Annotated in this window: 56 protein-coding genes, 1 tRNA gene and 1 pseudogene (2 of these 58 cut by a window edge); 24 read left to right on the forward strand and 34 right to left on the reverse strand. The window is 59.2% G+C overall.

What is annotated here, in order from left to right; genetic code table 11:
• From AC2FJ6_RS06165 to AC2FJ6_RS06185, 5 genes are all read left to right on the forward strand, one after another.
• On the forward strand, nucleotides 1–645 hold the 3' portion of the coding sequence (locus tag AC2FJ6_RS06165; protein ID WP_170769062.1) for a M48 family metalloprotease. It extends 63 nt beyond the left edge of the window; 645 of the gene's 708 nt are visible here — the last part of the coding sequence; its start codon lies off the left edge, out of view; the stop codon is at nucleotides 643–645.
• Entirely contained in the window at nucleotides 642–1010 is a 369-nt protein-coding gene (locus tag AC2FJ6_RS06170) for a YigZ family protein (RefSeq protein WP_170769063.1), read from the forward strand. Before AC2FJ6_RS06165 ends, AC2FJ6_RS06170 begins: the two co-directional genes overlap by 4 nt.
• Nucleotides 1011–1078: 68 nt before the next feature.
• On the forward strand, nucleotides 1079–1342 hold the full coding sequence (locus AC2FJ6_RS06175; protein WP_170769064.1) for a DUF6455 family protein: 264 nt from the start codon (nucleotides 1079–1081) through the stop codon (nucleotides 1340–1342).
• Nucleotides 1342–1611: a DUF6455 family protein gene (locus tag AC2FJ6_RS06180; protein WP_269149751.1), complete on the forward strand. Its 270-nt coding sequence runs from the start codon at nucleotides 1342–1344 to the stop codon at nucleotides 1609–1611. Before AC2FJ6_RS06175 ends, AC2FJ6_RS06180 begins: the two co-directional genes overlap by 1 nt.
• 2 nt (nucleotides 1612–1613) lie before the next feature.
• Entirely contained in the window at nucleotides 1614–1871 is a 258-nt protein-coding gene (locus AC2FJ6_RS06185) for a DUF6455 family protein (protein ID WP_170769065.1), read from the forward strand.
• Here AC2FJ6_RS06185 and AC2FJ6_RS06190 read toward each other — a convergent pair.
• Nucleotides 1868–2110 (reverse strand): CDGSH iron-sulfur domain-containing protein, encoded by a 243-nt coding sequence (locus tag AC2FJ6_RS06190; RefSeq protein ID WP_170769066.1) that lies wholly within the window; start codon nucleotides 2108–2110, stop codon nucleotides 1868–1870. The two genes, AC2FJ6_RS06185 and AC2FJ6_RS06190, sit on opposite strands and share 4 nt — an antisense overlap.
• On the opposite strand from AC2FJ6_RS06190, the gene AC2FJ6_RS06195 reads away from it, so the two are divergent.
• Nucleotides 2111–2497, forward strand: a complete 387-nt coding sequence (locus AC2FJ6_RS06195) for a hypothetical protein (protein WP_496668668.1) — start codon at nucleotides 2111–2113, stop codon at nucleotides 2495–2497.
• Between the two features lie 126 nt (nucleotides 2498–2623).
• The gene (locus tag AC2FJ6_RS06200; RefSeq protein WP_170769068.1) at nucleotides 2624–2980 is read left to right on the forward strand and encodes a diacylglycerol kinase; all 357 of its coding nucleotides are present in this window, start codon (nucleotides 2624–2626) and stop codon (nucleotides 2978–2980) included.
• Nucleotides 2981–2989: 9 nt separating this feature from the next.
• Here the strand turns inward: AC2FJ6_RS06200 and AC2FJ6_RS06205 are convergent, their stop codons facing one another.
• Both AC2FJ6_RS06205 and rimO read right to left on the reverse strand, forming a co-directional pair.
• Complete coding sequence (locus AC2FJ6_RS06205; protein ID WP_170769069.1) at nucleotides 2990–3394, reverse strand: hypothetical protein; 405 nt, start codon at nucleotides 3392–3394, stop codon at nucleotides 2990–2992.
• A 109-nt stretch (nucleotides 3395–3503) separates the two neighbouring features.
• Nucleotides 3504–4892 (reverse strand): 30S ribosomal protein S12 methylthiotransferase RimO, encoded by a 1389-nt coding sequence (gene rimO / locus AC2FJ6_RS06210; protein ID WP_170769070.1) that lies wholly within the window; start codon nucleotides 4890–4892, stop codon nucleotides 3504–3506.
• A 95-nt stretch (nucleotides 4893–4987) separates the two neighbouring features.
• Between rimO and AC2FJ6_RS06215 the strand changes: the two genes are divergently transcribed.
• Nucleotides 4988–6949, forward strand: coding sequence for an AsmA family protein (locus AC2FJ6_RS06215; protein WP_170769071.1), 1962 nt, complete (start codon nucleotides 4988–4990; stop codon nucleotides 6947–6949).
• Nucleotides 6950–6979: 30 nt separating this feature from the next.
• On the opposite strand, the gene AC2FJ6_RS06220 is transcribed toward AC2FJ6_RS06215, so the two are convergent.
• Genes AC2FJ6_RS06220 through AC2FJ6_RS06235 form a run of 4 tightly spaced genes read right to left on the reverse strand, consistent with a single transcriptional unit; the run spans nucleotide 6980 to nucleotide 11539 of the window.
• Nucleotides 6980–8476: a phosphomannomutase/phosphoglucomutase gene (locus AC2FJ6_RS06220; RefSeq protein ID WP_496668670.1), complete on the reverse strand. Its 1497-nt coding sequence runs from the start codon at nucleotides 8474–8476 to the stop codon at nucleotides 6980–6982.
• A 15-nt stretch (nucleotides 8477–8491) separates the two neighbouring features.
• On the reverse strand, nucleotides 8492–9325 hold the full coding sequence (gene kdsA / locus AC2FJ6_RS06225; protein WP_170769073.1) for a 3-deoxy-8-phosphooctulonate synthase: 834 nt from the start codon (nucleotides 9323–9325) through the stop codon (nucleotides 8492–8494).
• A 5-nt stretch (nucleotides 9326–9330) separates the two neighbouring features.
• Nucleotides 9331–10902, reverse strand: coding sequence for a KpsE/RkpR family capsule polysaccharide export protein (locus AC2FJ6_RS06230; protein WP_170769074.1), 1572 nt, complete (start codon nucleotides 10900–10902; stop codon nucleotides 9331–9333).
• Nucleotides 10880–11539, reverse strand: a complete 660-nt coding sequence (locus tag AC2FJ6_RS06235) for an ABC transporter ATP-binding protein (protein ID WP_170769075.1) — start codon at nucleotides 11537–11539, stop codon at nucleotides 10880–10882. Before AC2FJ6_RS06235 ends, AC2FJ6_RS06230 begins: the two co-directional genes overlap by 23 nt.
• A gap of 225 nt (nucleotides 11540–11764) precedes the next feature.
• Here AC2FJ6_RS06235 and AC2FJ6_RS06240 point away from each other — a divergent pair, with 225 nt between their 5' ends.
• Together AC2FJ6_RS06240 and AC2FJ6_RS06245 are read left to right on the forward strand one after the other, a co-directional pair.
• Nucleotides 11765–12352, forward strand: a complete 588-nt coding sequence (locus tag AC2FJ6_RS06240; RefSeq protein ID WP_170769076.1) for a uracil-DNA glycosylase family protein — start codon at nucleotides 11765–11767, stop codon at nucleotides 12350–12352.
• Nucleotides 12345–13133, forward strand: a complete 789-nt coding sequence (locus AC2FJ6_RS06245; protein ID WP_170769077.1) for an SseB family protein — start codon at nucleotides 12345–12347, stop codon at nucleotides 13131–13133. Before AC2FJ6_RS06240 ends, AC2FJ6_RS06245 begins: the two co-directional genes overlap by 8 nt.
• Nucleotides 13134–13170: 37 nt before the next feature.
• Here AC2FJ6_RS06245 and yghU read toward each other — a convergent pair whose 3' ends face one another.
• Nucleotides 13171–14049, reverse strand: a complete 879-nt coding sequence (gene yghU, locus AC2FJ6_RS06250; RefSeq protein ID WP_170769078.1) for a glutathione-dependent disulfide-bond oxidoreductase — start codon at nucleotides 14047–14049, stop codon at nucleotides 13171–13173.
• A 247-nt stretch (nucleotides 14050–14296) separates the two neighbouring features.
• Here yghU and AC2FJ6_RS06255 point away from each other — a divergent pair, with 247 nt between their 5' ends.
• Nucleotides 14297–14815, forward strand: a complete 519-nt coding sequence (locus AC2FJ6_RS06255; protein ID WP_170783904.1) for a YHS domain-containing (seleno)protein — start codon at nucleotides 14297–14299, stop codon at nucleotides 14813–14815.
• A 55-nt stretch (nucleotides 14816–14870) separates the two neighbouring features.
• Here the strand turns inward: AC2FJ6_RS06255 and AC2FJ6_RS06260 are convergent, their stop codons facing one another.
• Together AC2FJ6_RS06260 and metF are read right to left on the reverse strand one after the other, a co-directional pair.
• Complete coding sequence (locus tag AC2FJ6_RS06260; protein WP_170769080.1) at nucleotides 14871–15524, reverse strand: J domain-containing protein; 654 nt, start codon at nucleotides 15522–15524, stop codon at nucleotides 14871–14873.
• A 156-nt stretch (nucleotides 15525–15680) separates the two neighbouring features.
• Nucleotides 15681–16547 (reverse strand): methylenetetrahydrofolate reductase [NAD(P)H], encoded by an 867-nt coding sequence (gene metF / locus AC2FJ6_RS06265; RefSeq protein WP_170769821.1) that lies wholly within the window; start codon nucleotides 16545–16547, stop codon nucleotides 15681–15683.
• Between the two features lie 93 nt (nucleotides 16548–16640).
• Between metF and AC2FJ6_RS06270 the strand changes: the two genes are divergently transcribed.
• Nucleotides 16641–17546: a LysR family transcriptional regulator gene (locus AC2FJ6_RS06270; protein ID WP_170769081.1), complete on the forward strand. Its 906-nt coding sequence runs from the start codon at nucleotides 16641–16643 to the stop codon at nucleotides 17544–17546.
• Nucleotides 17547–17642: 96 nt separating this feature from the next.
• Nucleotides 17643–18428: an inositol monophosphatase family protein gene (locus AC2FJ6_RS06275; RefSeq protein WP_170769082.1), complete on the forward strand. Its 786-nt coding sequence runs from the start codon at nucleotides 17643–17645 to the stop codon at nucleotides 18426–18428.
• A gap of 105 nt (nucleotides 18429–18533) precedes the next feature.
• Here the strand turns inward: AC2FJ6_RS06275 and AC2FJ6_RS06280 are convergent, their stop codons facing one another.
• A complete protein-coding gene (locus AC2FJ6_RS06280; RefSeq protein WP_170769083.1) occupies nucleotides 18534–19277 on the reverse strand; it encodes a rhomboid family intramembrane serine protease in 744 nt (247 codons plus the stop codon).
• A gap of 135 nt (nucleotides 19278–19412) precedes the next feature.
• Here AC2FJ6_RS06280 and AC2FJ6_RS06285 point away from each other — a divergent pair, with 135 nt between their 5' ends.
• Entirely contained in the window at nucleotides 19413–19979 is a 567-nt protein-coding gene (locus tag AC2FJ6_RS06285) for a tetratricopeptide repeat protein (protein ID WP_170769084.1), read from the forward strand.
• 49 nt (nucleotides 19980–20028) lie between these two features.
• Here the strand turns inward: AC2FJ6_RS06285 and AC2FJ6_RS06290 are convergent, their stop codons facing one another.
• The 7 genes from AC2FJ6_RS06290 to AC2FJ6_RS06320 all read right to left on the reverse strand — a co-directional run bounded on the left by AC2FJ6_RS06290 (nucleotide 20029) and on the right by AC2FJ6_RS06320 (nucleotide 28141).
• The gene (locus AC2FJ6_RS06290) at nucleotides 20029–21918 is read right to left on the reverse strand and encodes a PhoX family protein (protein ID WP_496668672.1); all 1890 of its coding nucleotides are present in this window, start codon (nucleotides 21916–21918) and stop codon (nucleotides 20029–20031) included.
• A gap of 207 nt (nucleotides 21919–22125) precedes the next feature.
• Entirely contained in the window at nucleotides 22126–23118 is a 993-nt protein-coding gene (locus AC2FJ6_RS06295; RefSeq protein WP_170753279.1) for an ABC transporter ATP-binding protein, read from the reverse strand.
• On the reverse strand, nucleotides 23115–24149 hold the full coding sequence (locus AC2FJ6_RS06300; RefSeq protein ID WP_170769086.1) for a Gfo/Idh/MocA family protein: 1035 nt from the start codon (nucleotides 24147–24149) through the stop codon (nucleotides 23115–23117). Before AC2FJ6_RS06300 ends, AC2FJ6_RS06295 begins: the two co-directional genes overlap by 4 nt.
• Nucleotides 24146–24985 carry a carbohydrate ABC transporter permease gene (locus tag AC2FJ6_RS06305; RefSeq protein WP_170769087.1) on the reverse strand — a complete coding sequence of 280 codons (840 nt, stop codon included), beginning with the start codon at nucleotides 24983–24985 and terminating at the stop codon, nucleotides 24146–24148. Before AC2FJ6_RS06305 ends, AC2FJ6_RS06300 begins: the two co-directional genes overlap by 4 nt.
• Nucleotides 24986–24995: 10 nt before the next feature.
• Nucleotides 24996–25910, reverse strand: coding sequence for a carbohydrate ABC transporter permease (locus AC2FJ6_RS06310; RefSeq protein ID WP_170352415.1), 915 nt, complete (start codon nucleotides 25908–25910; stop codon nucleotides 24996–24998).
• 66 nt (nucleotides 25911–25976) lie between these two features.
• Nucleotides 25977–27230 carry an ABC transporter substrate-binding protein gene (locus AC2FJ6_RS06315; RefSeq protein WP_170769088.1) on the reverse strand — a complete coding sequence of 418 codons (1254 nt, stop codon included), beginning with the start codon at nucleotides 27228–27230 and terminating at the stop codon, nucleotides 25977–25979.
• Between the two features lie 17 nt (nucleotides 27231–27247).
• Entirely contained in the window at nucleotides 27248–28141 is an 894-nt protein-coding gene (locus AC2FJ6_RS06320; protein ID WP_170769089.1) for an N-acetylmuramic acid 6-phosphate etherase, read from the reverse strand.
• A gap of 167 nt (nucleotides 28142–28308) precedes the next feature.
• Here AC2FJ6_RS06320 and AC2FJ6_RS06325 point away from each other — a divergent pair, with 167 nt between their 5' ends.
• The 8 genes from AC2FJ6_RS06325 to AC2FJ6_RS06360 all read left to right on the forward strand — a co-directional run bounded on the left by AC2FJ6_RS06325 (nucleotide 28309) and on the right by AC2FJ6_RS06360 (nucleotide 37208).
• Nucleotides 28309–29184 carry a glucosamine kinase nucleotide-binding domain-containing protein gene (locus AC2FJ6_RS06325; protein ID WP_170769090.1) on the forward strand — a complete coding sequence of 292 codons (876 nt, stop codon included), beginning with the start codon at nucleotides 28309–28311 and terminating at the stop codon, nucleotides 29182–29184.
• A complete protein-coding gene (locus tag AC2FJ6_RS06330) occupies nucleotides 29171–29920 on the forward strand; it encodes a GntR family transcriptional regulator (protein ID WP_170769091.1) in 750 nt (249 codons plus the stop codon). Before AC2FJ6_RS06325 ends, AC2FJ6_RS06330 begins: the two co-directional genes overlap by 14 nt.
• A gap of 19 nt (nucleotides 29921–29939) precedes the next feature.
• Nucleotides 29940–30968: an SIS domain-containing protein gene (locus tag AC2FJ6_RS06335; protein ID WP_170769092.1), complete on the forward strand. Its 1029-nt coding sequence runs from the start codon at nucleotides 29940–29942 to the stop codon at nucleotides 30966–30968.
• Nucleotides 30965–32086: an N-acetylglucosamine-6-phosphate deacetylase gene (nagA, locus tag AC2FJ6_RS06340; RefSeq protein ID WP_170769093.1), complete on the forward strand. Its 1122-nt coding sequence runs from the start codon at nucleotides 30965–30967 to the stop codon at nucleotides 32084–32086. Before AC2FJ6_RS06335 ends, nagA begins: the two co-directional genes overlap by 4 nt.
• Before the next feature lie 121 nt (nucleotides 32087–32207).
• A tRNA-Gly gene (locus AC2FJ6_RS06345) sits at nucleotides 32208–32282 on the forward strand.
• 127 nt (nucleotides 32283–32409) lie between these two features.
• A complete protein-coding gene (locus AC2FJ6_RS06350) occupies nucleotides 32410–34230 on the forward strand; it encodes an ABC transporter transmembrane domain-containing protein (protein ID WP_170769094.1) in 1821 nt (606 codons plus the stop codon).
• Between the two features lie 151 nt (nucleotides 34231–34381).
• The gene (locus AC2FJ6_RS06355) at nucleotides 34382–36271 is read left to right on the forward strand and encodes an acyl-CoA synthetase (RefSeq protein ID WP_170769095.1); all 1890 of its coding nucleotides are present in this window, start codon (nucleotides 34382–34384) and stop codon (nucleotides 36269–36271) included.
• Nucleotides 36272–36284: 13 nt separating this feature from the next.
• Nucleotides 36285–37208: an alpha/beta hydrolase gene (locus AC2FJ6_RS06360; RefSeq protein WP_170769096.1), complete on the forward strand. Its 924-nt coding sequence runs from the start codon at nucleotides 36285–36287 to the stop codon at nucleotides 37206–37208.
• On the opposite strand, the gene AC2FJ6_RS06365 is transcribed toward AC2FJ6_RS06360, so the two are convergent.
• The 15 genes and pseudogenes from AC2FJ6_RS06365 to AC2FJ6_RS06435 form a co-directional block, all read right to left on the reverse strand.
• On the reverse strand, nucleotides 37209–38045 hold the full coding sequence (locus tag AC2FJ6_RS06365; RefSeq protein WP_170769097.1) for an alkaline phosphatase family protein: 837 nt from the start codon (nucleotides 38043–38045) through the stop codon (nucleotides 37209–37211). It abuts the gene before it with no gap.
• 138 nt (nucleotides 38046–38183) lie between these two features.
• Nucleotides 38184–39821 (reverse strand): ABC transporter ATP-binding protein, encoded by a 1638-nt coding sequence (locus AC2FJ6_RS06370; RefSeq protein ID WP_170769098.1) that lies wholly within the window; start codon nucleotides 39819–39821, stop codon nucleotides 38184–38186.
• Nucleotides 39818–40633 carry an ABC transporter permease gene (locus AC2FJ6_RS06375; RefSeq protein ID WP_170769822.1) on the reverse strand — a complete coding sequence of 272 codons (816 nt, stop codon included), beginning with the start codon at nucleotides 40631–40633 and terminating at the stop codon, nucleotides 39818–39820. The genes AC2FJ6_RS06370 and AC2FJ6_RS06375 overlap by 4 nt, the downstream gene beginning before the upstream one ends.
• Complete coding sequence (locus tag AC2FJ6_RS06380; protein WP_170769099.1) at nucleotides 40633–41589, reverse strand: ABC transporter permease; 957 nt, start codon at nucleotides 41587–41589, stop codon at nucleotides 40633–40635. Before AC2FJ6_RS06380 ends, AC2FJ6_RS06375 begins: the two co-directional genes overlap by 1 nt.
• Before the next feature lie 15 nt (nucleotides 41590–41604).
• Complete coding sequence (locus AC2FJ6_RS06385) at nucleotides 41605–43191, reverse strand: ABC transporter substrate-binding protein (protein WP_170769100.1); 1587 nt, start codon at nucleotides 43189–43191, stop codon at nucleotides 41605–41607.
• A 118-nt stretch (nucleotides 43192–43309) separates the two neighbouring features.
• A complete protein-coding gene (locus AC2FJ6_RS06390) occupies nucleotides 43310–45301 on the reverse strand; it encodes a CocE/NonD family hydrolase (protein WP_170769101.1) in 1992 nt (663 codons plus the stop codon).
• A gap of 51 nt (nucleotides 45302–45352) precedes the next feature.
• A complete protein-coding gene (locus AC2FJ6_RS06395; RefSeq protein WP_496668674.1) occupies nucleotides 45353–46456 on the reverse strand; it encodes a glycerate kinase type-2 family protein in 1104 nt (367 codons plus the stop codon).
• Entirely contained in the window at nucleotides 46456–46893 is a 438-nt protein-coding gene (dtd, locus tag AC2FJ6_RS06400; RefSeq protein ID WP_496668677.1) for a D-aminoacyl-tRNA deacylase, read from the reverse strand. The genes AC2FJ6_RS06395 and dtd overlap by 1 nt, the downstream gene beginning before the upstream one ends.
• Before the next feature lie 30 nt (nucleotides 46894–46923).
• A complete protein-coding gene (locus tag AC2FJ6_RS06405; protein ID WP_170769104.1) occupies nucleotides 46924–47592 on the reverse strand; it encodes a nitroreductase in 669 nt (222 codons plus the stop codon).
• Nucleotides 47593–47680: 88 nt separating this feature from the next.
• Nucleotides 47681–48769 carry a TFIIB-type zinc finger domain-containing protein gene (locus AC2FJ6_RS06410; RefSeq protein ID WP_496668679.1) on the reverse strand — a complete coding sequence of 363 codons (1089 nt, stop codon included), beginning with the start codon at nucleotides 48767–48769 and terminating at the stop codon, nucleotides 47681–47683.
• 20 nt (nucleotides 48770–48789) lie between these two features.
• On the reverse strand, nucleotides 48790–49938 hold the full coding sequence (locus AC2FJ6_RS06415) for an SPFH domain-containing protein (protein ID WP_170769106.1): 1149 nt from the start codon (nucleotides 49936–49938) through the stop codon (nucleotides 48790–48792).
• A 21-nt stretch (nucleotides 49939–49959) separates the two neighbouring features.
• Nucleotides 49960–50922, reverse strand: coding sequence for a DUF2927 domain-containing protein (locus AC2FJ6_RS06420; RefSeq protein WP_414478942.1), 963 nt, complete (start codon nucleotides 50920–50922; stop codon nucleotides 49960–49962).
• Complete coding sequence (locus AC2FJ6_RS06425) at nucleotides 50922–52112, reverse strand: toxic anion resistance protein (protein WP_170788235.1); 1191 nt, start codon at nucleotides 52110–52112, stop codon at nucleotides 50922–50924. The genes AC2FJ6_RS06420 and AC2FJ6_RS06425 overlap by 1 nt, the downstream gene beginning before the upstream one ends.
• Nucleotides 52113–52142: 30 nt before the next feature.
• Entirely contained in the window at nucleotides 52143–53051 is a 909-nt protein-coding gene (locus AC2FJ6_RS06430) for a 5-bromo-4-chloroindolyl phosphate hydrolysis family protein (protein ID WP_496668681.1), read from the reverse strand.
• Between the two features lie 177 nt (nucleotides 53052–53228).
• Nucleotides 53229–54035: pseudogene (locus AC2FJ6_RS06435) on the reverse strand (pseudouridine synthase); the annotation flags it as partial.
• Nucleotides 54036–54096: 61 nt separating this feature from the next.
• On the opposite strand from AC2FJ6_RS06435, the gene AC2FJ6_RS06440 reads away from it, so the two are divergent.
• Entirely contained in the window at nucleotides 54097–54555 is a 459-nt protein-coding gene (locus tag AC2FJ6_RS06440) for a nucleoside deaminase (protein ID WP_496668683.1), read from the forward strand.
• Here AC2FJ6_RS06440 and AC2FJ6_RS06445 read toward each other — a convergent pair.
• A complete protein-coding gene (locus AC2FJ6_RS06445) occupies nucleotides 54545–55237 on the reverse strand; it encodes a metal-dependent hydrolase (RefSeq protein WP_170769111.1) in 693 nt (230 codons plus the stop codon). The two genes, AC2FJ6_RS06440 and AC2FJ6_RS06445, sit on opposite strands and share 11 nt — an antisense overlap.
• Nucleotides 55238–55296: 59 nt before the next feature.
• Here AC2FJ6_RS06445 and AC2FJ6_RS06450 point away from each other — a divergent pair, with 59 nt between their 5' ends.
• Nucleotides 55297–55336 carry the 5' end (the start) of a ceramidase domain-containing protein gene (locus AC2FJ6_RS06450; protein WP_170769112.1) on the forward strand. The gene runs 611 nt beyond the window's last position, so 40 of the gene's 651 nt are visible here — the first part of the coding sequence; it begins with the start codon at nucleotides 55297–55299; its stop codon lies off the right edge, out of view.

Raw genomic sequence — 55336 nt, forward strand, 5'->3', positions numbered from 1 at the left:
CGGGTTCAACCTGCCGAGGACTGGATACAGGGCGAGGGGGATTTCAGGGTCGAAGCCGCCACTTTCCAGCAGATCAGCCAAAGGGTCGGCGAACAGGCCAGGGTCGAATGTTTGCGACGTGCCAATGTCAAGAATTGCGACTTTGCCACATTGGTCGATCTGGACCCGAAAGCCCCTGCCAACGCATTTCAAACACTGGATAAAAACGACCAGCCGGTGATCATTTTTACCCGCGCGATGATCGAATCCGCTCAGAACGCGGATGAGTTGGCCTTTGTGATGGGGCACGAAGCCTCCCATCACATCCTGCGTCATATTCCGCGCCAATCGGTGAATGCACGCGAAAGTGCCGAGATTTTCGGCGATCTGGCGCGATTGGCCGGTGCCGAAGGGGCCGCCGTGGAAGAGGCGCAGAAACTGGGCGCGCGGGTGGGGACGCAGGTCTATGTGCGTGACTTTGAACTTGAAGCTGATGAGCTTGGAACGATCATAACCTTTCGCGCCGGGTATAACCCTTTGATCGGTGCGAAATATTTCGACCGCCTGCCGGATCCCGAAGACAGTTTCCTCAGCACCCATCCCCCCAACGCCAAACGGGTCGAGGTGGTGAAGCAGACCGCCCGCGGGCTTGGGTTGACGCAATGACCGCAGTGAAAAAGCTGGGGGTGATCCTGACAGATCGGGGCTCGAAATACGCAGTATCCGGTGCGCCCGTGTCATCGCGGACCGAGGTCGACACTGTGCTGCATGCGCTTAAGGCGGATAAATCATATGCCAAGGCCACACATAATACATGGGCGGCGGTACTGCCCACTGGGGCGCTCAAGGCGGATGATGGGGAAAGTGGCGCGGGGATGGTGATCCTGCGGATGATGGAACGGGCCGACGTGCAGAACCACGTCGTAATAGTCACCCGCTGGTATGGGGGCAAAAAGCTGGGCGGGGACCGCTTTCGGCGGGTGCAGGACGCAACGCGAACCTATCTGGATCAGATCGACACCGGGGCTTGACCTGTATCAAGGGCCTGCGCCGCCGCATCCGCTAACCTGATCGAAACGCATCAGGGAAAGGGTGCCATATGTCCAACAGAGAGACCCTGAAACATCACGCGGGCCTCGTCGATCAGATGGCAACGCGAGTAGGCATCGACCTGGAAGACGCAGCGCTTCGGGGTGATGTCTCGATCGATGAGATATCCGAAGCGGTTCTGCGCTGCACAGGATGCGCCAATCCCGGACATTGCGAAGCGCTGCTGGCGCAAGTGGCGGTATCGCAGGACACGCCGGAATATTGCCGCAACAAAGGCCTATTCGCCCAGATCAAGCCACGTAAGGGGCGGTGATGCAAACGCTTGGGGCTGTCATGACGCATCTACGGCTTGTCCTGCGCATGGGGCAGGCAACAGGCGCGGACGTGGTTTCAGCGCATCGGCAGGGCCGCTTGAGCCAGGAGGACTGGGCCAGCATGGTACGGGCCTGTCAGGGATGCGCTTGGGCCAGATGCTGCCCCGATTGGTTGGATCAAAACAAGGGCGCGACCCAGGCACCTCGAACCTGCCCGAACCGGGCCAGATTTGCCACGCTTAGGTCCGGGAAAACTCGAGAGGGTTGAGAATGAAAGATATTCTTGGGGATGTCGAAAAACACTTCTGGCTGACGCGGTCCGTCGCGCGCTGCATGAATCTGTCCCTGACCGAGGCGATGACCGAAGGGCTTCTTAGCGCCGAACGCTACGCGGAAATGGTCACGAAATGTCGCGCTGCCGATTGCAGCGAGACATGTGCGATTTGGTTGGCCGAACAGCAGGCCAAGGCGGACAAAGCGCCTGAGTTTTGCGTGAACGCGCAGGCTTTGAATGCGCTGAAACCCTAAATTTTGGAATGCGAGCCGTCACATAGCGGCGGGTTGGCGCTGTGTTTGCATCCGCAAAAGAACACTTTCTTGTCTGCCTCTGCGGTGTATTTGACCGGCTCAATCCCCGTTCCCTTATGTGAACCGTCACAAAAAGGCTGACGCGAGGATTTACCACAGGCGCACCAGAAATAGTTTTTCCCCTCGGTCACTTCGACGGGATAGGGGGCTTTCTGAGAAATGATCGGTGCGTCTGACACGTGGCTTCTCCGGAGTTTGCTGATGTCTGCTGGTCAGACAGTTTAGCGTCCGATTTCCGTTCTGCCATGGCAGCATGGATTTGCCGTTTTCACATTCACGTGATCAGATTTGTTGCAAAAATGCCAGCGAAGTCGTATTTTGAGACTGGCCCCGAATTTCTGGGCAAAATCAGAAAATTATTAGAAGGAATGACGGACATGAAACTTAGATTTGCCGCCGTTGGTGCGTTTGCTTTGGTCGTTGCAGCCTGTTCTCAGCAGGAAGAACCAGCTCCGGTTTATATTACACCCGAATATGACAAGTTTGGTACGCCGAGCTGTCCGGCCGGAACCGCATTGGCCACGACTGAGGCAGGCCAGACTGTCTGTAACCCGGTCGCGCAATAACAAACCTTCAGGCGGCTCGCGCGCGGGCCGCCTGCTTTCAGATAGATGCCGCCCACTGGGCGGTTTTTTCTTGCCTGTAATTGCCGGTTTGGGTTTTTGTCTGCGAGAGCGCTGTGCAGGGAACACATGAAAAACTTTCTAATCCGTCTAAAACATCGCACAGTCTGGAGCTGGCAAGGGCTGGCCGCGACGTGGCGCGATGAGTACTCGTTTCGCGTATGGGGATGGGCCAACCTGATCTCGGTGGGGCTGGCAATTGGACTACCCCTCAGCGGCGGTATGCGCGCGTTGATTGTCATCATGGGAATTTTGGTTCTGGTCGCCGAACTATTCAACACAGCGATAGAACGGGCCGTGGATCACACATCTACAGACCACAACACTTTGGCCGGCCAAGCCAAAGACGCCGCCAGCGCAGCGGTTGCGCTGACGGCCATTGCCGCTGCGGTGGCATGGATGGCGGGTCTTGTGGCTATGCTCTGACGGTCGTCATTACTTGATTCGATACCGCCCGTACCCGCGATGAGATCTGTGATACCGGACTCCTCGATAAGATCTTTGATGCCGGAACGCGTGTTTCTTCGGCACATAGTACCGATGGTAACGTTTCTTGCTGTGTTTGAACTTCGACCGGTGGTGCTTTTTGACCGGCTTGGCATGATGCACCTTGGCTTTCGCGACCGGCTTGTGGACCTTTTTCTTATACACTTTGGGCGCAACGAAGTGTTTGTGAACACGATGTTTGCCGCGATAGTGGATGCCAAAGGATTTCCCTCCGACCAGCGTGAACTGAGCCGTGCTGCCCGAGCGCACTTCTGCAAAAGCAGGCGCTGCAAATAGTTGTGCCGCCAGGAGCGCGACGGCGCATTTCGTTGCGAAAGGACGCAATTTAGACATGATAACCCTCCTTTTTAGACGTGTTTGGGTTCTGTCTAAACCTGGGGCCTGATGCGGGGGATCGCCAATAAACTTGGCTCACGCTTGCCCTATCGGTGGTTACATTGCCTCAGCGCAGCGTGCCCCACAGGTCATATTCCCCAGCCTCGTCCACCTCGACCGAGACGATTTCGCCGGGTTTGAGGTCTTCGAACCCTTCGTCGACGAACAGGTTGCCGTCAATTTCGGGGGCGTCGGCCTTGGTGCGGCAGGTGGCAGCCTCGTCATCGACCTCATCCACGATCACGTCTAGCCTTTGTCCGACCTTTGCGGCCAGCTTCGCCTCGGATATCGCCTGCGCTTTTTCCATGAACCGTTCCCAGCGGTCCTGTTTGACTTCGGACGGGACATGATCGGGCAGGTCGTTCGAGCGCGCCCCGTCCACGTTTTCGTACTGAAAACAGCCAACGCGATCCAATTGAGCCTCGTCCATCCAATCCAGCAGGGTCTGGAACTCGGACTCGGTCTCGCCGGGATAGCCGACAATAAAGGTCGAGCGCAGGGTGATATCGGGGCAGGTCGCGCGCCATGCGGCGATCTCGTCCAGCGTTTTGGCAGCCGCCGCCGGGCGGGCCATGCGTTTCAGAACGTCTGGGTGGGCGTGCTGGAACGGAATATCCAGATAGGGCAGCACGTTGCAGCCCGCATCGGCCATCAGCGGAATCAACTCGCGCACATGCGGGTAGGGGTAGACGTAGTGCAGGCGCACCCACGCATCGAGCTGACCCAACTCGCGCGCCAGATCGGTGATGTGGCTGCGGACCTCGCGATCTTTCCACGGGTTCACGTCATATTTGCGATCCAGCCCATAGGCAGAGGTGTCCTGAGAAATCACCAGCAGCTCACGCACGCCATTGTCGACCAGCTTTTCGGCCTCACGCAGCACGGCGTGGGCGGGGCGGCTGGCCAGTTTGCCGCGCATGTCAGGGATGATGCAGAACTTACACTTGTGGTTACAGCCCTCGGATATTTTCAGATAGCTGTAGTGGCGCGGGGTCAGTTGCACGCTGGCGGCGGGCAGCAGGTCTACAAACGGGTCGGGATCGGGTGGAACGGCTTGATGTACGGCGTCCAGCACTTGTTCGTATTGATGCGGCCCGGTGACGGCCATGATGCGGGGGTGATGCTCGCGGATGTAATCCGGTTCGGCACCCAGACAGCCGGTGACAATGACCTTGCCGTTTTCCACTAGTGCCTCACCAATCGCGTCCAGCGACTCGGCCTTGGCGCTATCCAGAAACCCGCAGGTGTTCACGATCACGGCATCTGCGCCTGAATAATCGGGCGAAATCCCGTATCCTTCGGCACGCAGGCGCGTCAGAATACGCTCACTATCCACCAAAGCCTTGGGGCAGCCCAAAGACACCATACCAATGGTGGGCTGGTTCGGACGGGGCGTGTCGGTGATCCGGGCGGCAGGCGCCAGGTCGGGGCGGAGGTTCGGCGGGTTCGTGGTCATGGCGCGGCATATAGTGGGGAACGCTTCCCCTTGCAAATGGCCGCTGGGCTTAGAATGATAATTTCAACGCATAACAAAAAGCAAAGAGCGGTAAAATGAAGTGGCTGGTGCGCATTCTCTTTCTCATCGTGGCCGTAATCGGGCTGGTTATCGGGGCCTTGCTGATGATGCCCGGCGACAAGCTGGCGCGTATCCTGGCCGAGCAGGTCAAGGCCGAAACGGGCCGGGATCTGACCCTGACAGGAGATGTGAAACTGTCATTCTGGCCAGTGCTAGGGATGGAGACCGGGCCTGTGACGTTCAGCAATGCCCCTTGGGCCGGGTCCGAGCCGATGCTCAGCGCGGATCATCTGGCCGTTGGTGTGGATGCGGCGGCGTTGATGTCAGGGGATTTGCGTATCCGGCGGGTGATTGCGGAAAACCCGACGCTGCGGTTGGAACTGTCTGACGGGCGCGGCAATTGGGAGTTTGGCGCGTCAGCGCCTGCGGCGGCGTCCTCGGGATCTGGCACCTCTGCCGCCCCGCAGGGGCAACCGGGTGTCGTAACGCTGGATAGGCTGGAATTAACAAATGCGCGTCTGCTCTATCTGGAAAACGGGGCGGTGACGTTCGATTTCTCGCAAGTCGACCTGTCGGCAAGCTGGCCCGAGGTCACAGCACCGTTGTTGCTGGAGGCGAAAATGGCGGTGCCAGGGGGCGCGGTTGAGGTGGATATGAAAATCCCAGATCTGCCCGCTTATGCAACCGGCGCGGCCACCCAGTTGGATCTGTTGCTGCGCGCGCCCGGGGGTGAAGTCGACTTTGACGGTCGCGTGAATCTTGCCGGAGAGATGGACGGCGACCTGCACCTTAAAACCCAAAATACCGAGACATTGCTGGCCGCTTTCGGACAGCCCGGTACAGCCGTGCCTTTGGGTCTGGGTCGCCGCGCGGAACTGGTCGGTCGTATGACCTATACGCAGGACGGGCGTCTGTCGGTGCGTGAATTGGTGGCGCAACTGGACGACAACCGCCTGACCGGCGAGGCGGATATCGTGATCTCGGACCCACCACAGATCACCGCGCGGTTTGACGCGGGCGATTTGGATCTGTCCCGATTCAACGAGTCTAATGGAGGCTCGGGCGGTGGTGGCGGCGGCGCTGCGCCAAGCCAATCCGATGGCTGGTCGACCACACCGATTGACGCCTCGGCGCTGGCTTTGGCGAATGGGCAAATCCAGCTGAAGGCGAATTCGATAGCAGTGCCCGACCTGACCCTTGGTCCCAGCGATCTGACCTTGAATCTGGACCGGTCACGCGCGGTGTTGCAGATGAACCCGGCCACATTGTTCTCGGGTCAGTTGACCGGTCAGGTCGTCGCGAATAACCGCAACGGGCTGTCTGTCGGTGGCAACATGAAGGCAGACGGGATCGACATCCAACAGGCCCTGATGACGCTGGCCGATATTGACCGATTGTCCGGCACGGGCACCGGTTCGTTCGAGTTTCTGGGCGTTGGGCAAAGCGAGGATCAGATCATGCGTTCACTCAGCGGCAAGGGTCGCGTGGATGTGGGGCAGGGGGTGATCAACGGGTTCGACCTGGACCGCCTGATGGGGCGGGGCGAAGGGTCAGGCGGCACTACTGTGTTCAACAGTCTTGCCGCTAGTTTCACCATTGATCAGGGTGTTCTCAGGAATGATGACCTGCTGATGTCACTGGATAATTTCCGTGCCGATGGCGCCGGTCGCGTCGGCTTGGGCGAGCGCAATATCGACTATCTGTTCACCCCCACAGCGTTGCGGGCAAATTCTGGTCAGGGCCTGTCGGTGCCGGTGCGCATTGTTGGACCGTGGAGTAATCCATCGATCAAACCCGACCTCAGTAAAGTGATCGAAGCGGCCGCCGAAGGCAAAATCAAAGAACTTGAGGACGACGCCAAACAACAGGTGCTGGACAAGGTCAGCGACGAGCTTGGGACTGCCGTGACAGACACCGAAAGCATCGAGAATGCGGTGAAGAACAAATTGCAGGAAGAGGCCACGAAAGGGCTGCTGAAATTGCTGGGCGCGGATTGAGCGGCGGGGCGCAAGACGCGCCCCAAGGCTCTAGATTGTCTGATCGTAGTCGCCCACGCCGGGTTCTGTACGGATGACAGCGTCGATATCGGCAAATATCGCGCGCATTTCATCCTCGCTTTCGCTGCTTTCGCAGACCACGACCAGATTGGGCGTGTTCGAGGATGCCCGCACCAGACCCCAGCTGCCATTGTCCAGAATGACCCGAGCGCCATTGACTGTGACGACCTCTTTGATCGCGCGTCCGGCAAAGGAATCTCCCGCCTCGGATTTGGCCACCAGCTTGTCGACCAGACGGGCGAGTATGTCATATTTCTCGGTATCTGCCGCATAGGGCGACATGGTGGGCGTCGACCAAGTCTTGGGCAGGGCCTTGCGCAAATCGGACATACTCTGATCGGGGTTGCGGTCCATCAGTTTGCAGATCTCAACCGCCACGCGCATGCCGCAGTCATAGCCACGCCCGATCGGTTCAGCCAGAAAGTAGTGGCCCGACTTCTCGAACCCGGCCAGCGCATTGATTTCCTTGACCCGGCGCTTCATGTGGCTGTGTCCGGTTTTCCAGTAATCTGCCTTGATCCCACGGGCCTGCAACTGCGGATCACTTGCGAACAGACCGGTTGATTTCACATCAGCCACAAAGGTCGCGTTCGGGTACAGTTTGGCCAGATCGCGGGCCATGATCACACCGACCTTGTCGGCGAAAATCTCTTCACCTTCATCATCGACAACACCACACCGGTCGCCGTCGCCGTCAAACCCCAGCGCCAGGTCGGCACCGCTGGATTTCACGCTGTCGGACATGTCGTGCAACATCTCCATCGCTTCGGGGTTCGGGTTGTAGTTGGGGAACGTGTAGTCCAGCCGGGTGTGGCTGGGCACAACCTCGACCCCCATTCGTTCGAATATCTTGGGCGCAAAGGCCGAGGCGGTGCCGTTCCCGGTGGCGCAGACCACTTTCAGCGGGCGAGACATTTTGAAATCGCCGACCAGATCGTCGATATAAGCCTCTTTCACGCCGTCCACGAACTCATACGAGCCACCCTCATGGGGTTGTCCTTCGCCATTCAGGACGATGTCGCGCAACTCGGACATCTCATCAGGGCCATGGGTCAGAGGACGCTCAAACCCCATCTTGACCCCGGTCCAGCCGTTGGGATTGTGGCTGGCAGTGACCATAGCAACCGCCGGCACGTCCAGATGAAACTGCGCGAAATAGGCCATGGGGCTGAGCGCTGGGCCGATATCCTTGACCTGAATGCCGGCCTGCATCAGCCCCAGGATCAGTGCGTTCTTGATGGCCAGCGAATAGTCGCGGTAGTCGTTTCCCACCGCGATCACCGGTGCAATTCCGCGCCTGCGCATCTGCGTCCCAAGCCCCAGACCCAGCGCGGTCATGCCGGGCAGGTTGATTTCCTCGGGGTATTTCCACCTGGCGTCATATTCACGGAAACCCGTGGGTTTGATCATGGCATCGCGCAGAAAGCTCCAGGTGTTCGGGGTCACCTCGGGGATTGGTTTGGTCATAGAAAATCTCAATCGTTAAATCTGAATGGGGTTTGCCTTGGCCAGCGCATCAAAGCGCATCAAAGTGTCAATAAGTTGCGGCATCTGGTCAAGATAGATCATATTGGGGCCGTCAGATGGCGCATTGTCAGGGTCCTGATGGGTTTCAATGAACACAGCTCCGACACCCAATGACACTGCCGCACGCGCCATGACCGGCGCAAACTCCCGCTGACCGCCAGAGGACCCACCTTTGCCACCTGGTTGCTGTACCGAATGCGTTGCGTCCATCACGACCGGGTAGCCCGTTTTTGCCATTTGCGGCAGGCCGCGCATATCAGCAACCAGTGTGTTGTATCCAAAAGATGTGCCGCGTTCCGTCAGGAGGATATTCGTGTTTCCCGTGCTTTCGATCTTGTCAACGATGTTGCCCATTTCCCAAGGCGCAAGAAACTGACCTTTCTTGACGTTAACGGCTTTCCCGGTTTCACCAGCAGCCAGCAACATATCCGTCTGGCGGCAGAGAAAGGCGGGAATCTGCAAGACGTCTACGGTCTCGGCCGCTAGAGCACATTGGGATTCGGTATGAACATCAGTCAGAACAGGAATACCCATCGAGTTGCGAATATCGCTCAGAACTTTCAATCCAGCGTCAATACCCAGGCCACGGACACCGGACAAGGAAGTACGGTTAGCTTTGTCATATGACGCCTTAAAAACGTACTGTGCTCCGGCCGCATCGCAGGCCTCTTTCATTTTGCCGGCGATCATCTGAGCATGATCGGCGCTTTCAAGCTGACAGGGACCGGCAATGATTGTCAGAGGCAGATCATTGCCGACCATGAGATCGGAGATTTTTACATGTTTCATGTGTCTTACGAGGATACCTGTTCACGAAGGACCGACGCGGTAAGCGAGATCAACAGGTAGATACCAGCAAACAACAGGAATGCCAAAATCGTATTTTCGAATTTCCTCGGATAGGTCGGATCCTGACTGGGAACCGGGTTTACCGAGACGGTCAGATACCGCACTTTGCGGTTGGCCTCGGTCCGGGTGGTTTCCATTTGCTGCATGGCGGCTTGCAGCATCATGTCCCGTGCAGCCAGATCAGCCTGCGCAGTCTGGATTCGCAAGGTCAGACGCACCAGCGAGTTTTCGCCAGCCGAGACATCCAGCATCTCGGCGTTCAGCTCCTCCAGCACTTCTTCATAGCGCGCAATTTCGGCGCGTACACCGTCCACTTTGGCCTGATTGGGCCGCAGATTGTCCAAAAGCGAAGCCAGTTGCAGTTCTTTATCCTGCAATTGCGCCTCAAGTGTGTTTATTCGGCCGCGTAGGCCGGCAAGCACGTTTTCCGGGTCCAGCAGAGCGCCTTGCAGTTGCGCTTCGATCAGGGCTTCCTGCGCTTTGTCGCGCGCCTCCTGCGCCAGTTCGAAACTGGCCACGGCGTCGCGCATCTGGTCTTCGCGTTTCAGTTCGGACAGACCGTTGATGGTGTCTTCGGCATAGGACAGCAACCTGTCCGAGATCGCGACGGCGATGTCGGGGGCGGGTGCTGCCACCTCCATGCGGATGATGCCATCGCTGGGGTCATAGCCGATGGTGATCATCCGCATGTACAGCTTGTGGGTCTCTTCCAGACTTGCGTCGGGCGACAGACGCTGGATCGGATCAATCCAGTCCTGTTTGAATATCTCGGAAAACCCCATGTCGCGCTCAAGCCGTAGCAGAGCGTCCTTGGATTCCAGAAATTCCTGCGTGGCAACCGAATCCTGCGCGGTTGCGTATTGGGTGCCCGCCAAGAAACCTCCGAATGAGGCTCCGCCGCCATCCGCTTGAAGTATAGAGAAGGCCGAATCGCTGGCATACATCGGCGTTGCAAAGCGATAGAAATAAGTCCCGACCACAAGCGTCGGCAGCAATACAAACACTGCCAAACGCGCAAACAGAGCAAACAGTTTGCGTCTGCGGCGGCGCGCGATGTCCTTCTGAATTTGCCCGATCTCATAGTTGCGCCTTTCCGCGGGGCTCATCTCGGGGCCGGGCAGAGTTTCGGGCGCTTGCAGAATGGGCTGAGGCAGTTGGATCGTCACCTTGTCTTTGGTTTCATCTTCGACACGCTTTTTCTCGGCGGCAAGGTCCAGCAGGCTGCTGCGTTCGAATGGGTCGATACCCTTTTTGCGCAACAAGCGCACAGCGTCATAATCCGAGTCCGCCTCGATCCCGTTTTTCTGCGCCAGCTTTCGCGCAATGCGAAGCTGCCGACCGGTTAGCCCCTCAGCCTTGATCTTTTCCAACTCAGAGGTCTGTGCATCATTGGCCGCCTCGGGTGGTTGCGTCGCTTTGCGAATGCGCGAGATCGCGTCGGCGCGGGCCTCGGCATCTGCCGGGCCCTGACGTTTGCGCCGCCAGTTGTAGATTCTAGCCTTGGGTTTGGTAGTCATACAGTTGCTTTGCCTCTTCCAAGGAGTCGAACACATGCAGTTGCCCATCGACAAGGACAGCGGCCTGCTGTGCAAATTTTTCTAGCACGGTCGGGTTGTGCGACACGATCACCAATGTCGTCGTCCGAAGCCTTTCTTGCAGAATATCCCCTGCTTTTCTGTTAAATTCGACATCCGTCGTGGCGGGCATACCTTCGTCAATCAGGTACATGTCGAAGTCCAGCGCCAGCATGAGCGCAAAAGTAAACCGCCCCCGCATCCCCGAGGAATAGGTGGCCATCGGTTGATCGAAATACTCGCCCAGACCACATAGCCACTTGCAATAGGCTTCGACATAGTCGGGGTCCATACCATAGATCTTGGCGATATAGCGCGCGTTTTCCAACGCCGACAGTTTGTTGGCGACACCACCTGTGAAACCCATTGGAAAGGACACCCGGCACGATTTGCGGATGACGCCTTCATCCGGTTTCTCCAACCCCGCCATCATGTTGATTAACGTCGTCTTGCCGGTGCCGTTCGGGGCGAGGATGCCGATCGAGGTGCCAAGCTCGACCCGGAACGAGACACGATCCAGGATCACCTTGCGGCGCGTCCCGGTCCAAAAGGACTTACTGACATTCTCGAACTCAAGCATTTCGGGCCTGTGTGCTCATTTCCGGCGCGGCGTTTGCGTGCCGTGATCCATAACTCGTGACTGGCCATGTTGGCCATATTATGTCCAGTTTTGCAGGGCAGGATCAATCCACCCCGCGATGGGCTGTTGCTATTGTGACTTTTCCATCTGTTGGTCCTCGCGCCTGCGTTGACTATCTTTGGCTTCAAGCGTCAACCAATCTGCCTCAGGAAATCTTGCGATCTGATGAATTCACTTGAAAAAGACATCACCGCTTGCCGGATTTGTGCCGACAGGTTTGCCGCAACTGAAACCGCGCATGAGCCGCGCCCAGTCGTGTGGTTCCGGCAGGGTGCCCCGATCCTGATCGCAGGGCAGGCGCCGGGCGCGCGGGTTCATGCTTCGGGCCGACCGTTCACCGACCCCTCGGGGGATCGTCTGCGTGACTGGCTGGGTATTGGTGAAGATGTGTTTTATGACCGCGCCCGTGTCTCGATCGTGCCGATGGCCTTTTGCTTTCCGGGTTATGACGCGCGCAAGGCCGATCTGCCGCCGCCACCGATCTGCGGGCAGACGTGGCATGACAAGGTGATGCAGACGCTGGGTGATGTACCGCTGACTGTGTTGGTCGGGGGGCATGCGCACAAGTACCACCTCAAGGCACGCAGATCCGTGACCGAGACGGTACGCAACTGGCAGGACCATGCGCCGCGCGTCTTTGCCTTGCCTCATCCGTCCTGGCGGAATACGGCATGGATGAAGAAAAACCCGTGGTTCGAGGCCGACCTTCTGCCGGTCCTGCGCGCGCGGGTGTACGAGGTTCTGAATGACTGACATGACCGCTCTGGACACGGCCCATTCCGCGATGGAGGCCGCGCCGCAGGACGATGCCGCGCGGTTGCGGTTCTTTGAACGTTTAGCGGATAGCGAGCTGTTCCTGTTGCTGACGGAAGAGGCGCGCGATGAAAACATCTCGCCCGAGCTCTTTGAGGTAGCCGATGGCCGCTTTGTTCTGGCGTTCGACCGCGAGGATCGTTTGGCGCGCTTCGCTGAACGCCCTGTTCCCTATGTCGCCCTGTCAGGGCGGGTGTTGTCGAATATGTTGGCCGGGCAGGGCATCGGATTGGGCCTGAATCTTGAGGTCGCACCGTCCTCGATGCTGATCCCGTCCGAGGCGCTGGGCTGGTTGGCGACCACCTTGCAGCACGCGCCGGAAGAGGTGCAGCAGCACTTGTCGGAATTCCTGCCCCCAGTCGGTTTGCCCCACGATCTACTGACGGCTTTGGATGCCAAACTGGCAACGGCCGTTGGTCTGGCGCAATCCGCCTATCTGGTCGGCACCAAGACATCTGAGGGGGGGACCGGCCACCTTCTGGGTTTTGTCGGCGCGGTTGAAGGGGCGGAAGCGGCCTTGGCCAAGGCCGCGTCCGAAGCGCTGACTTTTTCAGGGATCGAGGCGGGCGCAATGGATGTGGGTTTTTTTGCAGCCCACGACGCTGCCGCGTCCGCTCTGGCGCGGGTGGGGCTACGGTTCGATTTACCGCAGCCGGAAACCTCTAAGTTCCAGCGGACCGCGCCGGGCAGTGACCCGGAAAAGCCACCAATCCTCAGATAAATAGGGCCTCACCAGATCCCGGCGAGGCCCGACAGGTTTATTCCGCAGCAGCTTCTAGCTTGTCCTGCGTGCGGGTTTCAAAGTCGCTGGCTTCGTGGCGCTCATGAAGCTGCAAGTGCTTTTCGCCAAACGGGCGGTTCACCATGCGTCCGCGCAGAACGGCTGGGCGTGCGTCGATCGCTTTGGCCCAACGCATGACATTCTTGTAGGATTCGACGTCCAGGAATTCGGCCGCATCATAAAGGCGACCCAGAACCAGTTGCCCATACCAGGGCCAGATGGCCATGTCGGCGATGGTATAGTCTTCACCAGCAATATAGGTGTTCTCAGCCAGTTGTTTATCCAGAACATCAAGCTGGCGCTTGGTTTCCATTGTAAAGCGGTCGATCGGGTATTCGAATTTCTCGGGCGCATAGGCGTAGAAATGGCCAAATCCGCCGCCCAGATAGGGCGCGCTGCCCATCTGCCAGAACACCCAGTTCATCACCTCGGTCCGCTCGGGTCCTGACTTGGGCAGGAAGGCGTCAAACTTTTCGGCCAGATGGAACAGGATCGAGGCGCTTTCGAACACGCGTACCGGCTTGTCGCCCGATCGGTCCCACAACGCAGGGATTTTCGAGTTTGGGTTGGCTTCGACAAAGCCCGACCCGAACTGATCGCCTTCGCCGATATTGATCAGCCACGCATTATACTCGGCTTCTTCATGACCCAGGGCCAGCAATTCTTCCAGCAATACCGTGACCTTCACGCCGTTTGGCGTGGCCAGCGAATACAGCTGCAGGGGATGGCGTCCGACAGGCAAATCCTTATCGTGGGTCGCACCGGCGATGGGGCGGTTGATATTGGCAAACTGCCCGCCATTCTGACTGTCCCATGTCCAGACCTTCGGGGGGGTATAGGTCGATTGCTCGCTCATCTCTTGCCTTTCTCAGCAAATCTGGGGTGAATTGTCCGTCCGTCACAACAGCTAATATTGCAAAGCGCCGAGTCCAACCCCGGTTGTTGGCTTCTTTCTGTAACATTCGGCAGGAATAGTCTCACGTTTCTTCATTCGACGTCACAGCCCCGCGAGCAGGACTGCTCTGTCGGCTGGAATCACCTATTGTCTGAGCAGACCCGGAACACGGGTGCCCCTTAAACCTGAGGACAAAAGGACGACCTATATGAAACGTTTTGCCCTAACCGTTGCAGCGACCCTGGCTTTCGCTGTTCCCGCTTTTGCCGGTGATCAGTATGTAGACGGTACCGGATTCGCTGTATCGGGTTACGATGTTGTGGCCTACCGCAGCCTGGATCAGGCCCCGGTTGGTCAGTCCCAGCCAGAAGGTGTGCGTGGCCGTTCCGACATCACCGCAGAATATAACGGTGCGACATGGGCGTTCTCGACTGAAGAGAACCGCGACAAGTTTCTGGAAAACCCCGCCTATTACGCACCGGAATATGACGGGCACTGTGCCTATGGTGTTTCGCGCGGCGGTAAGGTTCCGGCAAACCCGAACCTGTGGCGCATCGTTGATGACAAGCTGTACCTGAACATCACCGATGTAGTTGTTGGGTTCTTTGAAGAAGACATTCCGGGCAACATCAACCTGGCCGAAGGCAACTGGCCGGGGATCGAGCCTGCGAAAGCATCGACTGCAGTCATTCCGAAATTCACTTCGAAAGGCCCGATCTCGAACTAAGGGTCCACTCACAGAAAAGCCCGGCTGTCATTTGCCGGGCTTTTTTACGTTTTGATCAGCTTGCCAGGCAGAATTCGTCTCGTATCTGCTTACTTGCATCAAAACGGATACGCACGCTTTTGGCGCCGGGGAATTTGCGATCGCGGATCGTGTCAGGCACCACAACCTCACCACCGCCGGTTTCCTTGGCCTGAAAGCTCAGCACTTCGGTTTCGGTACGGCGTGCACCAGCCAGAACCGAAGTAGGCAAAGCCACCCGGTTTTGCCCCTGCCGAACGGGCGAGGACACGAAATAGGTCAGGTTACGGCCATGAAAGCCGACCGCCTCGGGGATGTGATCGGAATCGCCAATCTGGTCAGCGGTGCAAGTCTCGTCTGCGCCGCCGGCACTTTGCGGAAGCGCTTTGTTCAAAAGCGTCCGGCAGGCATCGATATCGGTAATATCCAGCGAGATGACCCGCTTGCGCAATTTCGGACGTCGTGGTTTGCCGGGCTGCGCGCCCTTGCTGACCAAACCTTCCAGCCGCAACAGGTCATAGGCTTCCTTCGCACGGGTAAATTCCGAGCTGTCGCCCCTGGTTCGATCGGAATGCACATTGAACGCAATGTTGCGCCACGCTTGTCTGATATCCTCAGAACCGGCGGTCTGATCTAGGCCAAGGGCGGCCAGCGCCGCAGCGCGGGCCTTCATCTTTTCAACAACTTCCATACCCAAAACACTCGTTAAAACAACAACGTGCTCTTAGTGTTGGGATGGCCGCATTTTTGTCAAATTTGATGGTTTTTTGAGGCTAAACGTAGAACAATCCCGCCATGCACTGCGGGATTGTTCTTGTGTATGTGCTTGTGAGAGCCGACTTTTCGCTCAGGCCACGTTTTGCAGATCGGCTTTAGGCGTAATGCCCAAGGCGAAACAAACGTCGCGGGTCAATTCGGGGCGATTCAGCGTGTAGAAATGCAGCTTGTCCACACCGCCCTCGATCAAATCCGAGCAGAGCTCAGTGCACAGTGCGGTTGCCAGCAAGTCTTCGCGGTCGTCGCGGATCGCCTTGTCAAAAGCCTGTTCAACCCACGCGGGGATACGTGTGCCGCAGCGTTTGGCAAAACTGCGCGCGCCCTTCCAGTTCTCGATGGGCAGGATGCCCGGCACGATGGGCTTGTCGATGCCCGCCTTGGCGCACGCATCGCGGAAGCGAAAGAACGTCTCGGCCTCGAAAAAGAACTGTGTCAGCGCCTCGTCGGCTCCCGCGTCCAGCTTGGCTTTCAGCCAGTCAATGTCCGTACGGGCGCATTGGGCCTCGGGGTGGATGTCGGGATAGGCACCCACGCGGATGTTGAAGTTTCCAGTGTCAGCCAGTGCCTTGATCAGCTCAACCGAATTGGCAAAACCCTCCGGGTGAGGCACGAACTTTTCCTGTCCTTTGGGGGGATCGCCGCGCAAGGCCACGATGTCCCGCACGCCTGCTTTTGCAAAGGAATCGGCGATTTTCAGGGTTTCTTCGCGCGTGGCATCCACACAGGTCAGGTGCGCGGCAACCGGCAGGCCGGATGATTTGTGCAAGGTGGCGACCGCGTCGCGAGTCAGCTCACGTGTTGTGCCGCCTGCGCCGTAGGTGACCGAGACGAATCGGGGCTCAAGTGGGGCGAGCGTTTGAACCGTATCCCAAAGGCGGAACGAAGCTTCGAGCGTTTGGGGCGGGAAGAACTCGAATGAAATCTCAGGTTGGGTCATCATGGCCTCGCATATTCCAGTTGTGGGTCTTGTGCCATGTGACGCATTGTGAGACAAACTCATATTCCTCAAGAACAACATGAGTTCCATTGAATGCATATCGAATTTCGGCACCTGCGCACAATCAAGGCGATTCATGAGTGCGGCGGGTTGGCCCGCGCGGCGGATCAGTTGAATATCACTCAGTCGGCGCTGAGCCATCAGATCAAAGGTCTTGAGGATCAGGCCGGCGTGGAATTGTTCCTGCGCCGCTCCAAACCGATGAAACTGTCTGCGGCGGGGCTGCGCCTGTTGCGGCTGGCCGAACAGATTCTGCCGCAGGTCGAAGCGACGCAGCAGGAGTTCACCTCGCTGCGCGATGGGCGCACTGGTCGAATGCATATCGCCATCGAGTGCCACGCCTGTTTCGAATGGCTTTTCCCGGTGCTGGAGTCCTTCCGCAAATCCTGGGGCGATGTGGATGTCGATATCCGCCCCGGTCTGGCCTTTGATGCCTTGCCGGCCTTGCAAAAAGAAGAGGTCGATTTGGTTGTATCGTCCGACCCCGAGGACCTGCCGGGGGTCGAGTTCATCAAGCTTTTCGACTATGACGCGGTGTTCGTTGCGGCCTCGGCCCATCCATTGGCGCAGAAGGAGTTCATCGAGGCCGAGGATTTTCGCGGCCAGACCCTGATCACCTATCCGGTCGAACGCACGCGTTTGGATGTGTTCAGCCAGTTGCTGATCCCCGCGCGGGTCGAACCGGCCGCGATCCGGCAGGTGGAACTGACGGCGGTTATCCTGTTGCTGGTCGCCTCGAACCGGGGGATTTCGGTGCTGCCAGACTGGGTGGTGAGGGAAGTGAAGTACAATTCAGACTATGTGACCCGCCCGCTGACCAAGGATGGGATCACCCGTAGCTTGTATGCGGCAGTGCGGGCTGAGGACCTTGAAAAACCCTATGTGCAGGAATTGATCGACCTTGCCGGAACCGAGGCGCGCAAGCTGCAATCGCAATAGGCGCGAAACGCGGGTCTGCTATGCGCATCAAGCCTCTTGGCAAGGGCGCATTGCATCAGTATACGCGCGGTTTGACCGAACAGGAGCCGTGGGACAATGGTAGGCAGTGCAAACCTCAACATCATGATCAAAGCCGCGCGCAAGGCGGGGCGGTCTCTGGTCAAGGACTTTCGTGAAGTCGAGAACCTGCAAGTCTCGATGAAAGGCGCGGGTGACTTTGTCTCCAAAGCCGATATTGCTGCTGAGAATATCCTGAAAGAGGAACTGCTGGGTGCCCGCCCGACCTATGGCTGGCTGGGTGAAGAAGGCGGCGGGCAGGCGGGTGAAGACCCAACGCGGCGCTGGATCGTTGACCCGCTGGACGGCACCACCAACTTCCTGCACGGGCTGCCCCATTGGGCGATTTCCATCGCCCTGGAACACAAGGGCAAGATCGTTGCCGGCGTGATCTATGACCCCGCCAAGGATGAGATGTTCTTTGCCGAAAAAGGTGAGGGCGCGTGGATGAACGACACCCGCATTCGTGTTTCGGGTCGTCACCGCATGATTGAATCCATTTTCTCGACAGGTTTGCCCTTTGGCGGACGTTCTGATTTGCCTGCTACCCTTCAGGATCTGGCGCGGATCATGCCCACCTGCGCAGGCGTGCGCCGCTGGGGCGCGGCAGCGCTGGATATGGCCTATGTGGCTGCAGGCCGTTACGAGGGTTTCTGGGAGCGCCGCCTGAACGCGTGGGACGTGGCGGCCGGTGTCATCATCGTGAAAGAAGCCGGTGGCTTTGTGCAGGCTCTGAACCCCGAAGGTAGCGTCTTGGAAGATGGCGAGGTAATCTGTTCGAATGAGCCGATCTTCGACCAGTTCTCGAAGGTGATCCGGGGCTGATTTAACGAACCCTGAGACGAACAAGCGCGCCCTGCCTGAGGCGCGCTTTTTTGTTGTCGGCACCACAGGCGATCAAGGCCCCCGACGTTATGCAATGATACGCATCTATCGGCGCGGGATACGGGGGATGCGGGATTGTGACAGTTTGTATGTATGCTCGGGGTGCGGCGGATGGCCATGCGTTCGGTTCCAATACCGCTTACCGCCCCGCCGCGCCCAAAGCGGGATGCACAGGAGCAGACCGACAAAGAACCCGCCGGTATGAGCCCAATAGGCAACGCCGCCTTCGTCCGGGTTGCTGGCAAGGCTGCCCAGGAATTGCATCCCCAGCCAGACACCCAGCATGACGAAGGCCGGGATGGTGAAAACCCGCACATAGACGATCAGGATCAGCAGAATATCCACGCGGGCCTTGGGGAACATCAACAGGTATCCCCCCATGACCCCGGCGATTGCACCAGAGGCCCCGATGGTCGGCACCACTGATCCCGGGGCCGTCAAGACGTGGATCAGGCCTGCTCCGATACCGGCCATCGTATAGAAAAGCAAAAAGAGCAGGTGGCCCATCTCGTCTTCCAGATTGTCGCCGAATATCCAAAGGAACAGCATGTTCCCTGCCAGATGCATCCAGCCGCCGTGAAGGAACATTGAGGTGAACAGCGTCTCATACGCGACCCCGTCTTCGATCCGGGCCGGGATGACAGCGTAGTCGAAATAAAGCCGGTTGAGCAACCGCGCATCATCCATGATGCCCACATAGCTGAGGAAAATCAGAATGTTCGCGGCCATCAGCAGATAGACGACGTATGGGGTGCGCCCCGAGGGGTTATGGTCACGGATCGGAAACATGGCGCGACGCTGGGCTTTCGGGCGGGCAAGGTCAAGGTACGTTTACGCAGCATACGGCATGGTGGCGAGGTGTGTGACGAAGACTTGAACGAGCCCAAGGGTTGACGCAGCCTGTCTGCGCGTCACCATAGACACATGAAACACGTCGCCTCAGCCATTGTCCTGCTGGTCGCAGGCACCATCGCTGCCCATGCACAGGACTGTCCCGCCGCTCCGGATCATTCGGACGGGGTGGCTGGCATTATCTCTCAAATACAACAGGCCGAGACCGAGCGCGCCGCGCAGGTTTTGTCGGGCAAGCTTTGGGAGTTTTGGACAGATGCACCGGATAGCAAGGCACAAGTCGCGCTGGACAGGGGGATGACACGTCGTAGTCAAAGCGATCTGCTGGGCGCAATCGAAGACTTCAACTCGCTGATAGATTACTGCCCATCTTATGCCGAAGGGTATAACCAGCGCGCCTTCGCCTATTTTCTGGGCCGGGATTATCAAGCCGCTCTGCCGGATCTGGATCGGGCAATCGAACTGTCGCCCAATCATGTGGCAGCAATCAGTGGGCGTGCACTGACTTTGTTAGGGCTTGGGCGGATCGACGAAGCTCGCGAGGCTTTGGAACAGGCGCTGGAGCTGAACCCGTGGCTCTCTGAACGCCACTTGATGGACCCCGGTGGGTCGTTGGCACCGCAAGGTCAAGACATCTGAAATACAAAACCCCCGACCATACAGGCCGGGGGTTTTTCGATCTTGGGGCTTAGCCGACCAGACCGTTATCGGCGCGTTTGATCGCAATGACCGACGAGCGCGGCGTGCCGCCATCGGGCCAATTGCTGCCGGGGTGCTGGATGCCTACAAACATGGTCCGCAGGTCGGTGGACCAAGCCAGACCGGTCACCTCACAGCCGTTCGGGCCGGTCATGAAGCGTGCAATCTCACCGGTCACGGGATCACCAACCAGCATCTGGTTGTTGCCGTTGCCTGCGAAGTCTTCCTCGTTGTCGTCATTCCCGTCTGTCTGGATCCAGATCAGACCGGTAGAGTCGATCACCATACCGTCGGGCGAGTTGAACAGGTTGCCCTCGTTCACATTGGACGAACCGGCGCGGTCGTCGGAATGCACGGTCGGGTTGCCCGCCAAGACGTACAGGTCCCAATCGAACGCTTGGGCGGCGTGGTCGTCATTGGCCGGACGCCAGCGCACGATCTGACCGTACTTGTTGGCCTCACGCGGGTTGGCCGCGTTGACCGAGGTATCATCACCGCCGGCGTTTGGCTTGACGCCGCGGTTCTTGTTATTGGTCAGGCAGCAATAAGCTTCGACCGCCACCGGGCTGGACGCGACCCATTCAGGGCGATCCATGGTGGTGCCGCCCGTTTTGGAAGCCGCCATGCGGGTAAAGATGCGAATCTCGGCATCGTCCATTCCGGTGGTTTCCGGGGTCAGAGCCAGCCATTCACCCTTCATGTCATCGTTGAACTTGGCGACATAAAGCGTGCCGTCGTTCAGCAGGCTCTCGGTTTCACCACCGGGCTGATAGGTGCCGTTCGAGACGAACTTGTACAGGTATTCACCACGTTCATCGTCGCCCATGTAGACAACCACGCGACCGTCGGCAGCCAGGGTGACTTCGGCGTTTTCGTGCTTGAAACGACCCAGACCAGTGTGTTTGACAGGGGTGCTGTCAGGCTTGGTTGGGTCAATCTCGACGATCCAGCCTGCGCGATGCGGCTCGTTGGGGTTCTTCGAGGTGTCAAAGCGCGGGTCAAAGAACTCGTAACCGTTCCAGCTTTCGGCCTTGATACCGTAGCGCGCCATACCGTCCGAGACCTTCTGGTCATAGGCGGCATTTTCATCCGACGAGCCGAAGTAGCCATTGAAGTTCTCTTCGCAGGTCAGATAGGTGCCCCAGGGCGTCTTGCCCGCACCACAGTTGTTCATGGTGCCCAACGAGGTGGTGCCGGTCGGATCAGCCTCGGTTTTCAGCAGGTCATGACCGGCTGCGGGGCCAACGATTTTCATCGGAGTGTTATGATGAATACGGCGGTTGAAGGGGCTGTCTTTGACAACAGACCAGCCCTCAGGGCCTTCGGTGATTTCCATGACTGTCACGCCTTGGATGTTCTGCAGCTTCAGAACATCACCTGCGTTTGCCGGAACACCTTCCGCAGCGGCCGGCAGGTTGATCTTGCGGTTGGGGTATTCGTGGTTGATCGCGATCAGTTCGTGACCCTGGAACGAAAAGGTTTCCATCCCGTCAGTGTTCTCACCAAAGATACGGTCGGATTTTTCGACCGAACCACCATCGGCGATGTCATAGCCGTCGGCATCCGAGAACAGTGGATCGCCCCAACGCATCATGACTTTCCACTCGTACCCTTCGGGGACGTGAACGGTGCCATCAGTCTGGGCTGCGATCGGGGTGAAGGCAAAGCGCGACGCGTCAGCGGCCTGCGCCGAGGTCGAGCTGAGCAGACCTGTGCCCATTGCGGCAGCGCCCGATCCAAAAGCCACCACACCGGCCAGAAAACCACGGCGGGAAATGGCGCTTTCGACCACGCGGTCAAAGTCGTTTTCCTCGGGGCGGGGGAAGTGCAACTCGTCCCAGTCGTCTGCGGAAAGTGTGGTGTTGTCGACGTCTTTCATGGATGGCTCCTGGCTAAAATGAAAGTTGATGAACGGGATTTAAGAGGTCTTTGTGACAGGTTCTTAACAGCGCCATTAAAGCCGCTGTATTTCGGCCTGAAAAAAGATTCATTTTTGTTGCGCTAAATCGCGCCGAAGCCCTGCCTGCGCGACGCAGACAGGGTTTTACAATCATCTAAACTGATTGATCACATCGCCGTGATAGGGTTAACGCAGCCGCTGCCCATCGGCATTGAACCGATACGCTTTTTCGGGCGCGAACCCAAGGCGTAGGTCTTGACCTTCGGATATTGCGTGTTGCCCGAACAAGCGCGCCGTCACCGAATGGTTCTGAACAGTCGCAATGACGTTGGTATCACCGCCCAGCTTTTCGACATGGCTGACCTGCGCTGACAGGGGGCCGTCGTCAGACAGGAACAGATCCTCTGGCCGAATACCAAGGGTGTCTGACCCCTGATCCAGCAGGCTTTCGGGCAGGAAGTTCATCGAAGGAGATCCAAGGAATCCCGCAACAAACTGGTTGGCGGGGTTGTTATACAGCTCCATCGGTGAGCCGATCTGTTCCACCCGGCCATCGCGCAGAACTACGATCTTGTCGGCCAGTGTCATCGCCTCGGTCTGGTCGTGGGTGACATAGATCATCGAGGCATCCAGTGCCCGGTGAAGGTTTGCAATCTCAATACGTGTGTTCATCCGCAGCGCCGCGTCGAGGTTCGAGAGCGGCTCGTCAAACAGAAACAGTTTCGGCTCACGCACGATAGCCCGCCCGATGGCGACGCGTTGGCGCTGACCGCCGGACAGCTCAGATGGATAGCGGTCCAGATATTCCTCAAGGTTCAGCATCCGGCTGGCGCTGGCGACGCGCTCCTCGATCACCGCTTTGGGCTGCTTCTCCTGTTTCAGCGCCAGTGTCATGTTCCCGCGCACGTTCAGATGGGGATAGAGCGCATAGCTTTGGAATACCATCGCGATGCCACGCTTCGACGGCGGCACCAGATTGACCTGCTGGCCGTCGATATTGATCTCACCCGAGGACGCATCCTCCAACCCCGCGATGACGCGCAGCAGGGTGGATTTGCCACAGCCCGAGGGGCCGACGAAGACAACAAACTCACCTTCTTCCACCTCAAGCGAGATGTCTTTCAGGACATGTACCTCGCCAAAGGACTTGTTCACGTTGGTTAGGGTCAAAGCGGTCATGATGCGGATTCCTGCAGGGAAACGGGCTGGCCGGTGCGGATGCTTTCATCGGCGGCCAGACAAATGGCGAGGGATTGGACGGCGTCATTCATGTGGCGCGTCAGGTCGATATCGTCTGCGATGGCGCGCAGCATATACGCCTGCTCGGCGTCACAAAGCTCCTGATGGCCGGGCTCATCGGGCATCTCAACCGTACGGTCACCGCCCGGAGTGTGGATCAGTAGACCACCAACCTTGGTATGGCCGTCGATATCCGCCGACGCGCCCTTGTTGCCATCGGTTATCGAGACCGAGCCATTGGGCGAGACGATGTCTTTCACGAAAAACGCGGTTTCGGACATCATCGGGCCCCACCCGGCCTCGTACCAGCCGACCGAGCCGTCCTCAAAAATCACCTGAAACTGGCCGTAATTATACATGTCGTCGGCGATCTCATCGGACAGGCGCAGGCCCATGCCATGCACGCGGACGGGCTGCGCATCGGTGATCTGGCACATCACATCCACATAATGCACACCACAATCCACGATGGGCGAGGTCGTCTGCATCAGCGCCTTATGTGTCTCCCACTCAGCGCCTGAGGATTGCTGGTTCAGGTTCAGGCGGAACACATACGGCCCGCCCAGGTCCCGCGCCTCGGCAATCAGGCGCATCCAAGAGGGGTGATGGCGCAGGATATATCCGACGACCAGTTTGCGGTTCAGGCGAGTGGCGGTTTCGACCACGCGCCGTGCATCGGCCACGTTGGTGGCCAGCGGCTTTTCGACAAACACATGCGCGCCAGCCTCCATTGCGGCGCAGGCGAAATCGGCGTGGCTGTCGGAATAGGTGGCGACGACCACCAAATCGGGTTTGGTCTCGGCCAGCGCGGTGTGGAAATCCGAATAGGCGGGGTATTGGCCCAGCTCGGGGTGATCCACGTGGCCCGAGCGGTTCACCAGCCCCACGATCTGCGCGTCCGCGTGGTTGTGATGAGCCAGCGCGTGGCTGAGACCCATATTGCCAAGGCCAGCGATCAGAACTTTGGTCATTTGACAGCTCCCGAAGTGATGCCGCGGATCAGTTGGCGCGAGAAGATGACGTACAGAACCAGCACTGGCAGGATCGCCATCGACAGGGCCGACAGAACCGCGTTCCAGTCGGTGACGAACTGTCCGATAAAGACCTGACTGCCCAGCGTGAGCGTCTTGGTTTCTTCAGCCGGGGCGAGGATCAGCGGGAACCACAGGTCATTCCAGATCGGGATCATGTTGAACACGGCCACGGTCGCCATCGCGGGCCTGACCAGAGGCAGAACCAGCCGGAAAAAGATCGTATATTCCGACAGCCCGTCGATACGGCCCGCGTTTTTCAGATCATCACTGACCTGTCGCATGAACTCCGACAGGATGAACACGGCCAACGGCAGCCCTTGCGCGGTGTAAACCAGGATCAGCGCCCAAAGCGTGTTCACCAGCCCGGTGGCCACCATCATCTCAAGGATCGCCACAGTGCCGATGCGTATCGGGATCATGATCCCCAGCGCCAGATACAGCCCCATCAGCAGGTTGCCCTTGAACTGATATTCCGACAGCGCATAGGCCGCCATGGCCCCGAACAGCAGGATGAAAAACAGCGACGCGACGGTGACGATCATCGAGTTCTGGAAGTAGAGGAAGAAATCCCCCTGCTTCATTACCGTCTCATATCCGATCATGGAAAAACTGTCGGCATTCGGCAGCGCCAGCGGCTCGCGGAAGATCGCGCGGCGGGATTTGAAGCTGTTGATGATGATCACAAAAACCGGGAACAGGGCGATCAGCGTGTAAAGGATCAGCGCCCCGTGCATCGCGGCGGTATTCAGCAGGTTATGGCGTGCTTTGTTCATCGCGGGACCCTCACAGTTGATACCGACGCATCCGGGTCTGGATGCCAAAAAGGTAGATGCAAACGCCCACAAGGATGATCGCGAACATGGCCCCGGCAATGGCCGATCCCATATGCGGGTCGCCCAACTGCAGCTGGAAGCCAAAGAAGGTGCGGTACATGAAGGTGCCCAGAATATCGGTTGAGAAATCCGGCCCGGCCAGAGCGCCTTGGGCGGCATAGATCAGGTCGAACGCGTTGAAGTTGCCCACGAAGGTCAGGATCGAGATGATCCCGATCGAGGGCAGGATCAGCGGCAGCTTGATCTTCCAGAAGGCCGAGGCCCCGGTTATGCCGTCGATCTCTCCGGCCTCAAGGATTTCCTCGGGGATGGTCAGCAGGGCGGCATAGATCAGCATCATCGGGATGCCCACAAATTGCCAGACCGAGATCAGCGCCAGCGTGGTGAGCGCATATTCCTCTTTCCCCAGCCACGGCGCGAACAGGGATTTCAGGCCGACAGCATCCAGCATCGAGGGCGCGATGCCCCAGATGGGCGACAGGATCAGTTTCCATGCAAAGCCAACGATCACAAAGCTCAGGATCGTCGGGATGAAAATGGCGGATCGATAGAGCGCCGAGAACCGCAGGCGCGGGTGGCTGAGCAAGGCCGCCAGTGCGATCCCGATGGGGTTCTGCACAAGCATATGGATCAGGAAGAACCAGAAGTTGTTGCCCAAAGCGTTCCAGAACTGCTCGGACCAGATGGGATCGAAAAACAGCGTTTGAAAGTTCTGCAAGCCCACGAACACGCGGCTTTGATCCACCTCGGAATAGAGCGCCAGCCGCAGCGTGTTGAACAGCGGGAAGATCATCACCGCCGTATAAACCAGCACGGCTGGGGCCAGAAACACGACGATATGCCAGCGGAAGCGGGGGCGGTTCATGGGTCAGCTTTCAAAGGGGTGTCAGGGGGTGCTCGGGCGGGATGAGCCGCCCGAGTATGGGTCAGTTTACTGGTGCGGTGCGTACCAGGAGGCGAGGCCTTCCTGCAATTCGGCGCCCAGTTCTTCGGGCGATTTGGCGCCCTTGATAGCGGCGACGGATGCGCCCCAGGTCTCATTCTCGAGGTTCGGCGTGCCGCGCGACAGGATTTGATAGGTCGAGCGGATGGTCGATTCACACTCATCCCGCCAGCCGACGATTTCCTTAGCCAGCGGGTCCTGCAGTTCAACCGGTGTGCTGGACAGCGGGAAGAAGCCGGGCAGGGCGTTGCCAAAGATTTCCGCGAATTCGGGGCTTGCGACCCAGGCCAAGAAGGTTTCGGCTGCTTCGGGGTTCTCGGTCGCGGCGTTCATGCCGATGCCGATATCGGTGTGGTCCGAGATATAGCAAGTATCGCCCGCGTTGCGGACCGGGGGCTTGAATGCGCCCATCTCGAAATCGGCTTGCGTGTTGAAGCCCGAGATTTCCCACGATCCGGCGGGATAAATCGCCGCGCGGCCCAGTGTGAAGATGTTCTGACTGTCGGGATAGGTCTGTGCCTCATACCCGTCGCCCATATACTCGCCCCAACGGGCCAGTGTTGCGTAAGGTGCGGTCCAGGCCTCATCCGTCAGCTTCTGCTCACCTTTGATAAGCGCTTGACGGCCTTCTTCACCTTTCCAGTAGTTCGGGCCGATGTTGTTGTAACCCATTGTGGCGGCTTCCCACTGGTCATTGGTGCCCATCGCGATCGGGATATAGGTGCCGTCTTCCTTGATCTTGTCCAGCGCGGCAAAGAACTCATCCTCGGTGGTGGGCACTTCGATGCCTAGCTCGTTGAAGGCGTCCTTGTTGTAGATGAAGCCGTGGATCACCGAGGCCATCGGAACGCAGAAGCTGACCGCGCCGTCATCGGTCTGCCACGCGGATTTGGCGACGTCCGAGAAATTGCTCATGGCTTCAACGCCCGAAAGGTCCGTCAGGTGTCCTGCCTCATACAACGCCAGCGAAGCATCGAAGGGGCGACAAGTGATCAGATCACCGGCCGAGCCCGCATCCAGTTTCGAGTTCAGAACAGCGTTGTATTCGGCGGGCGCCGATGGGGTGAACTGGACCTTGATGCCGGGGTTGGCGGCCTCGAATGCGGGGATGATCTGGTCTTGCCACAGGGTCAGGTCATCGTTGCGCCAGCTTTCGATGGTGATCGTCACGTCTTCGGCCAAGGCCGATGTTGCCACCAAGGTTGTGCCCAGCAGGGCCAGTTTCAGGCTTTTGTGTTTCATTTCAGTCTCCAAGTTGGTTAGCGGTTGTTATCTGTTGTAAGAACGGTGCTGAGGTTTCCGCCCGAGTTGCCCAGTTGGGTCATGGCCTCGGGCAATGACAGGCCGAGCGCCGCGATCAGGATCGCTGGTTTGACCTCACCCTTGGCTGTGTCCAGCGCGGATTGCGCGACAGCGGTGTCTACATTTGCAATACGCGCTACGATCCCTGCGGCGCGGGCGCGCAACTTGTCATTGTCGGCGCGCAGGTTGACCATCATGCCGCCATGCACATGCCCCAACTCTAGCGCCATAAGGGATGACAGCATGTTCAGGGCTATCTTCTGCGCCGTACCAGCCCCCATGCGGGTCGAGCCCGAGATCAACTCCGGCGGCGTGGCCAGCAGGATCGGGATGTCCGCATTCAGCAGCAGGGGGCTGCCTGCATTGTTGGCGATGCCGATCACCTTGGCACCTTTGGACTGTGCGATGTTGCTGGCGATTAGGGTGTAGGGTGTCGATCCACTGGCCGACACAGCGATGACAGTGTCATGCGGGCGCAAGTCTTGCAACGCGTCGGCAAGGCCCGCATCCGCGTCTTCTGCTGCGCCGGGCATTTCAACCCCGGTGGGCAGGCCTCCTGCCATGTGAATGCGCAACCGCGAGGGTGAGATCGAAAACGTGCCGCCCAGCTCTTGGGCATCTGCGGCGGCCATCAATCCTGACGAGCCCGCCGCCACATAGTGCAGCACCCCGTCCGTACGCAAAGTCTCTGCCATTGCCAGCGCAGCCTGCGCGATGCTGTCGACGGCCCCCTCAACCGCCTGCGCCGCAGCGATTTGACCGGCGGCCAAGGCGCGGGCGGAGCCTGCCAGATCGCTCGGGTCAAGTCGTGCGGCATCAGTGTGCAGTTGTTCAGTCGACGGCAGCGTCAAGAGAATCCCCCTTACAGTTCCTTTACAATACCTATCTAATACCACCTGTCCATAACTTTCTTATTGCGACCGAGATGAAGGATTTTTTCGCATAAATCTCTCTAAAATCCCTGATCATCGCAGGTTTGATCTTTTCTGATGGCAAAAGGTATTATAATGGTATTGTCATGAGTGAGTCTGAAAACCACGCAGTTTTGGCCGTTGATGGCGGTGGAACCCGATGCCGGGTTGCCTGCGATGTGGATGGTGAAGTCCATGCGGTCGAAACAGGTGCGGCCAATGTCTCAACCGATTTTGAGGGTGGTGCCGACCAGATCAGGACGGGCGTCGCGCGTTTGGCCGAACGTCTCGGACGGCCCGCCGCCGACCTGTTCGATTGGCCCGCTTTCGTAGGCTTGGCCGGAGTGACTGGGGATGCGGTAGCTGGGCGCTTGCAGGCTGTTCTGAATTTGACGAATGCCCGGGTGGAAGATGATCGGCCGGCCGCCGTCCGAGGGGCCTTGGGCGCGACAGACGGCCTTGTCGCGCATTGCGGCACGGGCTCATTCCTTGCGCTCCAGACTCGTGGTCGCATGCGGTTTGCTGGGGGATGGGGGTCAGTCCTTGGAGATGAGGCCTCGGCCCAATGGGTCGGACGTCGCGCCTTGGCCGAAGCGTTGAATGTTGCAGATGGGGTTCAGGAAAGCTCGGGCCTGACCCGGGCCCTGTCTGATCGGTTGGGTGGTACCGCAGGCATTGTTGCATTTGCAGGCCAAGCGTCGCCGGGAGAGTTTGGCACGTTGGCACCGCAGGTTACGTCGGCGGCGGTCGATGGAGATATCGTTGCCCGGAAAGTCCTGCAAACAGGTGCGGATTACCTTACGGATATGGCCGCCCGTTTGGGTTGGAAACCCGGTCTGACGCTATGTCTGACCGGGGGAATTGCGCCGCACTACGCCGACTACCTGCCCGGCGAAATGCAAGAGGCAATCCGTCCGCCGCAGGGGGAACCGCTGGCAGGTGCGTTGGCTTTGGCAAAGGAGGTGGCAGATGAGCATCGCTGAATTCCTGCGCGCCGATGCATGGCTAAGCCCCGAAAACGGCCCTCGATACGTACAGCTGCGCCGCCGGTTGCAAGAGGGGATCGACACCGGTGTGCTGGCCCCCAATGCGTCGCTGCCGTCAGAACGGGAATTGGTGGAAATCACCGACCTGTCCCGCGTCACCGTACGCAAAGCTATCCAGGAGCTGGTGCAAGAAGGCGTGATCGAACAGCGTCAGGGGTCGGGCTCGTTCATCCGCGAGCGCGTGCCTCGGGTCGAGCAATCGCTGACCCATCTGACATCATTCACCGAAGATATGTCGAGCCGGGGGATGCAGACCACCTCTAAATGGCTGGAACGTGGCGTGTTCGCCGCAACACCACACGAGGTGGCCGCGCTGAACCTGTCGGACGGCGCGCAAATCGCCCGTATCTATCGTCTGCGCGAGGCGGATGGCCGCCCGCTGGCGCTGGAAAAAGCGGCCTTGCCCTTGGACATCCTGCCAAACCCGATCGAGGTGACGACCTCGCTCTACGAGGTGCTGGATGGGTTGGGTCATCGTCCGGTGCGGGCGGTTCAGAAGATCTCGGCGCTTAATCTGGCAGCGCGCGAGGCCGAGTTGCTGGACGTGCCTGAAGGGGCGGCGGGGCTGAATATCGAACGTCTCTCATTTCTCAAAAACGGTCGGGTCGCAGAGTTGACCCGCTCGCTCTATCGCGGTGACGCCTATGATTTCGTCGCCGAGCTACGGCTATAACCGGAAGGATCAAAGGCCGATGTCCGAACATACATCCAAGATGCGTCAGGAAATTCTGGAAATTCCCGATGCGGTCGACCGGCTGCTGGGCAGTGGCGCGGCCAATATTCAAAACGCCGCAGGGCTGGTCCGCGACGCCGATCCGCGGTTTATGATCACCGTGGCGCGCGGGTCGTCGGACCATGCGTGCAGCTATCTGAAATATGCCAGTGAGTTGCTCCTTGGTCTGCCTGTGGCCTCGGTCGGGCCGTCAGTCAGTTCAATCTACGGGGCCGATCTGATGGCGCGGAGGGCGGTCTGTGTGTCTGTGTCGCAGTCCGGCCAAAGCCCCGACATCGTGGGGTTGACGCGGTCGTTGCGGTCTTCGGGCGCGGTGGCACTGGCGATCACAAACAATTCAACCTCGCGTCTGGCGGAAACCGCTGATGCGGTGCTGCCGCTGCACGCCGGTCCTGAACTGAGCGTTGCGGCGACCAAGACCTTCGTAACCTCGCTTGTCGCGGGTCTGTGGATGCTGGCCGAGGTCAAAGGGGATGCCGACTTGCTGGCGGCTATCCGGGCTCTGCCCGCCCAGTTGGACCGCGCAGCCCGATGCGACTGGTCCGCAGCGGCGTCTGCGATCACGGGGCGGTCGCTGTTCACGCTGGGCCGGGGGCCGTCCTTTGCGGTGTCGGGCGAGGCGGCGTTAAAGATCAAGGAGACCTGCCAGATTCACGCTGAAAGCTATTCGGCTGCCGAAGTGCTGCACGGCCCCGTCTCGATCGTTGAAGAGGGGTTCCCTGCAATCATTTTCGCTGCTCAGGATGCGGCGGAGGAGACAACCGCACAGGCTGCTGATGCTTTGGCTGAAAAAGGCGCGGTGGTTTTTGCGACGACGGATCGGGTCACGCGAGCGCAGTCTTTGCCGGTCGAGCGCACGGATCACTGGATCACCGATCCGATCACGGCGATCACCGCCTTCTACAGCATGGTCGAATCGGTTGCCAGTATGCGAGGAATCGACCCTGACGCGCCACGCCACCTCAAGAAAGTGACCGAGACGGTATGACAACGAACAGGGTGATCTTTCGAAACGGGGAAATCTTTGATGGTAAGCGGTTGCTGTATGATCATGCGTTGGTCTTTGACGGCGATGCGACCGGGAGGATTGTGTCCGATGCGGATATAGCGACCGGTGACTATGTCGATCTGAACGGAGACATCGTCAGCCCCGGTTATGTGGACTTGCAGGTGAATGGTGGCGATGGGGTCATGCTGAATGACGCCCCTTCGGTGGAGACGATCCGGCGCATCGCGCAGGCCCATCGCCGGTTGGGGGTCGCCGCGCTGCTGCCGACTTTGATCACGGATACGGCCGATAAGACCCGTGCCGCGATTGATGCTGCCATTCACGCTGTCAATGAGGGCGTGCCGGGCGTCGCCGGGTTACATCTGGAGGGGCCCCACCTGTCGGTTGCGCGCAAAGGGGCGCATGATGGCGATCTGATCTGTCCGATGTCTGATGCAGACCTTGCTGCCTTGATAGAGGCGGCGGCTCATCTGCCCTGTCTCAAAGTGACTATGGCGCCCGAATCGGTCTCAGAGCAGCAGGTTCGCGCGCTAAGCGATGCGGGTGTACTGGTATCATTGGGGCACACTGATGCGGATTTCGCCACCTGCCAGCGCTATGCCGCCGCAGGTGCGCGATGTGTGACCCATCTGTTCAACGCCATGAGCCAGTTGGGCAACCGCGAACCCGGATTGGTCGGCGCGGCGCTGTCGAATGGTGGGTTTTCGGCCGGGCTGATTGCTGATGGCATCCATGTCCACCCGCAGGTCATGCGGGCGGCGTGGGCGGCTAAAACCGGACCGGGGCAAATCTATCTGGTCAGCGACGCGATGGCGGTTGCAGGAACGGATCAATCCGAGTTTCGTCTGGAAGGGCGCAGGATCACCCGCACTGACGGGCGGCTGACGCTGGAAGACGGGACGCTGGCTGGCGCGGATCTGGATTTGACGACTGCCATCCGGGTGCTGGTCACGCAAGTGGGCGTGCCTTTGCCTGCGGCGCTGGCCGCTGCCACCACCTATCCTGCACAGTTGATCGGGCGAATGCCGGGCGCTGCCATCACCCGCGACAGCATGATCCGCATCAGCGGAACGCTCGACACGTGCGCGTGGCTGTAGGCAGTTGCGCCCTTTTTCTGCCGCACCGGGCGGGAGATTATTTTCCTGGAATGATTTTGAAATCCGGCACCGAACGGCGCTTGACGCCATCTGACGCATCGCTTAAACCGACCTCCGCTGAGCGGGCGTCGTATACTGGCTATTACCTCAGCCTTCCAAGCTGATGAAGCGGGTTCGATTCCCGCCGCCCGCTCCAAATCAGCCCTTACATTCTGCGTCAAAAGGCCCGTTTGAGGCTGCATTTCTGCCGTGCAGCTTGACCCCACCTGCACTGACCGCCAAGAAGCGCATTAGTAAGTTTGAACACGACGTAGGGCCCAGTCATGGCAAGAAACGCCTCAGCCAGTCCATCCGCAAAAGCTGCGCCCGGCGCTAGCGAAGAGCGCGCGCGATCCCGGAAAATAGGCGTTCTGGCCTCTCTTTGGCCCTTCATGAAGCCGTACCGCCTGTTGATGATCGGGGCGACGCTGGCATTGATCCTCACGGCCAGTATGACGCTGACCCTGCCACTGGCCGTGCGCCGAGTGGTCGATAATTTCCGCATCGAAGATGGCGAGCTGCTGGATTGGTATTTTCTGGCCGCGCTGGGCATTGCTGGAATTTTGGCCATCGGTACAGGCATCCGCTATGCGCTGGTGACGCGGCTGGGTGAGCGCGTGGTGGCCGATATTCGCAAGGCCGTCTTCGATCGCGTCATCGGGATGAGCCCCGAATTCTACGAACGGATTATGACCGGAGAAGTTCTAAGCCGGATCACCACAGACACCACGTTGATCCAGTCGGTGCTGGGTTCGTCCGTGTCGATTGCGCTGCGCAACATGTTGATGTTTGTCGGCGGATTGGTGCTGATGTTGCTGACCTCGGCCAAGCTGACAGCGATGGTCCTTCTGCTGATCCCGCTGGTCGTAGTACCGATTCTGGTTCTGGGTCGCCGTCTGCGGGTCATCAGCCGCGAAAATCAGGACTGGATCGCCGCCTCATCCGGCAATGCAGGCGAGGCACTGAGTGCGGTTCAGACCGTTCAGGCGTTTACCCACGAACAGGCAAGCCGCGCTCAGTTCGGTGAGATGACAGAAACTTCGTACGAAGTTTCTCTGCGCCGAATCCAGACTCGTGCGGTGCTGACGGTGATCGTGATTTTTCTGGTCTTCTCCGGCATCGTGGGCGTTTTGTGGATGGGGGCGAATGACGTCCGTAATGGCGTGATGACTGAGGGCGTTTTAATCCAGTTCGTGATCTATTCAATCATCATGGCAGGCTCGGTCGCGGCCCTGTCCGAGATCTGGAGCGAACTTCAGCGCGCCGCGGGGGCGACCGAACGCCTGGTTGAATTGCTGAATGCACAAGACACGGTGAACGATCCAACGGCGGCCAAAGCGCTGCCTGCACCCGTGCGTGGCGAAATCAGGTTTGAAAACGTAACCTTCCGTTATCCTGCGCGCCCTGATGTTGTTGCGCTGGACCAGATGTCGTTGACCGTAAGTCCTGGCGAAACAGTTGCCTTTGTCGGTCCTTCTGGTGCAGGCAAAACGACTGTCATTCAGATGATCCAGCGGTTTTATGACCCAGACGCTGGTGGCGTTAGTCTGGACGGTGTCGACCTGCGCAACCTGAACCGGGCTGAATTCCGCCGCCACATGGCGCTGGTGCCGCAGGACCCGACGATCTTTGCCGCATCGGCCCGCGAGAACATTCGCTTTGGTCGTCTGGACGCAACAGATGCCGAGGTCGAGGCCGCTGCCCGAGCCGCTGCTGCACATGATTTCATCTCGGCGTTGCCAGAAGGCTATGACAGTTTTGTCGGCGAGCGCGGGGTGATGCTGTCGGGCGGTCAGAAACAGCGCATCGCCATCGCGCGCGCCATCCTGCGCGATGCACCGGTTCTGCTGCTGGACGAGGCGACCTCGGCGCTGGATGCAGAAAGTGAGCGCGCGGTGCAGGGGGCCGTGGATCAGATGCGCGCCGGACGAACCACTCTGATCGTGGCGCACCGTCTGGCCACCGTCAAAAAGGCCGACCGTATCGTGGTGATGGAGGCAGGCCAAATTGTGGCACAGGGCACCCATGACGACCTGGTAGCACAAGATGGGCTATATGCACGTCTGGCGCGACTTCAGTTCACAGACGGGGTCGCGGCTGAATAGGCTGACGCGAGGGAAAGGCCTAACCGCCGCAGCGTCATTTTGTTTTTCTGACTCTGTGCCACTAAGCCCTTGCTTGAACCAGCGCGGTTTTGCACCCATCCTAATGTGGAATAATCCGCGCGAAGCGTGCGGCACAATAGGGAGGAGACGCATGGCCTTTGAGGGGATCGACGACAAGGTAAAACTTGAACAAGAAATGCCGTGGGAGGATCGGGATATTCCGGTCACGTTCCACCAGATGCTGTCTCGTACAGCGGCCCGGTATCCGAATAGCAGCGCGGTCAGTTTCCAACTGTTTTCCGGCCCTACGGACAAGGCCGAGACGCTGACATGGTCGGACTTGCTGGGCAAGGTCAATCAGGCCGCCAACCTGTTTCGGTCGCTGGGCGTCGGGGAAAAGGATGTGGTCGCTTATATCCTGCCAAACTGCAATGAAACGCTGATCACCATGATGGGCGGCGCAGTTGCGGGGATCGTCAACCCGATCAATCCGCTGCTGGAGCCTGAACAGATTGCAGCCATTCTACGGGAAACCGGCGCCAAGGTGGTTGTGACGCTCAAGTCCTTCCCCAAGACCGATGTGGCGCAAAAAGTGGAAGAGGCCGTGCGCCATGCGCCCAAGGTCAACACCATCCTTGAGATTGATCTGAACCGCTATCTGACGCCGCCCAAGTCATGGATCGTTCCTTTCCTGCGCCCCAAAATGGGCGACAAGGAACATCTGGCTCACGCGGATTACAAAAGCTTCAACGCCGAACTGGCCAAGCAACCAACCACGCTGACATTCGAAGACAGCAAGGAAGACCGCGTTGCCTGCTATTTCCATACCGGCGGCACAACGGGCATGCCCAAAGTGGCGCAGCACAAGTACTCGGGCCTGATCTATAACGGTTGGCTGGGCGATACGCTGCTGTTCTCGGAAGAGGACGTGGTCATGTGCCCGCTGCCGATGTTCCATGTATTTGCAGTGCATGTGATCATGATGGCAGCCGTATCTTCGGGCGCGCATGTGATCTTCCCAACGCCGCAGGGCTATCGTGGTGATGGTGTCTTTGACAATTTCTGGAAGCTGATCGAACGCTGGAAAGTGACGTTCATCATCACCGTGCCTACCGCGATTGCCGCCAAGATGCAGCGCCCCGTGGATGCCGATATCTCAACCGTCAAAACCGCGTTCTCGGGCTCAGCCCCCTTGCCCGTGGAGCTGTTCCGTAGATTTGAAGAGGCCACAGGTGTCACCATTGTCGAAGGGTACGGCCTGACCGAAGCGACATGCCTTGTGTCTTGCAACCCGGTGGATGGTGAGAAAAAGATCGGCTCGATCGGGATTCCGTTCCCCTATACGGACGTCAAAATATTGACCGACGGACCGGATGGACCAGTGGAATCTGCGGCCAACGAAATCGGTGAAATTTGCGTTTCCAATCCCGGCGTTTATGCGGGCAATACCTATACCGAATCGGAAAAGAACGTCGACCTCTACCACTTTGACTCATATCTGCGCACGGGCGATCTGGGGCGGTTCGATGAGGATGGCTATCTGTGGATCACCGGACGTGCCAAGGATCTGATCATCCGCGGTGGGCACAACATCGATCCCGCTGAAATTGAAGAGGCCCTTCTGGGCCACGACGCGGTCGCCTTCGCTGGGGCCATCGGTCAGCCCGATGCCTACGCAGGTGAGGTGCCTTGCGCCTTTGTCGAGCTGGTTGACGGTGCCTCGGTCACCGAGCAGGAGTTGATGGAATACTGCGACGTTCACGTCCACGAACGTGCCGCGCAGCCCAAGCATATGACCATTCTCGATGAATTGCCGAAAACCGCGGTGGGCAAAGTGTTCAAGCCAGAACTGCGGAAACAGGCGATCACCCGTATCTACAATGGCGCGCTGGAAAAGGCGGGCGTGGATGCGCGGGTGGTCTCGGTGCTCGATGACAAAAAGCGTGGGCTTGTTGCACAGCTTGACGCGAACGGCTCCTCAGAGGACGATGTCAGCAAAGTGCTGGGCGCATTCACCCGGCCATGGGAATGGGCTGCCTGATCGCGGAGGGGACATGGATTATGAACGCCTGATTGATGAAGAAACTTGGGCGTTCATAAGCAGGACCGCCGAAAGCTATCCCGATGATGCGGTCGATCTTTCGATCCAGGATCAGCGCGGGGTCTATGACGCGATGTGTCGTGACTTTCGGCAGCCGCGCCCGATGGGGGTCGAGGCTGAGGACAAGCACGCCGACGGCGTGCTTGTTCGCGTCTATACTGCTGGTGATCCGACGCGGACGGTGGTTTATCTGCATGGCGGTGGTTTTGTTGTCGGTGGGCTGGACAGCCATGACGACGTTTGCGCCGAGATTTGTGCGCAGACGGGATATCGGGTGGTGGCGGTAGACTATCGCCTTTGCCCTGAACATGTGCACCCCGCGCAGTTTCAGGACGCATGGACGGCAGTGAACTGGGCCGCGAAGGAATATGGCAACGCGCTGGTATTGGCGGGGGACAGTGCAGGAGGCAATCTGGCTGCTGCCGTCACCCATCATGCACGGCGTCGGCTGGATACGATTTTGGGGCAGGTTCTGATCTATCCCGGTTTGGGTGGTGATCGGACCAAGGGATCGTATCTGGAACATGCCCACGCGCCGCTTTTGACGCTGGATGATATCGTTTTCTACGAAAAGGTGCGGTGCAGCGGAGAACCTCCGCAGGGCGATCCGACTTACGCGCCGTTGCAGGACAGCGATTTCTCGAACCTGCCTCCGACCGTGGTTGTGACTGCTGATTGCGACCCGCTGCGCGATGACGGGCCCGACTATTGCGCCCAGATCACGCAGGCCGGAGGGCTTGCCCATTGCATCAACGAACCAGGCCTTGTGCATGGCTATCTGCGGGCGCGCACCTCGGTTAAACGCGCCGCAGACAGTTTTGAGCGGATATCCGTCGCTATTGAGGCATTGGGCCAACAGATCTGGCCCTACGACTGATTACTTCAAGAACGGCTTGGCTTTCATTGTCTCGGCGATTGGTGCGCCCATCCGGTTCAGGATCGTGGGTGCCAGTTGCAACTGGTCGATCACCGTATCAGCCTCGGGGCCTTTGGCATCGCCGAAATAATACAGTGCTGTTTCCTGTTGCAGTGGTCCGCGCCCGCCGTGATGACCTCGTTCATCCTGCCCGTGGTCGGCGGTGACGATCACTTCATAGCCCAACTGCCGCCAGCGGGGGATGAATGGAGCCAGCATCTCGTCTGCGACGAAACAGGCATGGTCCATTTCTTCGCAATCATGGAAGAACCGGTGCCCCATGCTGTCCAGGGTACAGGCGTGCAGAATGCCGTAATCCAGTCCGAAGCGCAGGCACAGGTTGGTCAGGGTGGCATAGAGATCGACATCGGACGGCGTCATCTGGTTCGCCTTGCCGTAGCCGGTCATTGTGTGGAACCGACCGTGATTGATTGTGGTGCTGTCCGGCTCGTCATATTCCACGTCCCGCACATAGTCGAAGGGATGGCGGTTGAAGAACTGCGACCAATAGCTGTGGGTGACAGCTCCGGTGACGCCTCCGGCTTCGCGAACCTGGCTGAACACGTCTTTGTGGCTCAAGCGGAAGACATTGCCGTTACCGGTGCAGCCATGTTCCTGTGGTGTCACCCCGGTGTGGATCGAGGCATAGCAACTGGCCGAGGTCGATGGCAGCACCGAGCGCAGCTTCCATACGCGCGCCTCGCCGGTGTCGACCCAGCCTTCAAGGTTGCCGAACAGACGGCGGAAATTGCGCCAGGGAACACCGTCGAGGATGATGAGAAGAAGTTTGCGGTCCATGGTTCGGCCTTTTCATGGGATCTTTCGGCGACCCTACGAGATTCGCAGGGCAGGGGCAGCTTGTTCACGCCCCAAATAGCAAAATCCCGACACCTGTTTATGACAAGCGCCGGGATTTTTTGATTGTTTTGCGCGGGATCAGTTCCCGGCGCTTTCCATCTTGCGGTGGGCGACCACCTCTTCCAGCCAGCCCAGATGCATTTCGGGCACCGAGCTGAGCAGAAGGTCGGTGTAGTCGTCGAACGGTGGGCTCAGCACTTGTGATTTCGGGCCGTAGCGGACCACGCGACCCTGATACATCACCGCGATACTGTCGCTGATCGCACGGACTGTCGCCAGATCGTGGGTAATGAACAGATAGGCCACGTCCTCGATCTTTTGCAGGTCCAGAAGCAGTTTCAGGATGCCGTCCGCCACCAGCGGGTCCAGTGCCGAGGTGACCTCGTCGCAGATGATCATCTTGGGCTTGGCCGCCAGTGACCGCGCGATGCAGACACGCTGTTTCTGCCCACCAGACAGTTCTGCCGGATAGCGGTCGATGAACTTCTCGCCCAGCTCGATTTCATCCAGCAGTTCCACGATCCGCTTGCGTTTTTCCGCACCGCGCATATTGAAGTAGAACTCCAGCGGCCGGCCGATGATGGTGCCCACGGTTTGACGCGGGTTCATCGCAACGTCGGCCATCTGGTAGATCATCTGCAACTCGCGCAGGTCCTCGCGGGTACGTCCCTTGAGGTCGGGCGACAACTTACGCCCGTTGAACGTGATCTCACCTTCACGAGGAGGCAGCAAGCCAGTAATCACCCGCGCCAACGTGGACTTGCCCGAGCCGGATTCGCCCACAACTGCCAGTGTCTGCCCAGGATGGAGGTCAACATTGACGTTGTGCAGCACGTCGAAATTCAGCCCCTTGTAGCGCGCAGTGATGCCGGCAATGCTCAGCACCGGTTCCGCTGTGGGCTGTTTCTCCTCATGCTCGATGGACCGGACCGAGACAAGCGCCTTGGTATAGTCTTCCTGCGGGTTGTTGATGATCTGGTCGGTATTGCCGTATTCGATCGTGTTGCCCATGCGCAAAACCATGATGTCATCGCTCACCTGCGCAACGACGGCAAGGTCATGGGTGATATAGAGCGCGGCAACGCCGGTATCCGCGATGGCTTCCTTGATAGCCATCAGAACGTCGATCTGCGTGGTCACATCCAACGCCGTGGTGGGTTCGTCGAACACCACCAGATCAGGCTCGGGGCACAGGGCCAGTGCCGTCATGCAACGCTGCAACTGCCCGCCTGAGACCTGGTGCGGGTAGCGGTTACCAATATTGTCCGGGTCCGGCAGACCCAGCTTAGCGAACAGCTCACGCGCGCGGGCTTCGGCTTCTTTCCGGCTGAACTTTTTCTGCTCAACTGCGGCCTCAACCACTTGGTCCATGATCTTCTTGGCTGGGTTGAAGGACGCCGCAGCGGATTGGGACACATATGTGACCTCACCCCCGCGCAACTTGCGGATATCGCCGTGCGACGACTTGAGGATATCACGCCCGTTAACCCAGACCTCGCCCCCGGTGATCTTTACACCGCCCCGGCCATAGGCCATCGAGGCCAGACCGATGGTAGACTTGCCGGCCCCGGATTCACCGATCAACCCCAGCACCTTGCCGCGTTCGAGGTCAAAATCGACTCCGTGCACGATTTCGATGTCATGGGGCTTTTCGCCTGGCGGATAGACTGTCGCGCCAATCTTGAGGCCACGGACTTTGAGAAGCGGTTCACTCATCCCCGGCCTCCTTTCAGCGATGTGGTTCGGTTCAGGACCCAGTCAGCGACAAGGTTGACCGAGATAGCCAGCGTCGCGATGGCCACAGCAGGGTAAAGCGCCGCGCCGATACCATAGACGATGCCGTCCTTGTTTTCTTTCACGATCCCGCCCCAATCGGCCAGCGGCGGCTGAACGCCCAGGCCCAGGAACGACAGGGTCGAGATGAACAGAACCATGAAGATGAACCGCAGCCCGAATTCCGCCACCAGCGGTGACAGGGCGTTGGGCAGAATCTCGCGGAAGATGACCCAAGAGCGTCCTTCTCCGCGCAGCTTGGCGGCCTCGACATAGTCCATGACGTTGATGTCCACCGCGACCGAGCGCGACAGGCGGTAGGGGCGCGTTGCATCCAGCAGGCCCATCACCAGGATCAGGATCGGAACGGTTACGGGCACGATGGCCAGAATGACCAAGGCCAGGATCAGCGTCGGGATCGACATAATCAGGTCAACCGTCCGGCTGAGAACCTGATCCGCCCAGCCACCAAGAACCGCAGCCAGCAGGCCCAGGGAGGTGCCGGTGAGAAAGCTGAGGATCGTAGCGGCCGCGGCGATAAAGATCGTCGTGCGCCCACCATAGATCATGCGGGTCAGCAGGTCGCGCCCGATATTGTCGGTACCCAGCAGATGCGCGGAGCTTGAAGGCTCCCAAACATCGCCGACGACCTCGGCCATGCCATAGGGGGCGATCAGCGGGGCGGCGAAGGCGACGAAGAAATACAGGCCCGTAAAAAACAGACCGATCATCGCCGAAATAGGGATATTCTTCATCATTTCGGGTGCCTCAGTCTTGGGTTGGCAAGGATCGAGACGATGTCAGCCACCATATTCAGCCCGATATAGACGGCGGCAAAGACAACGCCGCAGGCCAGAACAACAGGCACGTCGCGTTTTGTCACCGAGTCGACCAGATACTGGCCCATGCCGGGATAAACGAACACCACCTCAACCACGACGACGCCCACGACCAGATAGGCCAGGTTCAGCATCACGACGTTGACGATGGGTGAAATTGCATTGGGAAACGCATGCCTCGCAATGACCTGAAAGTTCGACAGGCCCTTCAACTCGGCCGTTTCGATATAGGCCGATTGCATCAGGTTCAGGATCGCGGCGCGGGTCATGCGCATCATCTGCGCCAGAACCACCAGTGTCAGCACGAAGGCCGGCAGGGCGATGGCGTTCAGTTTTTGACCGAATGACATCGACTCGTTAATCATCGCCAGCGATGAGAACCATCCCAGTTTCACCGAGACGAAGTAGATCACCACGTAGCCGATCAGGAATTCCGGTATCGAAACCGTGGTCAGGGTGATCGCAGAAATCAGTTTATCCGGCCAGCGATTGCGGAACCGGACGGCCAGAAGACCCAAAAAGATCGCAAGCGGAACCGACACGACTGCGGCGGCACAGGCCAAAAACAGGGTATTGCCCAAACGTTTGCCGATGCTTTCAGCGATATCCAGCTTGTTGGTCAGTGATTGTCCCAGATCGCCCTGTAAAATACCCCCCAGCCACTCGAAATAGCGGGTCAGGGCAGGGCGGTTGAGGCCCATTTCCTCGCGCAGGTTTGCCAGAGATTCAGGGGTTGCGGACTGCCCCAGGACGGCTTGCGCGGCGTCTCCGGGAAGGGCTTCGGTCAGGCCAAAAATCAGGGCCGAAGCGCCGAGCAGCAAGAGTATTCCCAGCGCAATGCGCTGGGAAACCAATTTGACAATAGGATGCATGATCCGTGGTCCCTATCAGGCGAACCACATCTTGCGGGACATGTTGCCATTCATCATCTCTTGGGTGGGATCGCTTTCCCAGCCGGCCAGCTGATTGCTGACACCTTCGATGAAGTCATTGAACATCGGGCAGATCAGGCCGCCTTCGTCGCGGATCATTTGGCCCATCTGGCTGTAGATGTTCTTACGCTTGTCGTTGTCCAGTTCGGCACGTGCCTGGAATAGCATCTCATCAAAGGCCGGAACCTTGAAGCGCGTGTCGTTCCAGTCTGCAGTTGACAGATACGCGGTCGAGTACATCTGATCCTGTACCGGGCGGCCGCCCCAGTAGGACGCGCAGAAGGGCTGCACATTCCAGACCTCGGACCAGTAGCCATCATTGGGTTCACGCTTGATTTCCAGCGGGATACCAGCTTGCGCAGCAGTTTGCTGGAACAGCGCAGCAGCATCCACAGCCCCCGGGAAGGCACCGTCAGCCACACGAAGGATGATGGGCGAACCATCGTGGCCGGATTTCTTGTAGTGTTCAGCTGCCTTTTCAAGGCTGAACTCCCTCTGAGGGATAGAGCCATCGAACAACGGATAAGCTGCGTTGATGGGCATGTCGTTGCCAATGGTGCCATAGCCGCGAAGAACCTTGTCGACCAGCTCTTGACGGTTGATCGCATGCTTAAGTGCCAGACGCAGTTCGTTCTGGTCGAATGGTGCGGTGTCGCAATGCATGATGAACACGTAGTGTCCGCGACCGGCAGTCGAATGCACGGTCAGGTTGGGCGCGCGGCCCAACAGATCGGCAACCTTCGGTTCGACACGGTTGATCGCGTGGACCTGACCTGATTGCAGCGCAGCAGTACGGGCAGTTGCGTCGTTGATTACGATCACCTCGACGCTGTCGAAATTACCGAAATCCGGGTTCCAGTGGTTTTCAAACTTCGTGTAGAGGTGACGTACGCCCGGCTCGTCGACTTCGACTTTGTAGGGCCCGGTACCGATGCCTGCGCCAGGGTTGTCCATGCCTCCGTCCGGCTGAATGATCAGGTGATAATCAGCCATCAGATACGGCAGGTCGGCGTTGCCCTCACTCAGGGTGACCTGGAAATTGTCGCCATCGGCCTTCATCGATTCGATGCCCTTCATGATGCCAAGGGCACCAGATTTCGAATCTTCATTGGAGTGACGTTGCATGGTTTTCAGCACGTCTTCGCTGGTCATGGTCTTGCCATTGTGGAACTCAACACCTTGACGCAGCTTGAAGGTCCAGACCTTGGCGTCTGCGCTACCTTCGACGCTTTCGGCCAGGCGAGGTTCGATCGAGCCATCGGGTGCAACTTCGACCAGTTGGTCGCCAAATTGCTTGCCGTTTTGGAACGGAACCGAGCTGGCATAGGTGGCCGGGTCTAGCGAGTTAGTGGATTCGCCGCCTTGCAGGCCAAACTTCAGATCGCCGCCCTTTTTCGGGCCCGCCGCGCGCGCCGCGTCGGCAAAAATGGTGCTGGCCATCGCTGCCGAAACACCCAGAGCCGCCGCTTTCCCCATGAATTCGCGGCGGGTCAGTTTGCCCGAAGTGACCTGTTTGGTCATGTGAGTGAGTTGTTCGTTCATTATGGTCTCCCAGTTGATTGGATTTTACCCTTGAGGGCTTTTTATTGACGCATGAGTCAAAATAGGCGGAATTCGTCCTGACGGGCAAGGGTTAATCTTGGCCCCGGCAGGTGCCGCGTCACATGTGATTGCGCGGAATTTCATCCTCCAGCTCTTTCGAAAAGATCAGGTCTTGCCCTTCATAGGCCTTTAGCTCGGCACGGAGGTAGAAGTTTTCCGCGTCTGACCACATCGTACAGGATGTCTCTGTCCGCAGGAGGATGTCATCACGCTGCATTTCTTGCGTCCAAAGGCAATGGCCGCGTGCTGACAGTGGGTCGTCGGGATAGATCGACCACCGTTCCGTGGCCGTGCTGCCATGGGTCAGGCCGTGATGGTTGTCGGTGATCAGGGCGAAATCGTCTTCGATGACCAGATGGGTTTCGCCGGTGTTCATGTCCACCTCGACCCGTCGCGCATTTTTGTCGGGACGTAAAGTGGTGACATCGCGCGGAGTTTCGGATTCGGGCGGTTGGAACACCCATTCATCAACGGTCGAGTGGCGGACGGGGATGTCAATCGTACCTTGAGTCAAATGCAACTCGGCGGCTTCGGGCGTGGGCCAAATCAAGGGCCAATAGGCGCTGGAGATCGCAACCCGCAACCGGTGCCCCTTGGGCACGCGGTACGCAATGTGATCCAAATCCAGCTTGACCTCATAGGTTTCACCGGGGGTCAACGGCGACGGCGTTGCGTGGCTATTTCGATGGGACAGGTTCAGCACCCCATAGGTGATGCGCGTCGAGGCACCGTCGGGGTGGATATGGTTCAGTCGCACCGCCAACTGGGCGTGTGGCCGGTCTGCGCTTATCCGTAGCCGCAGGCGGGGGGCACCCACGACATCCATATCGTCGGCCAGCGGGGCACTGTCGAAACAGGCGGACAGCGCGTCGTCCGCGCGTTGATCGCCGGGCATGTCGGGGCCCAGCCAGATCGCGCAGTATTCGCCGCTTTCCATCCCGCAAGTTTGTGGAGACCGGATGCGTGCGTCCAATGTGCCTGCGGTGCCAAGCCCGTTATCCGCCAAGTCCAGCGTCTGAATCGGCAGATGCGTGGTTGCGCCTTTGTCTTCGGTTATCCAGCGGCCGGGGCGCTCGGTGTACCAACGTTGCGGTCGCACCCCATCCATCAGATAGGCGCGATAGTCAGGGTCCTGATCCACGCCGGTATCCGCACCTCTCAGCCAGTGGTCCCACCACCGCAGCGCCTCTTGCAGGAACCCGATCCGGGGTTCGGGCACCGCGAAATGAGGGTATTTATGCACCCAGGGGCCGACGATGCCTTTGACCGGGGCGGCAAGCTGTTCGACCAGCAGAGGTACCGTATTTTTGTAGGCATCCCCCCAGCCACCAACGGCTAAGGTTGCCGCACGGATGGCGCTGAAATCTTCGCAAACCGATCCGTGCTGCCAATAGCTATCCCGCGTCTGATGGCGCAGCCAAACCGAGGGCAAGAAGGGTTCATTCTCAAGCCGTTCAAGCCATAGCTCGCGCCAGTTTGAGCGCAGCGCCGGGTCGGGCGCGCGCGAGGAATAGGACCACATGGTGGCCCCCCAGCCCAAGTTTTCATTCAGCAGGCAACCGCCCTTATAGTGAATGTCATCCGCATATCGGTCGGCAGTCGAGCAGAGGGTAATTATCGCCTTCAGCGCCTCGGGCTGCATGGCGGCCACTTGCAACGAATTGAAACCGCCCCAGCTGATCCCCATCATTCCCACATGGCCGGTGCACCAAGGTTGTTCGGCAAGCCATTGGATGGTCGAAACCGCGTCGTCCAGCTCTTGCTGGGTGTATTCGTCTTCCATCAGCCCTTCGCTGTCGCCATTGCCGCGCATGTCCACGCGGATGCAGGCATAGCCGCGCTTGGCAAACCACGGATGGGTCAGCGCATCGCGCGTCGCGGTGCTGTCGCGTTTGCGGTAGGGAAGGAATTCCAGAATGGCCGGGACCGGTGCATCATGGGCATCCACCGGACACCAGACCCGCGCCGAGAGGCGGCAGCCATCAGGCATTTGAATGCCAACATCGGGAAGGTCTTCGATCTCGCGCAGCGTGTTTGAAGGGCTGGTCATGGTCTGAGTGTCAGGGCCTTGGGTTTTGGGTGTGTCATGAAAATCGTCAATTCAATCGCGGATTGCGACAAGCAGGTCCATAACATTCGTCCCGGTCGGACCTGTCACCAACAGCGCGCTGGCCTTTTCCAGAAAGCTGCCGCTGTCGGCATCGCGCAGCGCCTGTTCCGCGTCATCGCCCCATGTGGTTCCGTCGACGATGCCCCCAGCGGCCTGTGTCGGGCCATCGGTGCCATCGGTACCGCCGACGATTACCGTCAGCCCCTTGGCCCCCGCGATCTCCTTGGCCAAAGCCAGCGCAAGCGCCTGATTGCGCCCACCGCGCCCGGGGGTTTCGGGCAGGACGACGGTCGGTTCGCCCCCTAACACCATCACGCCTGTCGGCATATCGCGCAGGCGAGGGCCAAGAGTTGTCGCAACCGCCTGATAGTCGTCATGCAGCGCTTCTTCATTGGCGATGACACGCGCGCCCTCGGCCTCGGCTTGCCTGGCCGCCGCCGCGCGGGCATGGGCGTTGGAGGCCACGATCTGCGCCGTTGCTTCAAAATCACGGGTCACGGGCAAGACGCCGATCCCCGAGCCGATCACATTCAGATCGTCGCCGGGCACGTCCGAGATTGCCAATACAGTCGCCTTGCGACCCGTGAAATGGGACAACAACCCGCCGCCCTTGATCCGCGAAAGCTTGCGGCGCTGGGCGTTCATCGCGGTGATGTCCAGCCCCTGCGACAGCAGTTGTTTGTTGAGCTGAGCCAGATCGTCCAGCGTTTTGCCCGGCACCAGATCCTCAGCCAATGAGGACGCACCGCCCGAGACCAGCAGCAGCAGATGCGCATCAGTCGACAGACCCTCGACCGTTTCGCGTAGCGCACGCCCGCCTTCCAGACTGCGCGCGTCGGGCACGGGGTGTGAGGCTTCGATGACCCGCACGTGATCGGGCAGGTCGCCTGCATGGTCATCCTTGGTTACGACCAGCGTCGGGACTGTGCCAAAATGCTCCAGCGCAGCAAGCGCCATCGACGCCGCAGGTTTGCCCACGGCTAGTATCTGATCAGGCTTTTCGATATCGCCCAGAACCGCCTGCGTCGCGGCATAGCCACCCACGGCCTCCACCCCGGCGTTCCAGATCCGCAGGGCTTTTTCTGTTCGCTCCATCAGCTTTCCATCCAAATCGTGACCGGCCCGTCATTGACCAGCTCAACAGCCATATCCGCGCCGAACTGGCCGGTTTCGACGGGGATGCCGTGATTGCTCAGTTGTTGCGCGAAGGTTTCATACAGGTGCTTTCCAACCTCGGGCGGGGCAGCCTCGGAAAAGCCGGGCCGGTTCCCGCGCGACGTATCAGCGGCCAGCGTGAACTGGCTGATCACAAGGGCCGAGCCACCGATATCCAACACCGACCGGTTCATTTTACCCGCGTCATCCTTGAATATCCGCAGTTTCGAGATTTTGGCGGCAAGCTGGCCGGCCCGCGCCTCGTCATCGCCCTGCATGGCGCAAACCAGTATCATCATCCCTTGACCGCACTGCCCGATGACAGTGCCATCGACTGAAACGCTGGCATGGCTGACCCGTTGTAGAACTGCGCGCAAAGTTATTCTCCGTAGGTATTAGTATCGCGATTACCCGACCCAGTTCACAAATGCCTCGGGGGCGGCGCGGGTGGTTCGGAAGCAATTTGCGGGGTGATCGGTGTCGGCATAGCCAAACGAGATCGCACACAGGATCAAGCGGTCGTCGGCAATATCGAAATAACGGTGCAGGAACGGGCTATAGCTGGCCAGTGCCGCCTGTGGAATGGTCGCCACCCCCAAGGCCTGCGCCGCAAGGGTGAATGCGGTAACGAACCCGCCACAATCCAGCGCGCCGTAAGATCCAAGTTCGAGCGGGCTTGAAATGATCGCGCAATGCGGCGCACCAAACAGCGCGAAATTCTGCATCATCTGTTCGGCAGATGCGGCGCGGTCGCCGCGCTGTACCCCGACTGCCTCGTACAGCGCCCAGCCACATTCGCGTCGGCGGTCCCGATAGACGCCGGAATAAGTGGTCGGGAACGGCAGGTCGGGTTCGTGTGAGGCAGTTTGAACCTCGTCTTGCAACGCCTTGCGGAAGGCGTCGGTTTCAGCCCCGCTGGTGACAGTGACCTGCCAGGGTTGCGCATTGCACCAGCTGGGCACGCGGGCTGCGCTGGTCAGGATCTGTTCGATCTGCTCTTTCGGAACGGGATCGGAGCGAAACGCACGGCAGGAATGGCGCTGGTCCAGCAATCTGTTCAGATCGGATAGCGTCACACTGACCTCCCCTTCGGTGTTGACGACGCGCAAGATGACGCCTGCGCTTGGGATGTTCAAGCGATTAAAACACCGACCCGGTTGTTTGCTATTGCTGGCCCGTTGCCACCAGATAACCGACCCCGGCCGCAACCAGCAGACCCAGTGTAACAGCAATCGTGACCTTGATCGCAGACCAGGGGCGTTCGCCTTGAACGCGTCCAGTGCGGCCGTTCACGACAAACCGGTAGGTCTTGCCCCGGAACTTATACGCGGCCATCCAGACCGGCAGCAGGATATGTTTGAAGGTGACTTCGCGCACATCGGTGTCGACCGCATGGATGCGCTGACGGTCGCCGCCGATATCAAACCGCACGTCACGCTCGATCACGCGGGCCATGTGTGCGCGGGCCTGCCCATATCCTTCGCGCAGCTCGATCGTGTAGGCCTCTGCTCGAAAACCAGCCAGATACTCAGGCTGGTAAGGTTCAAGCGCGGGCAGATCCCATGGTTCCAGGGCTTCGGTATATGATTTGGGCAAGGATTGAGACGCCAAAACCAGCACATCGTCAAAGAACCGCGCGACACGACCGGATTTCGGCGACCACCGCACCTTGGCCACCCGCTGCTGCACGCGCTTGCCGTCGCGCATGACCGTTCGGGTTTCATAGTAAACCGTGCCCCGCTCGCCGCGATAAGAGGATTTAGTGTCCGCGTCAAAGGTCCAGTAGGGTACATAAATTCCCTGCATCTTACGCCCCTTGCGCGCGTAGTCCTTCAACCCGTTGGGCGCAAACCACAGCCGACCCAACCATTCGGTCATGGCAGCGTGGGCGGCGCGTTCCTCCAACGCAAAGGGCAGAACGCCGCGCGGCTTGATATGCCGGTTCACGCCGGTATCCGTCACTACCGGCGTCGCACAGAACGGGCATTCCGCCGCGTGGGTGTCGGGATCAAACTCGACCTGAGCGGCGCAGTTCGGGCAGGACAGAACGCGGGTTTCCTCGATCTCGCTGTCAGGCAAACGGTCGGCGATGGCGGCGTCGAAATCCAGTTCTTTCAGGCTGGCTCCACCCCAGGGACCTGCGCCGATGGCCTCGGAATGGCCGCAATGGTCGCAGGTCAGGGATCCGTCGCCAGGATTGAACCGGTAGTCCGCGCCGCATTGGTCACAGGGAAAGCGGTGTTCTTCTGCCATTTTATAGCCCTACGAAAAACTCACGCCCCCGGCGGTGGGGGCGGCAGGATCGTGAACAGCTGCGCCAGCTCCTGCACATCCCCCGCCTTCTTCCAGCCGTCCTGACCGGCGGTCCAGACATGGGTGTCGCGCGTTAGCTCTCCGTCAACGGCCATGCGACCCATCTTGGCCTTGGAAAACGGCCCGCTGGTCTGCCTATCCACCGCGATATGCCACACATGCTCGACCGGAGGCGGGGGCGGGGGTGCCACATGCGCCGAGGGTTGCGGGGCAGCGGGGGCGGAACTGCCCCACGGGCCGCTCGGCTGACCCGCTGCCATGTTCGACATCTGCTGCGCCATGGCCATTCCCATACCCATGCCAAGACCCGCGCCCATACCGCCGCCCTGACTAGGGTTGTTGGCAGCTGCCGTCATGGCTTCGGCTGCGGAATACTGAGTGAACTTGCCCAAATCGCCCGCCAAACCCATCGAGGTGCGCTTATCCAACGCTGCTTCAACCGCGGGCGGTAGTGAGATGTTCTCGATATAGAACTCTGGCATCTCCAGCCCATAGCCATCCAGCACGGGTGAGACTTCGGCGGCGATCAGTTTGCCCAGATCGGCGGTGTTGGCGGCCATGTCCAGAACCGGAATGCCCGAGCCCGCAATCACGCGGCTGAATTCCTGCACGATGATGTTGCGGATCTGAAAGCTGATCTCATCCATGGTGAATTCGCCATCAGTGCCCACAATCTCGACCATGAACTTTGCGGGGTCCTTGATCCGAACCGTATAGGTACCGAAAGCCCGAATGCGCGTGGGTCCGAACTCGGGATCGCGCAGCATGATCGGGTTCTTGGTGCCCCATTTCAGGTCGTTGAACCGGGTCGTGTTGACGAAATAGACCTCGGACTTGAACGGAGATTGAAAGCCGTGATCCCAATGCTGCAAGGTCGTCAGGATCGGCATGTTGTTGGTCTCAAGCATATAAAGACCGGGGGTGAACACATCTGCCAACTGCCCCTCATGCACGAAAACGGCGGCCTGACCTTCGCGCACTGTCAGCTTGGCGCCGTATTTGATCTCGTGGCCTTCACGCTCGAACCGCCAGACCATGGTGTCGCGGGTGTCGTCGACCCAGTGAATGACGTCAATGAATTCTCCGGTCAGAAAATCGAAAATGCCCATTGGGGTCTCCTTTTCTTGGGCCTAAAGCGGCTGGCCCATCAATTCACGCGCAATGATCCGCACCACGGGGCGCGCGTCTTCGGCGGACACGCCGGGTTTCAGGCGCGGATCATAAAGCATGGTCAAAAGTTTCTCGTCATGGCTGGTCAACAGCGCGAATTCGTCGTCGTCGTTGAAAATCGACGGTCGCGCCGCCGGGCTGTCATTAGACAGACCCAAACCTTGCGCGATCTCTTCATGAATGCAGCTAAGCCGGGTCAGATCCGGCAGCTCGGCCCGGATCAGCGTGACCGCGCGCACGAATTTGAAAGGCGCACTCGGGGTTTGCGAGGCAAAAACCAGACAGTCGATATTCGAACGCGGATTGGCCACCAGATCCAGCAGCGGCGCGCTGATCCCCGGCACCAGCTCTTTCAGGCGTTTGACCACATAGGCACTGTCATCCTTACCCGCAAAGAAGACATGAAAGTTGGGTTTGCGCGTCACGACCGAAATTGGATGCCCCGTCACCCGCGCCAGCCGTGTGGCAAAAGCATCGACCAGTGCCGCATCGGCCACGCGTGTGTCTGGGGCCACCGAAGGGGCAAATTCAGACTGTATGCGCACCGGGCCTGCCCAACGGCTGAGACGCCCGTCCGTTTGCGGGCTGCGGATCGTCACCGTGTGGTCGGGATATTCGCTGTAAAAGGCAATAGCCTCGAAATTGCGCGCCAGATCGTCCGCGCCATAGGGCGTATCGGGCCCGCCGCCGTCAATGCGCAGCATCCCTCGGGTCAGCAGATCGCCCTCGACCCGCTGATAGAACCGGGCCAGATCCTGACTGGCCGCTGAGGGCGGCACATAGGCATTGGCCGCAGGGAGTGCCGGTGCCGCAGAGGCTTGCGGTGCCACAGACGTGGTTAGGGCCTCGTCACAATTGGCCAGGGCCAGCAACGCAGCCAGCCCAAGAGCAGGTTTGACCAGGGCGCGTAGGGTCACGCGAATCAGCCCGGTACGGCGGTACCGGCATTGTCGCCGATCCCATCCTTGCGGGCCTTAGCGGCGGCCAGCGTGTCGCGCAACTCGGTCTCCATCTTCTGCAATTCCTGCTCGGCGGCAGCGCGTTTCGCCTTGCCCTCATCCGCGATGGCGAGGCTTTCGTTGATGGTGCCGATGAGATCGGCATTGGCCTGTTTCACAGCTTCGATGTCGAACACGCCGCGTTCCATCTCTTCGCGGATCATCTTGTTTGACTGGCGCAGATTGGCCGCGTTCGAAGTAAGCAATTCATTGGTCAGGTCGTTGGCCTCACGCACGGCCGAGGCCGCCTCGGCGCTGCGTTGGATCGTGACAGCTTGCGCCAACTGCGTTTCCCACAGCGGTACGGTGTTCACCAAGGTCGAATTGATCTTAGTCACCAGGGACTTGTCGTTTTCTTGCACCAACCGGATCGAAGGCAGGGACTGCATCGTTACCTGCCGGGTCAGTTTCAGGTCATGCACGCGGCGTTCCAGATCATCCCGTGCGGCGCGCAGGTCGCGCAGTTCTTGCGCGCGCATGACCTGTTCGTCTTCCGGCGCGTCCTGGACGGCGGCCTCTTTTTCGGGGATGTCATGGCTGTCCAGCTCGGTCAGCTTTTCCTCGCCTGCCGCAATGTAAAGCGCCAGCTCGTCGTAAAAGCCCAGTGTCTTTTCATAGAGTAGATCGAGGGATTTGATGTCTTTCAGCAGCGTATGTTCGTGCGCCAAAAGGTCATCGGTGATCCGGTCGATCTGCCCCTGAACCTCTTCATACTGGGCGGTGAACTTGGCGAACGGAGCAGCTTTGCCCATCAGCTTTTCCCACCAGCTGCGTTCGCGGCGCACGTCCAACTCGCTGACGGAAAAACCTCGGATCGTGGTAACGATGTTGCGCAAACTGTCACCAGCGGGGCCCACATCCTTGTTGCGCACGTCGGCCAGCATCGCCTGGCTGATCTCTTGCAATTCCGCCTGCGCCGACGATCCGAAGGACACGATCGAGTTCGTGTTGTCCATATCGATCTCATCCATGCGGGTGCGGATTTCGGCCTTGACCGGATCGTCCGCTTCTTCCAGCGGGACAACTTCGGACTGGGGTTCGGGCAAGGTCACAGCGGTGACCTCTTGTACCAGTGTTTCGGCTTCAACCGCCTTGTTCTTAATGTCGTCGGACATGGGAAATCCTTTCTCAAAAAATCCGGCTGATCATTTCAACCGGACGCCTTCGCGCTGCAACCGTTCGCGCAGCACGTCAATTTCAACCGTCAGATCGCTGCGGTCATCCAAAAGCATCTTGCGGGTTCGGGCCGCGAAATTCTGCTCCAGATCGTCCAGCAGGGCCGTGAAATCGGCCAGCGCCTGCGCATCCCGCGTGCGGGCATAGACATCGGCAAATTTGACGGTCGCATCCCGTGCGCCTTGTAAATAGACGGTCAGATATTTGCGCGCGCCCGACAGGTCACGCGGGTCATCCTCGACCGTACGAAACAGATCGCGGGCGGTGTCCTGAAATTGCTCGACCCGCGCCTCGATCCGGCGGTCGCCTGCGCGCTTGATGGCGTCGGTCATCTCGGTCAGGTGCTTTTCAGCATCTTCCACAACCCGCGCCACGCGATCTTGCTGGAAGGTATCGACCCCCTCCATCCCCTTGTCTTTCAGCGGGTCAAGTCCAAAGGACACCGCGTGCAGTGCTGTCGCGGCTGCTCCAAAAAGAACGGGGGCGAGTAAGCTCGCCTGAGCCGCTGCATCCACCAGTTCCGAGCGGTAGGCGGCCAGCGCTGTGCCAAGCCCAGTCAGGACGCTGGCAAAGATCTTTCGCGGAATCGCCGGACGCCGCGCTGTGCGGCGCGCGTTATAGGCGGCCTCGGCCCGCAGCCCTTCGCGCAGTAAGAAGGCAGCTCCGGTCAGGGTTGCGGCGGCGATCAACCCGACGGTCATGCCGATGGCACCATCGTTCAGGGACAAAAACACCAATGGGATGGCGGGTAGAAACAACAGATTGGCGCGCGCACCGGCAGGTTCGACCCGTGCGCCGTCGAACTGCCCGCGCGACTCGCTCTCCGACGTGGATGCGTCACCTGACGGGCTGTATTTTCCGCCAAATCTTTTGGCCATGGTCTACAGCCCCCCTAGAAGGCCGGTGCAAACACCAAATAACAGCGCCAAAAGGGCGGCATAGGCCAGTTTCTGTACTCCGGTGCCGGACATGAGAGCCCCCAATGACAATGCTCACGGAAAATTTAGGGCATGAGGGGCCTTGGCGCTAGGGGGAAGGTTGCCTAACCCGCGTCACTTGCGTGATTTCTTGCCGACCGGTGGCCTGTTTCGCTGAGGTCTGGTCGGGCGTTTGACCGGGGCTTCGGGTGCGGGATCCAGTCCAAGCTGGTCACGCATGACGCGGCGGCGAATTTCCTCGACCTCGCCCGGCTTTAGATTGCCCAGCTGAAACGGGCCGTAAGACACACGCAGCAAGCGGTTCACGGCATAGCCGATATCTTCCATCGCGCGGCGGATTTCGCGGTTCTTGCCTTCGCGCAGCCCGATGGTGAGCCAGGCATTGGCGCCCTGCTGGCGGTCCAGCGAGACATCCATGGGCAGGAAGCGCTCACCGTCGATCACCAAGCCCTTGCGCAAAGGGGCAAAATCTTCGTCCTTGGGGCGACCGTTCACCCGCACGCGGTATTTGCGCAGCCAGCCAGTTGAGGGCAGTTCCAGCTTGCGCTTGATGCCGCCATCATTGGTCAGCAGCAGCAAGCCTTCGGAATTCAAGTCCAGCCGCCCGACACTCATGACGCGGGGCATGTCCTCGGGCAAGTTGTCGAAGATCGTCGCGCGACCCTTTTCATCGCGCGTTGTCGTCACCAATCCGGAGGGCTTGTGATACAGCCACAGGCGCGAGGGTTCCGGTTCGGACACCGGCTTGCCATCCACAGTGATCCGGTCCTTGCTGGTGACATTCAAGGCGGGGCTGGTGATGGCCTTGCCATTCACGGTCACACGACCGGCTTCGATCATGCGTTCAGCTTCACGGCGCGAGGCGACGCCCGCACGGGCAAGCACTTTGGCGATCCGGTCGCCGGGAGGAGGGGTTTTGGTCATCCGCAGCCCATAGCGCATCCCGCCGACTTGCGAAAGACAGGTTTCTGATGCAGTCAGAGGCATGACTTTCAAGTCCTTTATGAACATCGCGCTGGAACAGGCCCGCGCAGCTGCCGATCGTGGAGAGGTTCCGGTGGGCGCTGTCATCGTGCAGGGCGACCAAGTGGTGGCTGCGGCGGGCAACCGCACGCGCGAACTAAACGACCCAACGGCGCATGCCGAGATTCTGGTTCTGCGTGCGGCTTGTGCTGAGGTGGGGTCCGAGAGGCTACCCGATCATGACCTCTATGTGACGCTGGAGCCTTGCGCGATGTGCGCTGCCGCTTTGTCTGCGGCGCGTATCCGGCGCATTTACTATGGTGCGGCCGATCCGAAATCGGGCGGGGTGGCGCATGGGGCGCGTGTGTTCACGCATCCTCAGGCGCATCACGCGCCCGAGGTTTACGATGGTATCGCAGGGCAAGAGGCCGTCGACTTGCTGAAGGCCTTCTTTGCCGCGCGACGTGATCCTAAAGCGTGATAGGTTTCATCACCTCGGGTTCGATCACATCGACGCCAGGCAGTCCTTCGGTCAGGGGCTGAGCGGATTGCTCCAAAATCGGAAAGGTCTTGTAGTGGCAGGGAATCACGGTTTTGAAGTTGAAATACCGCTGCGCCGCATAAGCAGCGCCATTCATATCCATGGTGAAATGCCCACCCGCTGACAGGATCCCAATATCGGGTTTGTAGTAATCGCCCATCCAGTCCATATCGGCCATGATGTCCGTATCCCCCGACACATAGAGCATGTGTCCATCGCCCGCGATCATGAACCCAACTTCGCTGCCACCGGTACGCAGGCCGTCGGGCGTGGAAAAGGTCGAGCTGTGTGAGGCCGGAACCATCGACACCATCACGCCGTTCAGGTTTACCGTGCCACCTTTGTTGAAGCCAACGGTCTCGATCTCTTCAGCTTCGCTCCAATACCCCATCAGATCGTATTGGCCGACCACCGGAATCTTGAGGCGCTTTGCCAGCGAGACAACATCAACCACATGGTCGAAATGCGTATGCGTCAGCAGGATATGTGTCGCACCATCCAGCGCCGCGTCGTGCTGGTCTTCGGGCAGAACCGGATTTCCGGTCAGCCACGGGTCGAGCAGCAGCACTTGTCCTCCGGTTTCGATGCGGAAACTGCCGTGGCCCAGCCAAATGATATTCATGAATAATTCCTCCCAATCAGACTGTTGGCTTTACCCTAGCATCGGCTATGTAAAATTCTATGGACTGGTTTCAGGAAATTGACAGCTATTGCGAGCGCT

The organism is Ruegeria sp. CDSA089 (genome assembly GCF_059612205.1).

Bases quoted from the DNA above. Each gene is read 5' to 3' on its own strand.
- AC2FJ6_RS06170 (WP_170769063.1), top strand. From the start codon at position 642: ATGACCGCAGTGAAAAAGCTGGGGGTGATCCTGACAGATCGGGGCTCG.
- AC2FJ6_RS06175 (WP_170769064.1), top strand. From the start codon at position 1,079: ATGTCCAACAGAGAGACCCTGAAACATCACGCGGGCCTCGTCGATCAG.
- AC2FJ6_RS06180 (WP_269149751.1), top strand. From the start codon at position 1,342: ATGCAAACGCTTGGGGCTGTCATGACGCATCTACGGCTTGTCCTGCGC.
- AC2FJ6_RS06185 (WP_170769065.1), top strand. From the start codon at position 1,614: ATGAAAGATATTCTTGGGGATGTCGAAAAACACTTCTGGCTGACGCGG.
- AC2FJ6_RS06200 (WP_170769068.1), top strand. From the start codon at position 2,624: ATGAAAAACTTTCTAATCCGTCTAAAACATCGCACAGTCTGGAGCTGG.
- AC2FJ6_RS06205 (WP_170769069.1), bottom strand. From the start codon at position 3,394: ATGTCTAAATTGCGTCCTTTCGCAACGAAATGCGCCGTCGCGCTCCTG.
- rimO (WP_170769070.1), bottom strand. From the start codon at position 4,892: ATGACCACGAACCCGCCGAACCTCCGCCCCGACCTGGCGCCTGCCGCC.
- AC2FJ6_RS06215 (WP_170769071.1), top strand. From the start codon at position 4,988: ATGAAGTGGCTGGTGCGCATTCTCTTTCTCATCGTGGCCGTAATCGGG.
- AC2FJ6_RS06220 (WP_496668670.1), bottom strand. From the start codon at position 8,476: ATGACCAAACCAATCCCCGAGGTGACCCCGAACACCTGGAGCTTTCTG.
- kdsA (WP_170769073.1), bottom strand. From the start codon at position 9,325: ATGAAACATGTAAAAATCTCCGATCTCATGGTCGGCAATGATCTGCCT.
- AC2FJ6_RS06230 (WP_170769074.1), bottom strand. From the start codon at position 10,902: ATGACTACCAAACCCAAGGCTAGAATCTACAACTGGCGGCGCAAACGT.
- AC2FJ6_RS06235 (WP_170769075.1), bottom strand. From the start codon at position 11,539: ATGCTTGAGTTCGAGAATGTCAGTAAGTCCTTTTGGACCGGGACGCGC.
- AC2FJ6_RS06240 (WP_170769076.1), top strand. From the start codon at position 11,765: ATGAATTCACTTGAAAAAGACATCACCGCTTGCCGGATTTGTGCCGAC.
- AC2FJ6_RS06245 (WP_170769077.1), top strand. From the start codon at position 12,345: ATGACTGACATGACCGCTCTGGACACGGCCCATTCCGCGATGGAGGCC.
- yghU (WP_170769078.1), bottom strand. From the start codon at position 14,049: ATGAGCGAGCAATCGACCTATACCCCCCCGAAGGTCTGGACATGGGAC.
- AC2FJ6_RS06255 (WP_170783904.1), top strand. From the start codon at position 14,297: ATGAAACGTTTTGCCCTAACCGTTGCAGCGACCCTGGCTTTCGCTGTT.
- AC2FJ6_RS06260 (WP_170769080.1), bottom strand. From the start codon at position 15,524: ATGGAAGTTGTTGAAAAGATGAAGGCCCGCGCTGCGGCGCTGGCCGCC.
- metF (WP_170769821.1), bottom strand. From the start codon at position 16,547: ATGACCCAACCTGAGATTTCATTCGAGTTCTTCCCGCCCCAAACGCTC.
- AC2FJ6_RS06270 (WP_170769081.1), top strand. From the start codon at position 16,641: ATGCATATCGAATTTCGGCACCTGCGCACAATCAAGGCGATTCATGAG.
- AC2FJ6_RS06275 (WP_170769082.1), top strand. From the start codon at position 17,643: ATGGTAGGCAGTGCAAACCTCAACATCATGATCAAAGCCGCGCGCAAG.
- AC2FJ6_RS06280 (WP_170769083.1), bottom strand. From the start codon at position 19,277: ATGTTTCCGATCCGTGACCATAACCCCTCGGGGCGCACCCCATACGTC.
- AC2FJ6_RS06285 (WP_170769084.1), top strand. From the start codon at position 19,413: ATGAAACACGTCGCCTCAGCCATTGTCCTGCTGGTCGCAGGCACCATC.
- AC2FJ6_RS06290 (WP_496668672.1), bottom strand. From the start codon at position 21,918: ATGAAAGACGTCGACAACACCACACTTTCCGCAGACGACTGGGACGAG.
- AC2FJ6_RS06295 (WP_170753279.1), bottom strand. From the start codon at position 23,118: ATGACCGCTTTGACCCTAACCAACGTGAACAAGTCCTTTGGCGAGGTA.
- AC2FJ6_RS06300 (WP_170769086.1), bottom strand. From the start codon at position 24,149: ATGACCAAAGTTCTGATCGCTGGCCTTGGCAATATGGGTCTCAGCCAC.
- AC2FJ6_RS06305 (WP_170769087.1), bottom strand. From the start codon at position 24,985: ATGAACAAAGCACGCCATAACCTGCTGAATACCGCCGCGATGCACGGG.
- AC2FJ6_RS06310 (WP_170352415.1), bottom strand. From the start codon at position 25,910: ATGAACCGCCCCCGCTTCCGCTGGCATATCGTCGTGTTTCTGGCCCCA.
- AC2FJ6_RS06315 (WP_170769088.1), bottom strand. From the start codon at position 27,230: ATGAAACACAAAAGCCTGAAACTGGCCCTGCTGGGCACAACCTTGGTG.
- AC2FJ6_RS06325 (WP_170769090.1), top strand. From the start codon at position 28,309: ATGAGTGAGTCTGAAAACCACGCAGTTTTGGCCGTTGATGGCGGTGGA.
- AC2FJ6_RS06330 (WP_170769091.1), top strand. From the start codon at position 29,171: ATGAGCATCGCTGAATTCCTGCGCGCCGATGCATGGCTAAGCCCCGAA.
- AC2FJ6_RS06335 (WP_170769092.1), top strand. From the start codon at position 29,940: ATGTCCGAACATACATCCAAGATGCGTCAGGAAATTCTGGAAATTCCC.
- nagA (WP_170769093.1), top strand. From the start codon at position 30,965: ATGACAACGAACAGGGTGATCTTTCGAAACGGGGAAATCTTTGATGGT.
- AC2FJ6_RS06350 (WP_170769094.1), top strand. From the start codon at position 32,410: ATGGCAAGAAACGCCTCAGCCAGTCCATCCGCAAAAGCTGCGCCCGGC.
- AC2FJ6_RS06355 (WP_170769095.1), top strand. From the start codon at position 34,382: ATGGCCTTTGAGGGGATCGACGACAAGGTAAAACTTGAACAAGAAATG.
- AC2FJ6_RS06360 (WP_170769096.1), top strand. From the start codon at position 36,285: ATGGATTATGAACGCCTGATTGATGAAGAAACTTGGGCGTTCATAAGC.
- AC2FJ6_RS06365 (WP_170769097.1), bottom strand. From the start codon at position 38,045: ATGGACCGCAAACTTCTTCTCATCATCCTCGACGGTGTTCCCTGGCGC.
- AC2FJ6_RS06370 (WP_170769098.1), bottom strand. From the start codon at position 39,821: ATGAGTGAACCGCTTCTCAAAGTCCGTGGCCTCAAGATTGGCGCGACA.
- AC2FJ6_RS06375 (WP_170769822.1), bottom strand. From the start codon at position 40,633: ATGAAGAATATCCCTATTTCGGCGATGATCGGTCTGTTTTTTACGGGC.
- AC2FJ6_RS06380 (WP_170769099.1), bottom strand. From the start codon at position 41,589: ATGCATCCTATTGTCAAATTGGTTTCCCAGCGCATTGCGCTGGGAATA.
- AC2FJ6_RS06385 (WP_170769100.1), bottom strand. From the start codon at position 43,191: ATGAACGAACAACTCACTCACATGACCAAACAGGTCACTTCGGGCAAA.
- AC2FJ6_RS06390 (WP_170769101.1), bottom strand. From the start codon at position 45,301: ATGACCAGCCCTTCAAACACGCTGCGCGAGATCGAAGACCTTCCCGAT.
- AC2FJ6_RS06395 (WP_496668674.1), bottom strand. From the start codon at position 46,456: ATGGAGCGAACAGAAAAAGCCCTGCGGATCTGGAACGCCGGGGTGGAG.
- AC2FJ6_RS06410 (WP_496668679.1), bottom strand. From the start codon at position 48,769: ATGGCAGAAGAACACCGCTTTCCCTGTGACCAATGCGGCGCGGACTAC.
- AC2FJ6_RS06415 (WP_170769106.1), bottom strand. From the start codon at position 49,938: ATGGGCATTTTCGATTTTCTGACCGGAGAATTCATTGACGTCATTCAC.
- AC2FJ6_RS06425 (WP_170788235.1), bottom strand. From the start codon at position 52,112: ATGTCCGACGACATTAAGAACAAGGCGGTTGAAGCCGAAACACTGGTA.
- AC2FJ6_RS06430 (WP_496668681.1), bottom strand. From the start codon at position 53,051: ATGGCCAAAAGATTTGGCGGAAAATACAGCCCGTCAGGTGACGCATCC.
- AC2FJ6_RS06440 (WP_496668683.1), top strand. From the start codon at position 54,097: ATGACTTTCAAGTCCTTTATGAACATCGCGCTGGAACAGGCCCGCGCA.
- AC2FJ6_RS06445 (WP_170769111.1), bottom strand. From the start codon at position 55,237: ATGAATATCATTTGGCTGGGCCACGGCAGTTTCCGCATCGAAACCGGA.